General features: G+C 62.4%; 42 protein-coding genes (1 of these 42 cut by a window edge). 6 read left to right on the forward strand and 36 right to left on the reverse strand.

Annotated elements, in window-relative coordinates; all coding sequences use genetic code 11:
• The 23 genes from MM194_RS07095 to MM194_RS07205 all read right to left on the reverse strand — a co-directional run.
• Positions 1 to 3,688 carry the 5' portion of a YhdP family protein gene (locus MM194_RS07095; protein ID WP_241343146.1) on the reverse strand. It extends 284 nt beyond the left edge of the window, so the window shows 3,688 of its 3,972 coding nt (coding positions 1-3,688); its start codon is at positions 3,686 to 3,688; the stop codon falls past the left edge of the window.
• Positions 3,689 to 5,158: a ribonuclease G gene (gene rng, locus MM194_RS07100; RefSeq protein ID WP_033131674.1), complete on the reverse strand. Its 1,470-nt coding sequence runs from the start codon at positions 5,156 to 5,158 to the stop codon at positions 3,689 to 3,691.
• A 173-nt stretch (positions 5,159 to 5,331) separates the two neighbouring features.
• Positions 5,332 to 5,910, reverse strand: a complete 579-nt coding sequence (locus tag MM194_RS07105; protein WP_033131673.1) for a Maf family protein — start codon at positions 5,908 to 5,910, stop codon at positions 5,332 to 5,334.
• Positions 5,911 to 5,961: 51 nt separating this feature from the next.
• Positions 5,962 to 6,447 (reverse strand): rod shape-determining protein MreD, encoded by a 486-nt coding sequence (gene mreD / locus MM194_RS07110; RefSeq protein WP_033131672.1) that lies wholly within the window; start codon positions 6,445 to 6,447, stop codon positions 5,962 to 5,964.
• Positions 6,447 to 7,388 (reverse strand): rod shape-determining protein MreC, encoded by a 942-nt coding sequence (gene mreC / locus MM194_RS07115; RefSeq protein WP_241343147.1) that lies wholly within the window; start codon positions 7,386 to 7,388, stop codon positions 6,447 to 6,449. Before mreC ends, mreD begins: the two co-directional genes overlap by 1 nt.
• Positions 7,389 to 7,429: 41 nt before the next feature.
• The gene (locus MM194_RS07120; protein ID WP_005308111.1) at positions 7,430 to 8,470 is read right to left on the reverse strand and encodes a rod shape-determining protein; all 1,041 of its coding nucleotides are present in this window, start codon (positions 8,468 to 8,470) and stop codon (positions 7,430 to 7,432) included.
• A 216-nt stretch (positions 8,471 to 8,686) separates the two neighbouring features.
• Positions 8,687 to 12,718, reverse strand: coding sequence for a DUF6701 domain-containing protein (locus MM194_RS07125; RefSeq protein ID WP_241343148.1), 4,032 nt, complete (start codon positions 12,716 to 12,718; stop codon positions 8,687 to 8,689).
• A gap of 25 nt (positions 12,719 to 12,743) precedes the next feature.
• Positions 12,744 to 13,160 carry a hypothetical protein gene (locus MM194_RS07130; protein WP_033131692.1) on the reverse strand — a complete coding sequence of 139 codons (417 nt, stop codon included), beginning with the start codon at positions 13,158 to 13,160 and terminating at the stop codon, positions 12,744 to 12,746.
• A gap of 43 nt (positions 13,161 to 13,203) precedes the next feature.
• Positions 13,204 to 13,986: a type II secretion system protein gene (locus MM194_RS07135; RefSeq protein ID WP_241343149.1), complete on the reverse strand. Its 783-nt coding sequence runs from the start codon at positions 13,984 to 13,986 to the stop codon at positions 13,204 to 13,206.
• The gene (locus tag MM194_RS07140; RefSeq protein WP_241343150.1) at positions 13,986 to 14,609 is read right to left on the reverse strand and encodes a type II secretion system protein; all 624 of its coding nucleotides are present in this window, start codon (positions 14,607 to 14,609) and stop codon (positions 13,986 to 13,988) included. The genes MM194_RS07135 and MM194_RS07140 overlap by 1 nt, the downstream gene beginning before the upstream one ends.
• On the reverse strand, positions 14,596 to 15,072 hold the full coding sequence (locus MM194_RS07145) for a prepilin-type N-terminal cleavage/methylation domain-containing protein (RefSeq protein ID WP_277605060.1): 477 nt from the start codon (positions 15,070 to 15,072) through the stop codon (positions 14,596 to 14,598). The genes MM194_RS07140 and MM194_RS07145 overlap by 14 nt, the downstream gene beginning before the upstream one ends.
• Positions 15,073 to 15,125: 53 nt before the next feature.
• Positions 15,126 to 15,563, reverse strand: coding sequence for a prepilin-type N-terminal cleavage/methylation domain-containing protein (locus tag MM194_RS07150; RefSeq protein WP_241343151.1), 438 nt, complete (start codon positions 15,561 to 15,563; stop codon positions 15,126 to 15,128).
• Between the two features lie 18 nt (positions 15,564 to 15,581).
• Positions 15,582 to 16,241 carry a prepilin-type N-terminal cleavage/methylation domain-containing protein gene (locus tag MM194_RS07155; RefSeq protein ID WP_052101138.1) on the reverse strand — a complete coding sequence of 220 codons (660 nt, stop codon included), beginning with the start codon at positions 16,239 to 16,241 and terminating at the stop codon, positions 15,582 to 15,584.
• An 88-nt stretch (positions 16,242 to 16,329) separates the two neighbouring features.
• Positions 16,330 to 16,791 carry a hypothetical protein gene (locus MM194_RS07160; protein ID WP_241343152.1) on the reverse strand — a complete coding sequence of 154 codons (462 nt, stop codon included), beginning with the start codon at positions 16,789 to 16,791 and terminating at the stop codon, positions 16,330 to 16,332.
• A gap of 171 nt (positions 16,792 to 16,962) precedes the next feature.
• Positions 16,963 to 18,183 carry a type II secretion system F family protein gene (locus MM194_RS07165; protein ID WP_241343153.1) on the reverse strand — a complete coding sequence of 407 codons (1,221 nt, stop codon included), beginning with the start codon at positions 18,181 to 18,183 and terminating at the stop codon, positions 16,963 to 16,965.
• A 3-nt stretch (positions 18,184 to 18,186) separates the two neighbouring features.
• On the reverse strand, positions 18,187 to 19,899 hold the full coding sequence (mshE, locus tag MM194_RS07170) for an MSHA fimbrial ATPase MshE (RefSeq protein ID WP_033131664.1): 1,713 nt from the start codon (positions 19,897 to 19,899) through the stop codon (positions 18,187 to 18,189).
• A 136-nt stretch (positions 19,900 to 20,035) separates the two neighbouring features.
• Positions 20,036 to 21,187, reverse strand: coding sequence for a tetratricopeptide repeat protein (locus MM194_RS07175; protein WP_241343154.1), 1,152 nt, complete (start codon positions 21,185 to 21,187; stop codon positions 20,036 to 20,038).
• On the reverse strand, positions 21,184 to 22,074 hold the full coding sequence (locus MM194_RS07180) for an AAA family ATPase (RefSeq protein WP_033131662.1): 891 nt from the start codon (positions 22,072 to 22,074) through the stop codon (positions 21,184 to 21,186). The genes MM194_RS07175 and MM194_RS07180 overlap by 4 nt, the downstream gene beginning before the upstream one ends.
• Before the next feature lie 53 nt (positions 22,075 to 22,127).
• Positions 22,128 to 23,816: a pilus (MSHA type) biogenesis protein MshL gene (gene mshL / locus MM194_RS07185; protein ID WP_033131661.1), complete on the reverse strand. Its 1,689-nt coding sequence runs from the start codon at positions 23,814 to 23,816 to the stop codon at positions 22,128 to 22,130.
• A gap of 70 nt (positions 23,817 to 23,886) precedes the next feature.
• A complete protein-coding gene (locus tag MM194_RS07190; RefSeq protein WP_033131689.1) occupies positions 23,887 to 24,198 on the reverse strand; it encodes an MSHA biogenesis protein MshK in 312 nt (103 codons plus the stop codon).
• A gap of 49 nt (positions 24,199 to 24,247) precedes the next feature.
• Positions 24,248 to 24,895: an MSHA biogenesis protein MshJ gene (locus MM194_RS07195; protein ID WP_241343155.1), complete on the reverse strand. Its 648-nt coding sequence runs from the start codon at positions 24,893 to 24,895 to the stop codon at positions 24,248 to 24,250.
• A complete protein-coding gene (locus MM194_RS07200; RefSeq protein ID WP_033131659.1) occupies positions 24,895 to 25,488 on the reverse strand; it encodes a PilN domain-containing protein in 594 nt (197 codons plus the stop codon). Before MM194_RS07200 ends, MM194_RS07195 begins: the two co-directional genes overlap by 1 nt.
• Positions 25,488 to 26,351 (reverse strand): MSHA biogenesis protein MshI, encoded by an 864-nt coding sequence (locus MM194_RS07205; RefSeq protein ID WP_241343156.1) that lies wholly within the window; start codon positions 26,349 to 26,351, stop codon positions 25,488 to 25,490. Before MM194_RS07205 ends, MM194_RS07200 begins: the two co-directional genes overlap by 1 nt.
• An 87-nt stretch (positions 26,352 to 26,438) precedes the next feature.
• Between MM194_RS07205 and MM194_RS07210 the strand changes: the two genes are divergently transcribed.
• Positions 26,439 to 27,368 carry a pyridoxal-phosphate dependent enzyme gene (locus MM194_RS07210; protein ID WP_241343157.1) on the forward strand — a complete coding sequence of 310 codons (930 nt, stop codon included), beginning with the start codon at positions 26,439 to 26,441 and terminating at the stop codon, positions 27,366 to 27,368.
• An 18-nt stretch (positions 27,369 to 27,386) separates the two neighbouring features.
• On the opposite strand, the gene MM194_RS07215 is transcribed toward MM194_RS07210, so the two are convergent.
• Entirely contained in the window at positions 27,387 to 29,315 is a 1,929-nt protein-coding gene (locus MM194_RS07215) for an EAL domain-containing protein (RefSeq protein ID WP_033131656.1), read from the reverse strand.
• A 503-nt stretch (positions 29,316 to 29,818) separates the two neighbouring features.
• Here MM194_RS07215 and MM194_RS07220 point away from each other — a divergent pair.
• Both MM194_RS07220 and MM194_RS07225 read left to right on the forward strand, forming a co-directional pair.
• Positions 29,819 to 31,336: an EAL domain-containing protein gene (locus MM194_RS07220; protein WP_241343158.1), complete on the forward strand. Its 1,518-nt coding sequence runs from the start codon at positions 29,819 to 29,821 to the stop codon at positions 31,334 to 31,336.
• A 141-nt stretch (positions 31,337 to 31,477) separates the two neighbouring features.
• Positions 31,478 to 32,575, forward strand: coding sequence for a calcium:proton antiporter (locus MM194_RS07225; protein ID WP_033131654.1), 1,098 nt, complete (start codon positions 31,478 to 31,480; stop codon positions 32,573 to 32,575).
• A 72-nt stretch (positions 32,576 to 32,647) separates the two neighbouring features.
• Here the strand turns inward: MM194_RS07225 and hutH are convergent, their stop codons facing one another.
• The 10 genes from hutH to ftsY all read right to left on the reverse strand — a co-directional run bounded on the left by hutH (position 32,648) and on the right by ftsY (position 44,755).
• Entirely contained in the window at positions 32,648 to 34,180 is a 1,533-nt protein-coding gene (hutH, locus tag MM194_RS07230; protein WP_033131653.1) for a histidine ammonia-lyase, read from the reverse strand.
• Position 34,181: 1 nt separating this feature from the next.
• A complete protein-coding gene (gene hutU, locus MM194_RS07235) occupies positions 34,182 to 35,885 on the reverse strand; it encodes a urocanate hydratase (protein ID WP_033131652.1) in 1,704 nt (567 codons plus the stop codon).
• 67 nt (positions 35,886 to 35,952) lie between these two features.
• Complete coding sequence (gene hutG, locus MM194_RS07240; protein ID WP_241343159.1) at positions 35,953 to 36,894, reverse strand: formimidoylglutamase; 942 nt, start codon at positions 36,892 to 36,894, stop codon at positions 35,953 to 35,955.
• Positions 36,887 to 38,122 (reverse strand): imidazolonepropionase, encoded by a 1,236-nt coding sequence (gene hutI, locus MM194_RS07245; RefSeq protein WP_241343160.1) that lies wholly within the window; start codon positions 38,120 to 38,122, stop codon positions 36,887 to 36,889. The genes hutG and hutI overlap by 8 nt, the downstream gene beginning before the upstream one ends.
• Before the next feature lie 155 nt (positions 38,123 to 38,277).
• Complete coding sequence (gene hutC, locus MM194_RS07250; RefSeq protein ID WP_241343161.1) at positions 38,278 to 38,982, reverse strand: histidine utilization repressor; 705 nt, start codon at positions 38,980 to 38,982, stop codon at positions 38,278 to 38,280.
• 11 nt (positions 38,983 to 38,993) lie between these two features.
• Entirely contained in the window at positions 38,994 to 39,653 is a 660-nt protein-coding gene (can, locus tag MM194_RS07255; RefSeq protein ID WP_241343162.1) for a carbonate dehydratase, read from the reverse strand.
• A gap of 214 nt (positions 39,654 to 39,867) precedes the next feature.
• Complete coding sequence (rpoH, locus tag MM194_RS07260; protein WP_241343163.1) at positions 39,868 to 40,722, reverse strand: RNA polymerase sigma factor RpoH; 855 nt, start codon at positions 40,720 to 40,722, stop codon at positions 39,868 to 39,870.
• 473 nt (positions 40,723 to 41,195) lie between these two features.
• Positions 41,196 to 42,149 carry a permease-like cell division protein FtsX gene (gene ftsX, locus MM194_RS07265; RefSeq protein ID WP_033131647.1) on the reverse strand — a complete coding sequence of 318 codons (954 nt, stop codon included), beginning with the start codon at positions 42,147 to 42,149 and terminating at the stop codon, positions 41,196 to 41,198.
• Complete coding sequence (gene ftsE / locus MM194_RS07270) at positions 42,149 to 42,820, reverse strand: cell division ATP-binding protein FtsE (protein ID WP_033131646.1); 672 nt, start codon at positions 42,818 to 42,820, stop codon at positions 42,149 to 42,151. Before ftsE ends, ftsX begins: the two co-directional genes overlap by 1 nt.
• Before the next feature lie 51 nt (positions 42,821 to 42,871).
• Entirely contained in the window at positions 42,872 to 44,755 is a 1,884-nt protein-coding gene (gene ftsY, locus MM194_RS07275; RefSeq protein WP_241343164.1) for a signal recognition particle-docking protein FtsY, read from the reverse strand.
• Between the two features lie 111 nt (positions 44,756 to 44,866).
• Between ftsY and rsmD the strand changes: the two genes are divergently transcribed.
• Positions 44,867 to 45,496 (forward strand): 16S rRNA (guanine(966)-N(2))-methyltransferase RsmD, encoded by a 630-nt coding sequence (rsmD, locus tag MM194_RS07280; protein ID WP_241343165.1) that lies wholly within the window; start codon positions 44,867 to 44,869, stop codon positions 45,494 to 45,496.
• Positions 45,497 to 45,616: 120 nt separating this feature from the next.
• The gene (locus MM194_RS07285; RefSeq protein WP_042642774.1) at positions 45,617 to 45,931 is read left to right on the forward strand and encodes a DUF1145 domain-containing protein; all 315 of its coding nucleotides are present in this window, start codon (positions 45,617 to 45,619) and stop codon (positions 45,929 to 45,931) included.
• Positions 45,932 to 45,975: 44 nt separating this feature from the next.
• Here the strand turns inward: MM194_RS07285 and MM194_RS07290 are convergent, their stop codons facing one another.
• Both MM194_RS07290 and fabR read right to left on the reverse strand, forming a co-directional pair.
• Complete coding sequence (locus MM194_RS07290) at positions 45,976 to 46,341, reverse strand: YijD family membrane protein (RefSeq protein ID WP_033131642.1); 366 nt, start codon at positions 46,339 to 46,341, stop codon at positions 45,976 to 45,978.
• A gap of 18 nt (positions 46,342 to 46,359) precedes the next feature.
• Entirely contained in the window at positions 46,360 to 46,980 is a 621-nt protein-coding gene (gene fabR / locus MM194_RS07295) for an HTH-type transcriptional repressor FabR (RefSeq protein ID WP_033131641.1), read from the reverse strand.
• 150 nt (positions 46,981 to 47,130) lie between these two features.
• Between fabR and MM194_RS07300 the strand changes: the two genes are divergently transcribed.
• Positions 47,131 to 48,249, forward strand: a complete 1,119-nt coding sequence (locus MM194_RS07300) for a fatty acid desaturase (RefSeq protein ID WP_033131640.1) — start codon at positions 47,131 to 47,133, stop codon at positions 48,247 to 48,249.
• The last annotated feature ends 210 nt before the right edge of the window (positions 48,250 to 48,459 follow it).

A 48,459-nucleotide genomic window follows, 5' to 3' on the forward strand; every position in this document is an offset into this window, starting at 1 on the left:
GAGTCCCCCCCAGATTCGGGGAGAAGCTCAACTCGTAATCGAGCCGCCAGCGCACCAGATCGGCGATGCCCTCACCGCGCAGGTTGCCAGCCGCCCCCTTCATGAAGAAGTCCTGATTATCCACCTGGCCCTGCTTGACCTTGGCGGAGGCAGACATGGACTCGAAGTAGAAGCCCTTGTCGAACACATCGCGAAAGTCGAGGCGCAGCTTGCGCAGCAGGGAATCCAGGCTGAGCAGGGAGAGCAGTCGCGCCCCCTTGTCATTGACCTCACGCAAGGTGCCGCCCTCCAGCTTGAGATCGGCGCTGCCCGCCAGGGTCGACACATTGGGCCTATAGGGCACGTCACGCCAGTTCAGGTCCAGTGCCAGCTTGCCTGGCGCATCGCCGATGGGGGAGGTAAAGCCGAGCCGCTTGAGCAAGAGTTCGCTGTTCTGGGTGTCGAGCCTGGCCTGGGCACGGGTCTGCATCTGGTTGGGCTGCGCCAGCCACTCGGCACTCCCCTTGAGGGTGCTGCCAGCGAGCTTCATCTCCAGTCCCTTGAGATCGAGCCGGTTGTTACCGGGCACCAACTCCCCTTTCAACTCACCGAGGGGCAGGCTGCCGAAGCGGCAATCCACGCAGCTGAAGGTGAGCCAGGGAATGGTATCCATGATGGCCTTGTCCTGACGGGCATTGGGCTCAGGGCTGAGATCCGAGCCCTTGCCGGACCAATGGATGCGGGCAAACTTGGCATCGATGGGTTGCTTGCCGGTGACGGGAATGCGCACCACCCCCATCACATCCGGGCTGTCGATCATCACCTCGGTGGCCTGGTTGACCGGCCCCACGGTGAAGTGCACCGCCTTGAGGTTGGCGCTGCCGATGTCGGCCCGGGCCAGCTGGCCATCCACCCACCACTCCTGTGGCAGGAAGGCGGGGCCGACGACCGCATTGCCACCCGGCGCCTGATCCGGCAACCAGCGCTTGAGCCGCGCCAGCCAGCCGGCCACGTCCGCCTGTTGCTGATTGATGGCGAGCAGCATGGGCTTGTCCTGCAATACCCGGGCGCCCGGTTGACCTATGTCGACCCGCACCCGGCTCAAGTAAGGAGCCCCCTCGCCGTAGACCAGCCGGCTCTGCATATCCACATCGGCGCCCAGCACGCCGCGAATATCGGCACTGCCGTCACGGCCCCGCACCGTCACCTTGAGAGGGAGCTGACTAGCCGCCACCTTGGCCAGCGGGACCGGCAAGTCCAGCCCCATCCCCTGCAGGTTGGAGTCCAGTGCCAGCTGGAAGTTGAAGGGGCTGTTTTCCGGCAGGGTCAGCCCCAGGGTACCGGTCCAGTTGCCGCGTCCCTTGAGCATCTCGAGGGCGGGAATATCCTGGCGCTGGCGGCTGCTGTCCCAGAGTCCCTTGAACTTGAGATCGACCTGATAGCGATTCGGCAGCTGCTTGCCCTGATAATCCAGGGTCAGCGGCTGATTCCACAGGCTGGCCTTGAGGTTGCGGAAACGGGTGTGTTCGTTGTCGTATTCGAGCCGGCCATCGACGCTCTCCAGCGGCATGTCCAGGGTTGCTATCCTGACCTTGTTGTTATGGAACAGGGCATCACCGCTGGCCTTGACCTCGCTCTTGCCATCGAGGGGAATGTCCAGCTTGACCGAACCCTTCATGGGCCCGCGGATCTCGATCTCCCGCAGCGCCTGCCCCACTGAGCCGCCCAGTGGCGAGTCCTGCAGATAGTCGCTGATGGCCTTGCCCTCACCCGCCACCTTGGCATCCACATAGAGATGGGCACCGGGGGCGAGGTTCGGGATCCAGGCATGTACCGCATCGGAGCTGGCCTTACCGAGCCGGGTGGAGCGGCTGTTCATGTCCAGACTCGCATTCTGGAACAGCAGATCGATCTGCAGGTCGGTGAGGGGTTGCCAACCTGGGAAGAACTGGAAAGTCGCCTGCTCGAGGGGCACCGCTACCTGGAAGACTCCTTTGCCGTTGTCGTAAGGGAAGTCTCTGAATTCGCCGTACCAGAGCAGATCCGCGCTCGATGCCTGACCCCCCTTGATGGCGCCGCTCAGGTAATCCACCAGGCCGTCACTCATCACCGCCAACGGGTAATAGCGATCCGCATGGGCCGCCGTCTTGACGTCGATGCGACCAGTCAGGGCGAGGAAGGGATGCTCGAACAGATCGAGCCGGAAGCGGCTGGCGAGGTGCAAGTCCGAGTTGTCCAGCAGAATGTCCTGTCCATAGAGTACCCAACCCTGTGGCGCCTTCCACCAGTCGAGCCGTGCCCCCAGGCTGTTCACCGGGATCGGCTCCTTGAAGTGGCGGGCCGGATCCACCTTGCCCTTGCCAAGGCTCAAGCGGGCGCTGCCGCCCGCCGGAGTCAGCCAGAACTCACCGTCCAGGTTTTGCAGGCCGGGCACATCTCGCCAGGCCTTGGTGCCGAACCCGACCAGGTGCCCGTTGAGGGAGAGCCCCTGCCAGTCGGCATCGGCTTGCAAGATCAGATCCTGCAACTTGCCCGTGGGCTGGGTGCGTTTGAGGGTCTCGGTCAACTTGGGATAGAGGCCGGAGACCAGCTGGCTCAGGCTGGCGATCTGGCTGAGGTCGATGGCAGGCACATAACCCTGGATGCGAGAACCTGTCCGCTCGAGTTGCAGACGGCTGTACAGCCAGGTCGCGCCATCGAGTTTGAAAATGACGTCATGACTGGCGAACTGCCAGTCCTCGCCCTCACGGCGCAACTGGATCTTGCCACCGCGCAGCTCGAGCCGGTGATAAGCGCCTTTGTCCTTCTTTTGCTCGTCACGCCCGGACCGGCTCTCCTTGCCAGCAGGGGCCTTGCCGTGATGCGGCACCTGCTTGGCCTCGTCCTGCCAGATCAAATGGTTGTTGCCAAAGGCCAGCAGCGAGTCGCCCAGTTGACCGTTGGCAAATTCGCTCCACAGCTGGAAGTCGAGTTGACCCGTCACCTTGGGTTCGCCGGCGTGGATCCGCGCCAGCATGGGGCTGATGTCGAGCTCGCTGGCGCCCAGATAGAGCTGGCCCCGCAAGCGATCGAGCCGGGCTTCGGGGGCATCCACATCCAGGATGAGATCGATGGTGCTCTCGCCCACCCCGTTGATGAGATAGGCCTTGCCCACCCCCTGATGGCGCTTGCCACGGTTTTGCCAACGCAGCTGGGCGATGTTGAGGGCGCGCACCTCACCCAGCGCCGTGGTGATGCTGAGGCGGGTGTCGTGAATGTCGAAGGTAGAGAGCTGGGTCAGCAGGAAGCGCAGCAAGGCTTGCTGCTGGTTCGGGGTCTTCGCGCTCGCCGACTCCGCCGGCTGGGCCAGATCCAGCGCTATGTCGCCGTCGCTGAGCAGCAACTGGCCGAACACCGGCCGCCACTCGTTGAGAGAGCGCCAGAAATCGAGATGAGCCCAGACCTTGCCCAGACGCAGGGAGAAACGCCCCGAATCCGGGGCGATGGCGAGCCCTTGCAGCTCGAGGGCCGGGCCACGACGGGTCCAGTCCAGCCCGACGCGCTCGACACTGACCTCCAGCTGGCTGTCGCCGAGCAGGGTGGCGATCAGCGCCTGCCTGTGCTGGTTGAGCAGGGGGCCGCCGAGGCGCACCAGACTGACCATGATGGCCAGCAGCACGAAGAAGACCCCGAGGGCTAACCAGCCCCGACTCAGCCAGCGGTAGACCAATTACATCATCACCACATCGAATTGTTCCTGCCCACAGAGCGGCTCGGTCACCACCCTGACCTGTTTGCCGATGAAGACTTCCAGCTCGGCCAGACTGTGGGACTCCTCGCCCCGCAGGTAATCGGCAACGGACGGCGCCGCATAGACGGTGAACTGATCCGCATCGTAGGCGCGGTTGACCCGGATGATCTCCCGCAGGATCTCGAAACAGACTGACTCCACCGTCTTGACCCGGCCGCGTCCCTTGCACTCGGGGCACTCGGAGCAGAGCACGTGCTCCAGGCTCTCGCGGGTGCGCTTGCGGGTCATCTCCACCAGCCCGAGCTGGGAGAAGCCGTTGACGTTAGTCTTGGCTCTATCCTTGGCCAGCGCCAACTCCAGGCTGTGCAGCACCCGGCGGCGGTGATCCTCGGACTGCATGTCGATGAAGTCGATGATGATGATGCCGCCGAGGTTGCGCAGGCGCAGGTGGCGCGCGATGGCGGCGGTCGCCTCGACGTTGGTGTTGAAGATGGTCTCTTCCAGATTGCGGTGGCCGACGAAGGCGCCGGTGTTGATGTCCACCGTGGTCATGGCTTCGGTCTGATCGATGATGAGGTAGCCGCCGGATTTCAGCTCCACCTTGCGCTCGAGGGCACGCTGGATCTCGTTCTCCACATCGTAGAGATCGAAGATGGGGGAGTCGCCGAGGTAGTACTCCAGCTTGTTGGCAAGCTCGGGCACATACTCCTCGGTGAAACGCTTGAGCTGATCGAAGCTCTGGCGCGAATCGACCCGGATCTTGTCGAGCTCGGCACCGACGAAGTCGCGCACCACCCGGAAGGCCAGGCTGGGATCCTCGTACAGGATCTTGCAGGGCGGGTACTTCTGCTTGCGCTCCAGGATCTTGCGCCACAGCCGTTTCAGGAAGGCGGCATCCTGCTCCAGCTCCTGCTCACCCACCCCTTCGGCGGCGGTACGGATGATGTAGCCACCGAGATCGTCCACATAACCGGCCACGGTACGCTTGAGGCGCTCACGCTCCGCCTCCGACTCGATGCGCTGGGAGACGCCGACGTGGGCGCTGCCCGGCATAAACACGAGATAACGGGATGGCAGTGTGATGTCGGTGGTGAGGCGGGCACCCTTGGTGCCCAGAGGATCTTTCACCACCTGCACCATGATGTCTTGCCCCTGGCGCACCAGCTCGGCGATGTTGCCGGCCTGGAACTGCTCCTTCTCCTTGATCGCCACGCACTCGGTGTGCGGCACTATGTCGGAGGCGTGCAGGAAGGCGGCCTTGTCCATGCCGATGTCGACGAAGGCGGCCTGCATGCCGGGCAGTACCCGACTGATCTTGCCCTTGTAGATGTTGCCCACGATGCCGCGCTTGGCCTGACGCTCCACATGCACTTCCTGCAGCAGACCGTTCTCGACCAGGGCGACCCGGGTCTCGGAGGGGGTGACGTTTACCAGCAGTTCGACTGACATAAGTTACCTTGCCTTTCTAGTTTTAAATTCTGGAACGTCTGATTACGCCGCTCCGCGGCCAATCAAACCTACGTATTGGGTGTGTAGGTTCGATTAGCCCGTCGGCGTAATCGAACGATCGAGGCAGGCGTCACCGACCACTCATGTCATCAAGGATCTCGTTGCTCGAGTCGCTATTTGAGGCACTGCTTGATCAGCAGATCCGTTTCCAGCAGGGGCAGGCCGACCACGGCGCTGTAGCTCCCCTCGATGCGGCTGACAAACTTGCCGGCAATGCCCTGAATGGCATAGCTGCCGGCCTTGTCGCAGGGCTCACCGGTGCGCCAGTAGGCCTCGATCTCGGCCTCATCCAGCTTGCGAAACGCCACATTGGTGGTGACCAGCCGCACGTCGCAACGCTCGGGGGTGGCCAGTGCCACCGCCGTCATCACCTGATGCACGCGGCCGGAGAGCGCCTCCAGCATGTCCTTGGCATCGAGCAGATCGGACGGCTTCTCCAGCACCCGATCCCCCAGCACCACTATGGTATCGGCGCCCAGCACCGGCAGTGCCGTTGGCGCCGCGGCCAGACCGGCCATCGCCTTGTCCCGGGCGAGCCGGCAGACGTAATCCTGGGGCTTCTCGCCCTCGCTGCGCTGCTCGGGCACATCCAGCCTGAGCACCTCGAAGCGGTAGCCCAACTGGGTCAGCAATTCGTGCCGGCGGGGCGAGCCCGAGGCGAGATACAGTTGCGGTTCGTTGTGCTTGTTCATATTCACTTAATGAGATGAGTTACAGTGACAATGCGTTGTTTTTGCTCATATTCACTTGATATTGAAGTGACGGCGCACCTTGCGCAAGACCATAAAAATCCAGGGCCATATTAACATCGTTGTCAGCGTCGACCAAAAATAGGCGAAGTTGAGGCTGGCACGGCTGAACAGGTGCTCGGCCCAGAATACCGTGATCTTGCCCACCAGCGAGAGCAGGCCGATGATCAGCGCCTGCTGCCAGAGGGAGAAATTGCGGATCTTCTGGAACTGGAAGGCCGCCAGATAGGTGGTAATGGCCATGGCCATGGCCCGCACCCCGAGCGTGCTGCCGAGCAGCACATCCAGCAGCAGGCCCGCCACCCAGGCGGTGCCGACGTTGGCCCTGTGGGGCAGCGCCAGCGCCCAGTAGATGAGCACCATGGCGAGCCAGTCCGGCCGGAAGGGTTCGAATTGAAAGGGGAGCGGCAGGATCGACAGGCACAGAGCCAGCAGGATCGAGACCCAGATCCAGATCCTGCCACTGGCGGGTTGCAGCATCAGCGCGTCGCCCCCGCTGCCGAGGTGGCGGGTGCAGCGGGTGCTGTCGCCGCCGAGGTGGCTGGCGCTACAGGTGCTGTCGCTGCGGGCGCCAGGGCATCCTTGTCGTTCACATCCGGTTTCTTGTCGGTCCAGAGCAGCAGCAGATAGCGCAATCTATCCAGCGCCACCAGCGGCCTGGCCTCGACTTGGGCGAAGGGCTTGCCCTCCACATAGTCGGATCGCGTCACCGTCGCCACCGGATACCCTTCCGGGAAGCGGCCACCGAGACCCGAGGTGACCAGCAGATCGCCGACCTGCACATCGGTGTTGCGCGGCAAGTTGCGCAAGTCCAGCTTGTCCAGCTCGCCGCCGCCTGAGGCGATGGCGCGCAAGTCGTTGCGCAGTACCCGCACCGGAATGCCGTGGCTGGAGTCGGTGATCAGCAGGACACGGCTGGTGGTGGATCCCACGTGCAGCACCTGACCGACCACCCCCTGATCGTTGATCACCGGCTGACCGTTGTAGACACCGTCCAGCGCCCCCTTGTTGATCAGCACCTGATGACTGAAGGGGTCGGAATCCACCGACAGCAGCTCGGCCACCATCTTGCGGGACTCCTTGTGCACCGGCGAGCCGAGCAATTCTCGCAGCCGCTGGTTCTCATGCTCCAGCTGCTCCAGCTTGAGCAGGCGCGAGCGCAGGGTCAGCAGTTGCTGTTCCTGCTGCTTGGTCTGCTCGATGAGGCTGGATCGGGTCTGAACCTGGGTCGACATGGTGTCGAGCAAGGTACCGGGCGCATTGGCGATATATTGCAGCGGACTGACGAGCGAGCTCAGATAGACGCGGACGTGCGTGAACACACCGAAGCGGGAATCCGCGACGATGGCAGCGACAGAGATGATGACGGCGAGAAACAACCGTAACTGAAGCGAAGGGCCTCTACCAAAGATGGGTTTCATGAGTCGTCAAAAAAGAGCCGGCGCTCGGCCGGCTTTGGGTCTTATTCGTAGTGGAACAGATCGCCACCGTGCATATCGATCAGCTCCAGCGCCTTGCCGCCACCGCGGGCGACACAGGTGAGGGGATCTTCAGCCACGACGACCGGGATGCCGGTCTCTTCCATCAGCAGACGGTCGATGTCCTTGAGCAGGGCGCCACCACCGGTCAGCACCATGCCGCGCTCGGAGATGTCGGACGCCAGCTCGGGCGGGGACTGCTCCAGGGCCACCATGACCGCGGAGACGATACCGGACAGCGGCTCTTGCAGCGCTTCCAGGATCTCGTTGGAGTTCAGGGTGAAGCTGCGCGGCACGCCTTCGGCCAGGTTACGGCCGCGGACTTCGATCTCGCGCACCTCTTCGCCCGGGTAGGCGGAGCCGATCTCGTGCTTGATGCGCTCGGCGGTGGCTTCCCCGATCAGGCTGCCGTAGTTGCGACGCACGTAGCTGATGATGGCTTCGTCAAACTTGTCACCACCGATGCGCACGGACTGGGAGTAGACCACGCCGTTCAGGGAGATGATGGCCACTTCGGTGGTACCACCACCGATGTCGACCACCATGGAGCCGGTCGCTTCGGAGACCGGCAGGCCGGCACCGATGGCGGCAGCCATGGGTTCATCGATCAGGTAGACCTCACGGGCGCCGGCGCCCAGTGCAGATTCCTTGATGGCACGGCGCTCGACTTGAGTGGAGCCGCACGGCACGCACACCAGCACACGGGGGCTGGGGCGGAAATAGTTGTTGTCGTGAACCTGCTTGATGAAGTGCTGCAGCATCTTCTCGGTCACGTAGAAATCGGCGATGACGCCGTCTTTCATCGGACGGATGGCGGAGATGTTGCCTGGGGTACGACCCAGCATCTGCTTGGCGGCATGACCGACAGCAGCGACCGATTTGGCGTTCCCGCGCTCTTGGCGAATGGCGACAACTGAGGGTTCGTTAAGGACGATCCCTTGATCTTTTACGTAGATCAGGGTGTTGGCAGTTCCCAAGTCGATCGACAGATCGTTGGAAAAGACGCCTCTGAGCTTTTTGAACATGGCTACGGGAAATCCTAAGAATTTGGAGGTGCGGAAAACCGGCTAACTTTACCAATGCCCACCCCAATGGGCAAGCGCTCAAACTGTCGCCAATCAATCAGGCGCGACAAAAATGCGAGTCATCACTCACCCGCACAGGCCGACAAACACTACGAAACAAGGAGATAAGACGCAAGCCAATGGTAAACGGCCTCTCTCCCCTTTCGCAGATCAATTTCAGGGCATCACCTCACGGCGATAAATAATCCGATCGTTGCCCCTGTCCCGGCCGAAAATGGCCTCCCCCATCAGGTGATCCGTCATGGCCGGATCCGCCAGCCAGGTCGGTTGTGACGGCTGATTGGCCAGCAGGATCCGGTAGGGAATGCGCACCGTCTGATTGGGCTGCGCGAAGTGGAACCCGGTCTCGCCGGCACCGAAGCGGGTCTGGCTGCCACCGGGGGCGACCTGACCGAGACCGAGGCGGATGCGAGTGCCATCTTTTAGCGTCAGATCCCCCGTCCCGGCGTCATAGTGTTGATCGGGATCGGTAAACAGGATGCCGCCCCCTGCCAGAGAGACCTGGGTACAGACATCCTGCTGATTGACTCGCCACTGGCCTCCTTCGAAATACTGCACCTGCAGCGGCAGCGCCAACGGGGCGCTGGCGACCCCCTGCCGGGTGCTGGCCAGCAACCGGCCGTAATAGGCGATCATGGTGTTACTCGACCCCAGCGGGATGGGGAGCTGCCTGGCGGTGCAGTTCACCCCGCTCTGGCAATCCCCCGTCACCCCTGGGTTCATGTCCCGACCGGTGAGGAAGCTGACCGCCGTAGCCTCGCCATCCGTCACCTTCAGGCCCAGCCGCAGCAGCCGCAGGGGCTCCTCCGGCGCGGTCAGCGCCGGAGTCAGTTCTCGCAGCCGCACGAAACGGTTCTGACCATCGAAGCTGGTCTGCCCGCTCACCCAGTTTTTGGTCAGGGGATCCAGCCGGTTGGAGCGATCCACCCCGTCCTTGTTGTTGGCCGCCACCAGGGAGATAACCCCCTTGGCGAAGGCGTCCCGGTAGTTTTGGGTGATCCCCGACTGCTTGTTGCGCGCCTGCACCGTCGTCTGCACACCAAACGGCTGACTCATGTAGCTGAAGCCACCGCAGGCCGGAGTGACGGTGCCGCTCATCAGGTTGAAGTCCCAGGGCACGAAGCGCCCCACTGGCACGCTGGTGGCGGCAGGAATGGTGTAACCGAAATAACCCGTCGATGCAGACGTTGCCACCGGTGGCGTCGCCGTCATCTGGAAGACCCCGACCTCGTTGAGCGACTGGGTGACGGCATTGAGGTTGTTGCTGGCCGCGATGGCATGGTCATAACTCGGCTTGCTGACCACCGCCTCGACCCCGGGCTTGGGGGCCACCAGCTGGCTGCCGAGCGCGATATTGGCCAGTGTGAAGTTGGGGGTCGCCAGGTTGCCGCTGCAAAGATCGGTGTCGTTATCGGCCTGCCAGGCCACGGCGCCGATATTCAGCTGGAAGTCGTCGCCCGCCTTCTTGAACACAGGACAGCTGATATTTCCTGCCGCGCAGGCCCCCTGAGTTGGCGTGATGCAGAGCCCGACCGGGCGGCTGACGAAGAGATCCGAGCCCGTCATCACCAGCCCCGCAGTATCCCCGCTGCCATCGTGGCGAGCATTGAGCCGCATCTGGCCCGCATCCGGGTAGCTGACTTTTTTCAGGGTTGCCTTGCCCTGGCTATCGAAGGTCAAATTGATGGTCGTTGCTGCCGGGGAAGTAACACTGGCGGCATAAGTCGGGATAGCGTTGCCATCTATCGTTATCTTGCTGTTGAAGATATTGGTACTCGGGTCTGTATAAGTTCCCCAAAAGCCGACCGAGCGCGCACCGATAAAGCCGGGGATACACTGCTGGGTCGCAGTGTCTTTCTTGACTGCGCTGATCACCACATCCTGAGGCTTGTTGGCCAGGGTATCCGGCACATCGAACAGGAAGCCGCTGTCGGCAAAGTTGAGGGTACAGGCGGCGGCGCTCAGTGCCCCGCTGCCCGCCCGACACAGGGTTCCATGGAGGAAGCCAGGGGTCGAACTTGAGACCCCGATGGTCACGGCACTGGCCGTATTATTGCGTAGCTGGGCCGAGGTCGAGCCCCCGCTGAAGACCACCTGATTGCCGCCGACCCAGCCATTGCTGCCGGAACTGGGAGTGAGGCTTAAGGTAGCGCTGACCTGCTCGGTGACGAGCTGGGAACAACCCGCGTTGGCGCAGGCCTTGATAACTACCGTCTCCGGATTGCAGGTGAGCGCCTGACCGGAATGGGTCAGCTCGAAGTGATCGAGTTGGCTCCCCCCCGAGCCTCCACCGCAAGTGATGCCACCGAGATCGACGTTATCGACGGCATCCTGAGAGAAATCGAAATCGCTGTTACCGCCGCTGTCGATATTGCCACCGGCCGCCAGCGCCCCCTCGATGCTGGCGTTGCCGGTCATCTTGACGTTGCCCGCCACATAGACGACAGCATTGATCTTGTTCTGCCCGGCTATCTTGAGATCCCCCTTCACATAGATAAAGAGATTCTCCGGCAGATTGTTGGGGTTGAGCTCGGCGTTGTTCAGATCGAGATTGTTGAAGTAGAGCCGCGCCGTCACGCCAGTGGCAATGATCTCGGCCTTGTTGCTGATGCTGCCGTTGTTGAAGTCGTGATCCCCTGGCACGAAGCTGTTGCCGCTGTGGCCGGTACAGCTGGTGCCATTCCCCTGCTTGCTGCACACCAGATCCCCGAGGGGGGGCACCAGTACACCGGGCGGCGGCGTCATGCTGACGCCTTCCGAGGGGGGATCGGTAAAGATATCTTTGCAACCGGGAGGGGAACACATGCCGGGCCAGTCACCGCCGAAGGGCTCATGTATGATCTTGCTGTTGCCCGTCATGGTGACATTTACCGCAGACACAGCCCCCGTCAACTGTGCCTGAGCGCTCATGTCCAGATCGCCCGCAGTCACATAGAGGATGGCGTTGAGTTTGGCATTGCCACTCATGGTGACCTTGCCAAAGCCGTAGATCATCAGGTTGTTAGCCTTGCCATTGGCGTTGACCATTTTCTGATCACTCAGGCTCAGAGCGCTGTTGAGGTAAAGTTGGGCAACGTTGCCGCTGTCAAATACCAGCCCGTTGTTGCTGCCCAGCTCCAGCGTGCCAAGCCAGTGGGCGCCACCACTGAAGTACAGGTTGTTGGCCGCGTTCCCCAAGAACTTGAACGACTTCACGTAATGGCCCAGCAGGTAACCACTGATAATGGAATCGTTGTTCATGTCCAGCGTCTGGTAGAGCGTGACGGCCAGATCGCTGCGGTTGCCAGCAGCCGAAATACCAGCAGCACTCATGGTCAATGCATAAACATTGAGGGAACTTTGTCCTTGCAGCAGCATGGCTGGCGTATTGGTGTTGTAGGTGCTGAGGTTGATATTCTTGATGGACCAGCGACCCGCCGCCATGACCATCTGCCCCCCCTTGGTCACCTTCACATTGTCGATATAGTGCGGCTGGAAAGTAGAGGTGACATTGCCCACCGAATTGGGCGAGAGATCCAGGCTGTTGTACACGGTGACATTGGCCCCCGACAGCTTGCCGTTGTCAGTGACGGTGAGAGAGGAGGCATGCAGGCTGCCACTCCCCTTGATGCCATCCGAGGTGCCATTTACCAGTACGGTTTTGGCATAGACTGTTGCCCCATTGAGGTTGAGTACAGCCCCGGCAGAAAGTGACAAGGAGTCGAAGCGATAGGTTTGCCCGGCTTTCAGGGTTGCCACGCAACTACCATTGCTCCAGACCGCATTTCTGTAGTCTCCGGCGGCTGGCGAGATGGCGTTGGAACAGGCCAGATCACTCTGTCCGCTGTAGCTGGGGAACCCACCTGGATTGACCGGAAAATCATTGGGATCGCTGATAAAAGCCTGACTCTTGATCGGGCTGGCCAAAGATCCGCTGACATTACAATTCGATACGTAGGTACCGCCATTGTAGCCCCCACCATTGTTGCAGCTGGCGTTCGGCTGGATGTTCTTGCCAAGGAAGGGATAGTTGGTCCCCACGGTGGTACTGGTGATCGAACTTTGACCATTCATGCTCAGCATGCCAGGGGAGGCATGGCTCTGCACCGGGTAGACAAAGGCTTCGGTGCATTGATTGGCCGCCTGTACCGAGGCAGAACCCAGCAGCAGCCACAAGGCTGAACCCCAAATACGGTGGCGGGACTTCATGGGGTCTGACTCCTTAACAAGGATCTCACGGGGTGGTTCCATCAAAGGCTTCCGCTTCTACTGTTCGGCTAACAGCAAAATCCGGGTTCGGGCTGTTCAGATCCTGATCCGGATCGCCACAGATCCCTTCACTGCTGAAGCGATAACCGGTCCGGGTGGTACCGGCCGCGCTCACATTGAGCGGCGTGCAGGTGACGGTCGCCTGACAATTCACCAGCCCGGGAAGCGCAAAGGTGGTGGTGGCCGATGCGGCGCACTGCTGGGCCGTCCAGCTGTTGTTGGGGTAGAGACGATAGAGGGCGATTTCCAGCCCGCTCTGGGCCGCCATCAAAGCCCGAACACCCCGCACCTCCACCGTATTTTTCTCGCCGCTGTCCACCAGGAAGCGGCCCATGGCCGCCGCCAGCAAGGCCATGATGACGATGACGAAGAGCGCGATCATGATGGCGCTGCCGCGCTGGGCCCGTTTGCTGGCGGGAAGCGGCTTAAGGAACATTGAGCACCTCCAGCTTGTGGTTGAAGCTGACGCTCTCGCCGCGCTGTTCGAACACCAGCCGCAACCCCACCTCGCTCGGGCTGAAGGCGGCGGGGTCTCGGTAGAAATAGGATTCGGTGGGCCGAATATGTTCTGCCATCAGGGCGTGCGCGGACCCACGAGTAGATTCACTGTACCGCATCAAGGTACCCTGAGCGTCGATACAATAACGCACCTGCTGATTAGCAAAATAGATGCGTTTGGCGGGGGATTCCCCATCAAACGCCGCATCCACGGTCACAGTCCCTACCCCGTTCACGGCGCTCGGTGGTGGATCCTTCACAGTCGCCACACAGTTGCCATAGACGCATCCCGCTTCTAGCCTCCCCTCTCCTGTGATGGGATACACAACGGCCCAATCCTTAGCAGTAGGAAGTTCACTGGCGGATGAAGCCACCAGCGTTAGCTCGAAACGACCTGCTACGGGCTTATTGAGGCTCAGATAGCGGTTGACGGTGACAATGGGCCAAAAGCGCAGACAGGCGCCCGGTATCCCACTATTAGAAGCTTCCACCCGCACCGAGCCGGGCACTGCATCACGCAGCTCGCGATTGAGCCGTTCCATGGCGAAACGGGCGTCGCTCATCAACTGCTCGCGGCGGCTGGCCTCTCCATAGATCTGGGTGCCGATGCCGATAAACTGGCTGGAGAAGGTTGCCATGACCCCGAGCAACAGGATCACCATCACCAGCTCGATCAGGGTAAAGCCCCGCGCCTGCTGCCGCGACCCCATCAATAGTTCCCCCGATAGAGGGCAAAGGCCAGCTCGCTGCGATCCGGCAGCCGCACCCAGAGTTCGACGCGCTTGCCGGTGGAGCAGGTGCCGCTGCAAGCCGGAAGGTTGGCACTGGTCAGATCGACCCCGCTCACCCGGATCTTGATCCCGTACTGCCGGTACTCGCTCTCGTCGAGCCCCTGCCCGCTCTGGGCGCTGAAGTAGTTGGCAGGCACCCAGTCGCCATCACAGCTGGGCGGTTCCTTGGTGGCGGCACAGATGGCGCTGGTCTGATAGTCGTCCACGTCGTTGAACTGATAAGGGCGGGTCTCACCGCTGTCCGGGCCATAGCTGGCCGTGTTGGTGCAGGCAGGATAGGTCACGGGAGGGGTTCCAGCCGTCTCGCCACAGCGAAAGCGCCCACCGTTATGATCCGAGCGTTCATCGAAGGATTTTTGCAGCGCCTCGCTCAGGATGCGCTGGGCCAGTTGGGCCGCCCGCACCTGTTGCACCGGGTCCACCGCCTGGGGAGCCTGATTGACAAGCAAGCCCAGGATGCCGGTCAGCGCTACCGCCAGCAGCACTATGCCGACGATAAACTCGATCAGGGTGAAGCCACGGCGGGCATCAAGGGAGCGCATGGATATAGCCTTCGGGCTCGATACGCAGTCTGGTGCTCTCCTGACCGTCGCTCACCACCAGGTTGCAGCCGGTAATGAGACAGGTCGCGGGCGTCAGGGGACGACCGCTGCGTTTGTCGAAACGAATACTGAATTCGGATTGTCCGTTGAGGGTCACCGACACGTCAGTGTTCACCATGTGTATTGGTACAGAGGCAGCTCCATCAGCAAGCGCCACAGAGTAGTGCCAGAACTGTCCGGATTTAGCTTGAAAAAAGGTATGCCTGGCACTGCTGGAGCCAGCTTGGGAGGGTTCATTCATGTTGATGGTTTGCACCAGCCGCAGCCGGGCCACCAGTTCATCGCGCAGGGTATGGGTTTCAAAGCCGCCTTTGCCCAGCCACTTGGGCACGGCAAAGGCGGCCAGAATCCCGAGTAACAGGATCACGATCACCAGTTCTATCAGGGTAAAACCCTTTTGCATTCTGTTGATTCCAAATAAAAAAAGGCGAGGCAAACGCCTCGCCTCACAACCCATTACGAGCAGTTGGCACCGCTAAGTGCGACGGAGAAGCTCTCGCCTTCTGCCGCTGGTGCTTTGTAGATTACTTCACAGCTATTGGCTTGGTCGGTGCTGAACACACCGCTGTCATCCACTGCCCAGCCGCCATCCAGAGTGACCACCTGACCAATCCCCGCCTTATCGGCAGTAGGATAACCCCAAGTGATAGTCGCAGAGCTGGTACCTACAGCAACGGAAGCACCCGATTGTATTTTCTCGGTACCATCGATCGCCGAACGGCTGTAGACCAGCTGGGCGCCACTTTGCACGGCGGCTGCTACACCCTGAGCCGCAGCCTTATTGGCATCATCCTGCAGATTCAGGAACTTGGGCGCGGCGGTGACCGCCAGAATGCCCAGAATGATGATCACGATAACCAGTTCGATCAGGGTAAAACCCGCCTGCTTTTTCATTACATTTTCCTCTGTTTATTAATTGATATTGGTCGTCACCTGACCGGAGGCCGGCCGGTAACTGAAACTCATATAGGCATCGGTGCTCCCTTGCGGGTCCTGATACCGTCCATCACTGCCCTTGTTCAAGCTGTTGACCAGATAGTAACGGCAGACCGAATCCAGTCCGTTGTTGCTCACCGTGGCATAGAACTTCAGGTCATTGCCGCTACCGCGCACTTCGTCAAAGTTGGCAGTCGCCTTGGGAGGATTCTGCAACAAGCCCTCCCAAATATTGAGACAGCGGACCGCCGTCAGATTGGCCGGATCCACATCGGGAGCGCCACTCGCCGCCGTGTCCATGGGATAACCGGGGGAGAGCTCACCATTGCTGACCTGGCTCTCGGTCGGCGTGGTCAGATAGAAACGCGAACCGTCGTAGAGCACGGTGTTGAGGCTGTCCTGCTTGGCACGCCCCTCGGCTTCCCACTGGGCTCGCACCAGCGAGACGGCGGTGGCGAAACCGCCGGACACCCCTTCCACGCTGGCCTTCTTCGCCTCGTCGGTCACATCGAGAAAACGGGGCAAGGCGGTCACCGCCAGGATCCCCAGGATCACGATGACGATCACCAGCTCGATCAGGGAAAAACCCGCCATCCGACCGGATCCGCAACCGAACGTCACTCTCTTTGCTGCCATGCTGCCTCCGTAATGGCCCACATTATTTCATGTGGACAGAAAAAAATCATGTAACCCGGAGTCCAGACTGGATCCGTTCAATCGCCATTCAGGATCTGAACACCACCCTGCCATCAGAGAAGCGATAGGTCAGCCAGTTAGTCTCCCAGCCAAATTCACAACCCCCGCCATCCCGGCTGGCCAGCACTTGCAAGGTCGGCATCGACTGCGCCTCCTGGCCGAGCAAGGTCAGCCACAGCTGACGGCAGTTGTCGGAAGGGGACTGCAGCGGCAGCACCCCGAGTGGCCAGCCCCGCTCATCGAATTGCCAGGCCACCCCTTGTGCATACACCTGCTCGGGTCTTCGCTGATCAAGCCAGAGCCCGTGCAAGCGCTGGGTCCGTTCGGCAAACTGCTCACCCAGCAGGCTCAGGCTGACCGCCAGCGCCTCCTCCCTGTGGTTGCGATAGCTCAGGGCCAGGCTGGCGATGATGACCAACAACAGGACCGCGGCAACGGCCCGCCGATATCCCCCCAGCCAGCGCTCATCCTGCTCGGACTGTCTGCTCATCCTTGCCCCTCTCCGGCCTCGCCATGCTTGCCGCGTTTCACTGACCGCGCACGGCCCGCATCATGTTCCACCACCAAGGGAGTGAAGTTGCCGCAAGCAACTCGTTACTTGCCACGAACCGCCCGCATCATGTCCCACCACCAAGGGAGTGAAGATGCCGCAAGCGACTCGTTAATTGCCACGAACCGCCCGCATCATGTCCCACATGGGGGTGAAGATACCGAGTGCCAGCACCAGCACCATGACCGCCACTATGCCGATCAGGATGGGCTCGATACGGGCGGTGAGGCTCTTGAGGTCGTAATCTACCTCCCGCTCGTAATACTCGGCCGCCTCGTGCAGCAGCTCGTCCACCTGCCCCGTCTCCTCTCCCACCGCGATCATCTGCATCACCAGCGGGGTAAACAGGCCGCTGGCCCCCGAGGTGCGCAGCAGGCTCTCCCCCCGCTCTATCCCGGCTCGCATGTCGCGAATTCGGCTCGCCATCCAGGCGTTGTCCACCGCATCGGCCACCAGGGTCAGCGCCTGGTTGAGCGGCACCCCGGCCTTGAGCATCATGGAGAAGCTGCGGGCGAAGCGCGCCAGCAGGGAGCGCTCTATGATGGTGCCGACGATGGGCAGCCTGAGCTGCCATCTGTGCCAGGCCAGCTTGCCCTTGGCCGTTGCGACCCAGCGCCGCCAGCCAACCACAGTCCCCACTATGATGCTCAGCAGCAGCCACCAGTAGTTGACGAAGAAATGGGAGGTGGCGAGCAGGATCCGGGTCGCCAGCGGCAACTCGACCCCGAACTTGGCGAACATGTTGGCGAAGACCGGGATCACCATGATGTTGAGGATCACCATGGCGATGCCGATGGCAACCATCACGAAGCTGGGGTAGCGCATGGCGGTCTTGATCCGCTTGCGGGTCTCCAGCTCCAGATCTAAATAGTTGGCGAGCTGCAGGAAGGCTTCCTCCAGCTGACCGGTGTTTTCGCCGACGTGGATGATGGCGACAAACAGGCTGCTGAACACCTTGGGATGGGCCTGCATCGAACTCGACAGCGGACGACCGTTGCCAAGATCCTCCCCCAGCGCATGCAGCGCCCGCTTGAGCGGCTTGCTGTGGGAGCTCTCCTCCAGCCCGGCGATGGCGCGCAGGATCGGGATGCCGGCCCGGGTCAGGGCATACATCTGGCGGCTGAACACCACCAACTCCTCGAGCTTGACGCCCCCCTCCAGCAGCAGGGTCCAGTCGATACCGGCAGACTTGGCCTTGCCGGCTTTCAGCTCGGTCGGCATCACGCCGCGGCGCATTAGCTGCTCGGCGGCGGCCATCTCGCTGGCGGCCTCCACCACCCCGTTGACGGCATTGCCCTGGCTGTCGCGGCCCTTATACGCAAATGATCCCATGAGTTAGCCCAGATCCTCGGCCAGCCTGAGCACCTCGTCCACCGAGGTGATGCCCTGGCGAGCGTAATCGAGTGCGGTCAGGGCCAGGGGTCGGTAGTGTTCATGCTCCCGCGCCGCCCGGGCGAAGCCTTCGGCATCGTTGCGGCGCAGGGCATCCATCATGGCCTGATCCAGCTCCAGCAGCTCGTAGACCCCGATCCGGCCGGAATAACCGGTGAAGTTGCAGCTCTGGCAGCCGCGCCCCTTGTGATACGCATGCTGACCCGGCGCCTCGCCGGAGAGCACGCCGAGCCAGGTGGCCTGACCCGCATCGGGCGCCTGCTCCTCGACGCAATGCTCGCAGACCCGCCGCACCAGACGCTGGGCCACCACGGCCCGCAGCGCGCTCGCCACCAGGTAGCCGGGGGCCCCCATGTCGATGAGCCGCAGGGCGCTGGTCACCGCATCGTTGGTGTGCAGAGTGGTCAGCACCAGGTGGCCGGTGATGGCGCCGCGCAGGCCTATCTCCACCGTCTCGTTGTCCCGCATCTCCCCCACCAGCAGGATGTCCGGATCCTGACGCAGGGTGGAGCGCAGCACCTGGGAGAAGGTGAGGCCTATCTTGGCGTTGACCTGTACCTGGTTGACCCGGGGCAGCCGGTACTCCACCGGGTCTTCTACCGTGATGATCTTGTGGCTGGCCTGATTGAGCTCGGAGAGGGCGCCATAGAGGGTGGTGGTCTTGCCGCTGCCGGTGGGCCCCGTCACCAGGATCATGCCGTGGGGGCGTTTGAGCTGACGGCGAAACCGCGCCAGAATTTCCGGCGGCATGCCGGTCTCGGCCAGCGACAGTATGCCGGAGGACTGATCCAGCAGACGCATCACCACGGATTCCCCATGCTGCACCGGCATGGTCGACATCCGCACGTCCACGTCGCGACCGCGTACCTTCATGGCGAAGCGACCGTCCTGGGGTAGCCGCTTCTCGGAGATGTCGAGCCCGGCCACCAGCTTCAGGCGCAACACCAGCGCCTGGGCGATGCGCACCTCGCTGAGGATGTTCTCGTGCAGGATGCCGTCGATCCGCTGGCGGATGCGCAGCACCTTCTCGTCCGGCTCTATGTGGATGTCCGAGGCCCCCACCTGCACCGCGTCTTCGAACAGGGAACGCAGCAGCTTGGCCACCGTCGCCTCCCCCTCGTCGGCCCCGCCGTTGAGATTGCTGGCCCCCAGCTCGAACCCCGAGTCCTGATGCTCCTCGTGTAGTTGCACGGCGAAGCTCTCGATCTCGCGGGTACGGCGATAGAGGCGGTCGAAGTACTCGAGCAGCTGGCCTTCCCGCGCCACCGCGAGCACCAGCTCGCGGGGACGCAGCAGGGCGGCGATGGCATCGAGGGCGCTGAGATCGGCGGGATCCGACATGGCCACCGTCACCTTGTCGTCGCTGAGGTTGACCGCCAGGGCGCGATAGCGGCGGGCCTGCACCTCGGGCAACAGCGCCACCGCCGCCCCATCTATGGTGAGGTTGTTGAGATCGAAGAAGGGCACGTCCAGCTGACGGGCGAGGAACTGCAGCAACTGCACCTCGCTGATGAAGCCGAGATCGATCAGGGTGGTCCCCAGCTTGCGGCCGGTCTGGCGCTGCTGCTGCAAGGCGAGCTGGAGCTGATCATCGGAGATGATCTGCTCTTGCACCAGCAGGTCGCCGAGCCGCATTTTCAGTCTGGGTTGTGCCATTGCTACTCCAAATTCCTGATTCTGATTACGCCGATTACAGTGATGACACCGCCGCCACCGCGTCCGATTAGGCGACCCTAATCGAACCTGCGAGCCTAACTCGACCTCGATTTGTCCCCTCTCTCCTGGGAGAGGGTCATGGTGAGGGCGCCAACTGGGCGATGCGCTGTTCCAGCCAACGGGCCGATGCCTCGCCGAGGTTGCCGTGCAGCTGAGCGTTGCGATAAGCATCCAGCGCCCGCTGGCTGTGGCCCTGACCATCCTCGGCCACACCGAGCCCGAGCCACCAGCGGCCCTGGTCCGGTTGCTGGCGCAGCAGCTTGACATAGAGCTCTGCCGCCTGGGCATTCTGCCCCAGCTCCTGGGTCAGCCCGGCCCAGGTTGCGTAATAGTCCATGTTGCTGGCCAGCTCAGGTTGATAGCCGGTCAGCCAGCCGAGCGCCTTCTGACGATCCCCCTCGCCGATGGCCACCCGGGCCAGCAGCAACCGAAAATCAGCCTGCTGCGGCGCCAGCCTGAGCCCCTCTTCCAGCACCTGGCCGGCCTCGGTCAGGCGGCCTTCGCCATAGAGCAAGCCCGCCAGCTGCTCGCGCGCCCCCTGATTGTGGGGATCATGGGCCAGCACCTGGTAATAGTTGTCCTGCGCCTCCCGCATCTGGCCCTTGGCCATGGCGGTGGTCGCCTTGCGCTCCGCCAGTGCCGCCAGCTCGGGCTCGGAAAGATCCACCGTTTCGATCTTCAGCACCCCCGGCTTGCGGGGTGGCGCGGCGGCGATCGCCTCCTGTTCGGCGGCCAGCTCGGCCTGCAGATCCGGTTGCAGCTCCTCATCGCTCGGCACGACCTCGTCGTCCGCCATCTCCTCGGGCTCAAGCTGAGGCGCCGGCGGTTCATCGTCAGCGGCGGGCAGATCCGCCAGGGCCGCGGGTTCCCTCGTCCCGGCCGGTGGCGTGTCCACGACTGTCGCGGCCTCCGGCGGGGTCGACAGGCTCAAGGCCGCCGACAGCGGCATAACGGCATGAGTCTCGGCAGCTGAAGAGACTGCTTTTATGTGGCTGACATCGCTAGTTGACTGCGAAACCCCGGCCATGGCAGTGGGAACCTGCAATCTCTGGCTCTGCTGCCAATAGATCCAGGTGCGCCAGCCGAGGATGCCGATGGCCAACCCGCACAGCAGGGTCAACACCAGCATCCACCAACCCTGTCGGCGCACCGGCGCCACATAGACGGCGGCCTCGGTTCCGCCCTGACGCTGCTCCAGATCCCTGAGCATCTGATTGATCACGCTCATGACCAAACTCCGTAAACCAGGGCGCCACCCAATAACAACAGCAGCGGCCACCAGCGGATGAAAGAGAGGTGACTGGCATCGTCGGTGTCGCGAATAGCGAGGCGCACCAGTCGGCTCCCGATCCGGCGCTCACCGCGGCCATAGGCCAGCATCAGGCACTTCTGGGCCAGCACGTTGATGAGCCGGGGCACCCCGCGCGCCGCGCGCCACAACAGGCGCAGGGCGCGGCTGTCGAACAGGGCCGCACCGCGATAGCCGGAAACGTGCAGCCGATGCTCCACATAGGCGCGGGCCTCGTCAAAGCGCAGGGCACGCAGACAGTAAGAAAAACCGATGCGCTGGCGCAGCTGGCGCAAGTGGGGTTTGGCCAGCCTGGCATCCAGCTCGGGCTGGCCGAACAGCACTATCTGCAGCAGCTTGCTCGATTCCGTCTCCAGGTTGCCGAACAGCCGGATCGCCTCCAGCGTCTCGTCCGGCAGCGCCTGCGCCTCGTCGATCAACACCACCACCCGCTGGCCCTGCTGATGCAGGGCGATCAGGTGGCGATGGATACGATCGGTCAGATCCAGCTCGCTGCCATCGTGCACCGACAAGCCCAGATCGAGCGCCAGCGCGGTGCGCAGCTCGGCGGGGGTGAGATGGGGATTCGGCAGCCAGGCGAGGCGCACCGGCCTTTGCTCGGAACCGAGCTCGGTCAGCAGCTTGCGACAGAGCAGGGTCTTGCCGGTACCCACCTCCCCGGTCACCTTGATGAAGCCCTCTCCCTGTGCCAGCGCCCAGTTCAGCACCTGCAGGGCCTCCTCATGGGGCGGCAGCCCATAGTAGAAGCCGGTGTTCGGCGTCAGGCCAAAGGGCGCCTCCTGCAGTCCAAAGTGACTCAGGTACATGAGGCCTCCTGTGGCTCAGGGCGGTGCACGACCAACGGATGCGCTGTCATGGCTTAGCCCTTGGACGGGTACCATTTGTCGAGCAGCTCGGAGGAGCGCTGCAGTTCCTTCTGCCAGGTGTCGTTATCCACCACGGTCGGCTTGAGCAGGATCACCAGCTCGACCTTCTGGGTGCTCTCGCTGCGGTTGGTGAACGCCTCGCCGACCCAGGGAATGTCGCCGAGCAGCGGTACCTTGCTGACGACTTCTTTTTTGTCGGTCTTCATCAGGCCGCCGATGACGATGATGTCGCCGTTGTTGGCCTGCACCACGGTATCCGACTCGCGGATGGAGCTCTTGGCGAGCGGCAGCACCAGCGGATCGGCGGTGCCGACGTTGATGGTCTTGTTCTGCTCCTCGGTGTCGATGACGGAGGGGTGGATGTGCAGCAGCACCCGGCCCTGCTCGTCGATCTGCGGGGTCACGTCCAGCGCTATGCCGGAGAAGAAGGGGGTCAGCTCCACGTTGGGGGTGACGATGGGGGCCGAGTTGCCCGAGGTGGTGGTGGTGGTGGAGGCGTTGGTGACGAAGTATTCATCCGTCCCCACCTTGATCACCGCCTTCTGGTTGTTGGTCGCGGTGACTCTCGGGCTGGAGAGGGTGTTCACGTCGCCCTGGGTCTTGAGCAGGTCAACCGCCACCACGAAGTTGCCATCCGAGATGGTGAAACCGGCGCCGCCACCGATGGCGTTGAAGATGGGATTGCTGGCACCGACCTGGCTGTTGCCAAGGCTGCCACCGCCCCGGATCCCCTTGTTGCCGTCCCAACTGGCGGAGAGACCGTTCCAGTCCACCCCCTGCTCATAGCCTTCGTTGAGGGAGACCTCCAGGATCCGCGCCTCCAGCACCACCTGACGCTTGAGGTGCTCGCCGGATTGATCCAGAAAATCGCGTACCGCCTTGAGCTCCTTCGGATAGGCCCGCACCGTGACCAGGCCCGCCTGAGGGCTGGTGATGACCGCCCGCCCCTCGCCGGTGCCGATCAGCGTCTGCAGGGAGTCGCGCAGATCGGTCCAGTAGTCGTTGTTGCTGTCCGTCTCGATCCGGGTGCCATTGCTGTTGTCGCTGTTGCTGCTGTCACCGTTGGAGGAGGAGCCGTAATTGTTGTTGCCGTTATTGCCGTTGTTGTTGCTGCTGCCGTCGAAGTTGTTGTTATTGCCGTTGTTGTTATTGTCGTTCGCGGTGACGCCGCCGGTGCTGACCGAGGTGCGGGAGAGGCCGCGGCGGGCCATCATCAGGTAGTTGACCGGTATGGTCTCGGTGCGAAGCCCCGCCGGATAGACGTGGAACACGTTACCCTTGCGCTGCACGTCGAAGCCGTACATGTCGCCCACCACCGCCAGGGCTTCCTGCAGGGTCACATCCTTGAGCTCCACCGAGATGGAGCCCGCCACCCCGGGGTGTACCGCCACGCTGTAACGGGATCCCTTGAACAGGGAGCCGAAGAACTCGACGGCGTCGACGTCATGGGCCGCGATGCGCAACCGCTTCTCCGGCACCGCCACCGGCTGCTGGAGACGATTGAGCTGCAGCAGCTCGCTTTGCACCGAGGGGGGCAAGGTGGTCAGGGGGGCGGTCTGGTTCTGCTCGGTCATGGCCTGCTTGAGGGCATCCTTGGCCTGCACCGGCTCAGGATGCTTGTAGGTCGTACAGCCCGCCATCGCCAAGGCGAGGGGAAGCAGACAGAAATGGGGTTTCTTCATATTATTCATGCACCTGACTCGCAATTAAACTCGATGACCCTGGCCCGCAGCAGTCTGCGTGGAACCGGCTTCAATTTCTGATCTTGCTGCCAAACAGGGTCAACGCCTGGCGCTTTCCCCCCTTCTCCAGCACCACGGAATCGGCGCTGATCGCCACCAGCTGATAGCCGTCGACCCGCTGGCCAATCCGGTAACTCTGGCCATTGAGCACCGCCAGCGCCGGACCGTTGCCGAGGATGATGCTCTGCAACCTGGGCAAGCCGGCCGCCTTGGTGGGGCTGGCCCCCGTGCTGGAGCCGGCCAGGGGCGCGGTAGGGTCCTGCAGCACCTCGGCCAGGGCCTGCGGACTCAGCAGACTGCCCCACAATGCCAGCCAGGCCAAGCCGGCCCGGTTGCCGGGGCGCGGCAGGGTAATGAATCTGGTCAGCCACTTAGCCACGGATAAACTCCTTGCTGGTGCTGAGGGTGTAGATCTCCATCTCCACCGTCGCCTTGGGGTGTTCGATCACCCGGTAGTCAAAGCTTTTCCAGTAGAAGTGGCGCGGCAGCGCTTCCAGTGCCTTCAAGTACTGGTAGACGTCGAAATAGCCGCCCTCCAGCTGGAGCCGGATGCCGTGCTTGAACAGGTTGGCCTTCTGCTCGCCGGCCATCAAGGGTTCTGGCTTCTGGGAGGTGAGCGCCAGCATATGCAGGTTGGTGGAGCGAGACAACAGCGCCTCCAGCACGGCGGGCATCTCGTGAGCCGGGATCAGATCCACCGTCTGGGCCCTGAGCTCTGCATCCAGCCTGGCGAGACTCTGTTCGGTGCTGCCGAGTTGTTCACGCACCTGTGAGTTCGGGTCCCGCGCCAGTCGGACCTGCTTACCCTGGTTCTCGAGTGTCAGGATCTCCAGATCCCGCTGGGCCGCCGTCAGGGCCTGCCGATCCTGCTCGAGACGGGTGCCGGCGGCATCCAGCCAACCGTAGACGCCAGCGGCGCCAAGCAGGATCACGCCAGTCAGCAGGAGCAGGAGCCGCTCCCGCAGGCTGAGGGCGTCGACTTTCTGCGCCCACCCCTGCCACTGTGTTTTCAATTCCATCAGGGTTTCTCCCGCTCGATGCCACTGAGCTGGAAGGCCAACTGACCCCCCTTGTCCCGGCTCAGCGTCAGTTCGCCAAACTGCTTGCCCGCCAGGGACGGCGTCTGCTTGAAGCGATTTACCCAGGCGGGGACATCCTGGCTGCGATCCGCCAGACCGGAGAGGTTGATGTGTCCGTCGTTTATCTCGATCCGCTGCAAGGAGAGATGGGGATCGCGTAAACGGGCGAGATCGGCCATCACGCCGGCGTAGCCTTGGGATTTTTGCAAGGAGAGGCTACCCAGCTGTTGCATCAGCCCCTGCTTGGCACTCAGTTCTTCCTGTTTATTGAGGAGCTGCTGCTGCAACTGGCTGTCGGCCAGGTGGCGAGCCAGCTCGGCGTCCAGGCGCTGCGCCTCGCCACGCTTGATCTCCAGCACCGCTTGCAACTGCGCCAGCTCGCGGCTGACCCCCTGCTGCTGCCAGCCATAGGAGAGGCCGATGCCGGCCAGCAACAACAGGCTGATGCCCCAGATCAGGGCCATCTGGTTGAGGCTGGCCCACTGACGCTTGGGCCTGAACTCGGCGCCGTAGAGATTGATATGATGCTTCATCATTCACTCCTGCCGAGGGCGGCGCCATAGGCGGAGAGATACTCAACCCCGGCCAGCACGGCTTTATTGGCCATGGCGGAGACCGGGAAGCCGAATGCCTGCTCCAGGTGACGCACCAGCGTGCCGATGAAGGGTGAGCCGATGGCGAGCTGCATCTGACCCGGCTCCGGCAGCTTGAGCTGGCCGGCGAGGTAGTCGAGAGAGCGCTGGATCTCCAGGGTCAGCCCATCGAGCAGATCGCGATCGGGCTCCTGGGCACTAGTCAGGGCGCCGAATCCGCGCAGCTGGCGGGAGAAACAGAGCCCGCCCCGATGGAACACCAGCAGTTGCAGATCCTGCCCCCTGGGCTGCCACAGCAGCATGCGCACCGTCTGATCCGCCTCGTAGAGGGCCGTCATGGCCAGCTCGTCGCTGACGATGGCCTCCAGGGTTGCCACATTATTGACCGCATCCGCCAGCTGCTTTACCCGGTTCTTGGGGACGCAGATCACGTTGATGCGCGGTCGTCCCGCCGGCGGCGTCGGCAGATCCACATAGTCCATGGCGAGCTGCAACACCGGTTCGTTGACGAAATCCTTGATGGCCCAGGGCAGGGCGCCGACCATCTCGGCATCGGGCACGGCGGGCTTGTCGATCTGGATCTGTTGATAAAGAGTGGCGGCCAGGGCGACCCGCACCTTAGACTTGGCCAGGCCATGCTGGCCGAACAGCTCGCTCATGGCCTGCGGCCATTCGTGGGGCCCATTGACGGCGCGGCTGGTAAAAAGGGGGCGTGGCTCCACACAGGCCAGCAGGATGCGATCGCTGGCCAGCAGAAGCCCAACCCGATGGCCGGGGGCTGAACGTCGGAAAAATGATTTCATCGAGACCTGCACCTGGCTGCGTGAAACGGGTTAAACCTTAACATAAACAGAGCATTAGCCTCCAGACTTATGACAGACGATGCATCGATGACCACTATGCCAAACCAGAGTGAGGCTCTTCTGGCCCCTGGCCAGCTCCCCTCGCCACTGCACCCGATCCAGCATCCCTTGCTGGATGCCCATGGGGTTCGGCTCTGGTGCAAACGGGATGATCTGATCCATCCGACCCTTTCAGGCAACAAGTGGCGCAAGCTCAAATACCACCTGCAACAGGCCGAGGCCTTAGGCAAGACCCACCTGCTGTCGTTTGGGGGCGCCTACTCCAACCACATCCATGCGCTGGCGGCGGCGGGGCGCAGGTCTGGACTGCGCACCACCGGCATCATACGCGGTGAACCCGAGGCCGTCAGCAACGCAACCCTGAGCGCGGCCAAAGGCTGGGGCATGGATCTCATCTTTGTGGACCGTCAGAGCTACCGGCGACGCCAGGATCCAGAGTGGCTGGCCCGCTTCATGGCGCCGGACACCCTGATAGTCCCCGAGGGGGGCAGCAGCCCGCTCGCCATCCCCGGGGTGGCCGAACTGGTAGCCGAAGTCCCCTTCTCACCGGATCTCTGGGTGTTGCCCTGTGCCAGCGGTGGCACCCTTGCGGGGCTCATCGCGGGCAAACGGGAACCCGAGCAGGTGCTCGCCATCGCCGTGCTCAAGGGCGGTGCCTTCATCCATGACGAGGTGTGCCGGCTCCATCCCGCCGCCGCCAGCACGACCGGTTGGCACATAGCGCTGGAGCACCACGACGGCGGCTATGCCAAGTTCAGCCCGGCCCTGTGGCAGTGGGTACAGGCCTTCAGTGCCCAGACCGGTCTGCCGCTCGAGCCCATCTACAGCGGCAAGGCAATGTGGGGGCTGTTTCGGGAGCTGGCTGCGGGCCATATCCCCCGTGGCAGCGAGATCGTCTTCATCCACACCGGCGGCCTGCAGGGATTGGCGGGACTGAGAGAGCAGGGCCGCCTCTGAGGCGGCCCGACAAACCACTCAGGCTTCGTAGTTGTCCATCACCAGCGGCTGTGGCTCGGCGAACCAGGGCCCCTGCCCCGCATGCACCCCGAGGTGGCGCAACATCTTCCACTCGTCGCCGCTCTCCACCCCGACCGCGATCACCCGGGTCTGGGTGTTGGCGCAACCGCCGACCAGGCTGCGCACCGCCATCTGATTGACCTGACGACGGTGGATCTCCCGCACCAGGCTGGGGTGAAGCTTGAGGAAGTTGATCTCGAACTCCTTGATGTATTGGGTGCTCACCACATCCTGACCGGCATGATCGATGGCCAGCTGGCAGCCCAGCATGCGCAGCGCCCGCAGTGGCCGCTTGAGGGCCTCGTAGTGGCGGGTCACCTGGGCCTCCGACAACTGCAGCACCAGCTTCTCATTGATGCTGCGCGGCAGTTGGAACAGATCGAAGAAGAGTTCGCGCTGGAACTCCCGATTGAGCAGATTCTGGGCACAGAGCGACAGGCTGACGGGGCAACCCGGTTCCGGATGCTGGCGCAGCAGGCGCAGGGTCCGGGCGACCACCAGCCGATCCAGCGGCAACAACAGGCCCGCCTTCTCCGCCATCGGCATGAAGACCCCGGCCTGCAGCTCCCGACCCTGTTCGTCATGGATGCGGATCAGCAGCTCCTGCTGCAGCACCGCTTGCGCCGGCTCCTGCTGCACCGGCTGCAGGTAGAAATGGATCCCATGCTCCTCGATGCGGCGGCTGATCAGGGTCCGCCAGCGCACAGTCCCCTTACTGCTCGGCTCTTCGCCCAGCGCCTTCTCGTAGAGGAACCAGCCGCTGTGGCCCTGCAACTGTGCGCTCTTGAGTGCCAGCTCGGCCTCTTCCTGCACCTTGAGCAGGGAGTCCTGCGCCTGATAACAGACGGCACCGAGGTAGACGGCGGTCTCGACATTGACCGATTCGGGCCAGTGCAACCGTTGCAGGCTCTTGAGCAATTGGTTGGCCCCATCCACCATCTCGCTCTCGGACATGTTGGGCAGCAGCACGGCAAATACCTGGGCGCCGTAACGGGCCTGCAGGGCGCCGTTGTGTTTGCGCACGAAGGTACCGATAGTGGCGCTCGCTTCCATCAGCAACTCCTGGCTCGGGCGCCCGCTCAGCTCGGGATCCAGCTCCTCCAGCCCGGCCAGCTCGATCAGCATGACGCCCCCGCTGATCACGCTCGCCTCCATGATGGCACTCTCCAGCCGGTTATCGAAGAACAGGCGGTTGCCGATGCCGGTGATCTTGTCGACGAAGGCGTTGCTGCGGATGAAGTTGTCAAACCGGCTGCGCTCCTTGCGGGCATCCGCCAGATCGGCCAGCAGGTGACTGAGGGCCTGACTGGCGGACACGGGCCACTCATCGGCAGGATCGTGGGCCAGCTTGGTGAGTTTGCCATCCAGGATCAGCTGGGCCCGTTCAGCCAGCAGCTCGGCGCCGCGCAGTTGCAGCCGCAGCCATCGGATGGAGTACCAGAGCCCGAACACCACGATGAAGACGCCAAAGGAGATGCCGGACATAGCCTGCATGGAGTACTCGAACTCCTTGAACGGCCTGTCCAGCTTGAACTCGGCCCGCATGCCGCTCTGGTGGGGGATGGTCTTGCTGTAGGGGATCAGCAGGCTCTCATCCGTCTGTTGCTGCACATCGCGAAACCAGTAGACCCGTTGCTTGCCCTGGCGGATCTCCAGCTCGACCACATGGGTGGCACGCAGCAAGGAAGGCAGCCAGCGAGCCAGATCCTGTTCGTCGTCAGCCGCGCTCAGCTGCTTGTCGATGATATCCACCAGGGAGTCGACCCGGTTCTGCTGCATCTCCATGCCCATCTGGCGGAAGCTGAATACCCCACCGAGCATCACCATGGTCATGGCCGCGATCACGCACAGCGTAATAAAGGAGACGAGTTGAGTGGTCAGTTTCATGTGCCTTTCCGTAGCCGACAGCATCCATATGGCCTCATGGTACCAGCCTTGGCCAAAGCCCGCCTATGGGTGAAGCTCCCGCTTCTGCAATTAAGCAACCCATCATTTTCGTCGTGCACAGGGAGGATATCGTCAGGGGAGAGGTAGAAAACGGGGAGGAAGCTGACTCGCGGGCAGAAAAATGGTCCCACAGTGGGGACCAAAAGAAACACTCAATATCAAAACTAACACTCTGTGCTACTGACAAAAATAGATACAGGAGTATTGAACACACGGTGAGTCAAACCGCAGGGCTACTCTAAACCAGTTCAGATAAGCTGGACAATTGTCACTTATGACAGGTCAGCGATTGAATCTTCACCACCACTTTATAACTAATACATAATTATCAATTGGTTAGCCTATTAATTCACTAATGTTCCAACCGGAGTCTCAAATCGAACCAGCTAATGGACTATGATGACATACCCTCGGCGCCGCCCCTTTCATCGAACAGGACTGATGTGAAACGATTATCACCCCTCTGGATCAGCCCGTTGCTGTTCAGCCTCCCCATACTGGTCTGCCTGTTGCTGAGCCAGCCGGTGAGCAACGCCCTGGCCCACTACCTGCTGGAGCAGAAGCTGGCCGAGATAGAATTGGCCATGAATGAGCGCCAGCAGACGCTGGAAAAGAGCATCGATGATCAGATGGCCCGCTTTGCCTTCGACTGCGGCGAGCAGGACATGACGCTGTTGCGGGATCCCTGGCACTACAACCGTCACATCCGGCTGCAGGGATTGAAGCTGGCCTCAGGCAAGGGCTGCTCCAGCCTGGGGCCGGATCTGCCGCTCATCGACGCCAGCACCCTGCCCGATCCTGAGATCGATGGCTTCGGGCTGACGGCCACTCCCCCGGCGTTTGGTACCGAGCAGGAGCTGGTCATCTTCTCCAAGCGAGGAGACCAGCTCGCCTACTGGGTGCTGAGCAACAGCTGGATCCGCACCATCATGGAGAAACCCTGTTCCGCCTGCTTTTACATCGAGTTCACCCCGCTGGTGCCCGGTCTCGCCCGCCACAAAATCTTCCCCCGCGGCGAGCAGGCCATCAAGCACGAGCCCGGCAGCGAAAGCCTGAGTTTTACTACCCCCGACAACAAGATGCAGCAAACCCTGTGGTCCGGCCTGGCCTTGCGGACCTATGCCCAGAGCCTGGTTTATCGAGGTACATTCTGGGTCGGCGGGACCCTGGGCGCCCTGCTGCTCACCGGCTACTGGCTGCTACGCAACTACCGGCGTTCCCTCAAGGGATTGCTGCACACCGGGCTGGCCCGCCAGGAGTTTGTGCCCTTCTATCAGCCCGTTCTCGACAGCCGCAGCCAGCGTGTCGTCGGCTTCGAGGCACTGCTGCGCTGGCAGCGTGACGACGACGTCACGGCGCCGGGCGCCTTTATCGCCTATGCGGAGCAGCAGGGGTTGATCCTGCCGATGACGGAACAGTTGCTGGACAGGGTGATCGCCGATCTGCCGCAGCTGGCGCCGGAGCAGTGGGTCAGCGTCAACCTGGTCGCCGCCCACATCGAGCAACCCCATCTGCGCAACCTGCTGCAACACCATGACTGGCCCTCTCCGACCCGGCTCACCTTCGAACTCACCGAGCGCGAGCCCATCATGGACATAGAGGCCGCCACCAGCGAAATCTCGGCGCTGCAGGAGAAGGGATATCACTTCAAGCTGGACGATTTCGGCACCGGCTACGGCGGCTTCGCCTATCTGCAGCGGCTCGGCATTCGACAGATCAAGATCGACAAGATGTTTGTCGACACCATAGGCACCGACGATCCCAAGCGCAGCCTGCTGGACGCCATCATCGCCTTCGGCCTGGAATCCGACATGGAGATGATCGCCGAAGGCGTCGAGACTCAGGCCCAGGTCGACTACCTCGCCCAACAGGGCGTCTATCTCATTCAGGGCTATCTGTATGCCCGTCCCATGCCGTTGCCCGAGCTGCTGCACTGGCAACAGACCAGAGGCGGACACTGACGCGGCGGCGGCAAGGCCCATGAAAATGATTTTCCCCGAACGGGGTAACTGCCTTTATCATGTGCAGGATTCGCCATGGTCCAGCCGGACTTGTCCCTGTCCCCGTCGGCCCTAGCCGCCCCGAGATGAGAACCCATGCCTATGAAGTCATTTATCCGGCAAGAGATTGCCCTGCCCGTTGGCCTGCTGACCCTGTTGTTCTTCAAGACGCTGGGTAGCGAGCTGCTGACGGAGGCCACGCCCCTTGCTGTTTACCTGCCGGTATCCCTGGCCCTGCTCGCCGTCGTCACTTGGGCCATCTTCTCCGTCGTGCGCCATTCCGATGCCCTGGCCATCAAGCTGGGCGAGCCCTTTGGTACCCTGATCCTGACCCTGTCGGTCATCTCCCTCGAGGTCGTGATGATCTCCTCCGTCATGCTGACCGGCGACCCCAATCCGGTGATGGCGCGGGACACCATGTTCGCGGTGGTGATGCTGGTGACCAACGGCCTGGTAGGCTTCACCCTGCTGTTCGGCGGCTGGCGCTATCACACCCAAAATTTCAATCTGGATGGGGTGAAGTCCTATCTGGTGGCCATCATACCGCTGGCCCTGCTCTGCCTGGTGCTGCCGAACTTCACCGAAGGGGGCAATCTCGGCAGCATGTCCAGCGCCATGTCCTGGATGCTGATCATCATCTCTGTGCTGCTCTACGGCGTCTTCCTGCTGATCCAGACGCGTAGCCACAGCCACTTCTTCGTCGACAGCGATAACGAGGATCACGAGGAGCACCACGGCATACTGCACAGCAACGTCTACCACACCCTGCTGCTGCTCGCCTACCTGGTGGTGGTGATCCTGCTGGCCAAGACCCTCGCCATCCCCATCAACTTCGGGGTCCATGTGATGGAAGCCCCGGCCGCACTCGGCGGCTTTATCGTGGCCTGTATCGTGCTGGCTCCCGAGGCGGTCGGCGCCATCAAGGCGGCCTTCAACAACCAGTTGCAGCGCGCCATGAACCTCTACTTCGGATCTGTGCTGGCCACCATAGCCCTGACGGTGCCTGCTGTGCTGCTCATCGGCTCCATGCTGGATCAGGAGGTGCGCCTTGGCCTCGACCCTGCCGACATGGTGCTGCTGTTCACCACCCTCATGGTCTGTAAAGTGACCTTCAGCAGCGGCCGCACCAATGTGCTGCACGGTGCCACTCACCTGGTGCTGTTCGTAGTCTATTTGTTCCTGATGTTCGAACACGCATAGCTCGGCTCAGGCCAGATAGCAAAAGACCGCCCCGAGGGGCGGTCTTTTGCTATGGGTCGATCAGGCTCGGGCTCAGAGGCTCGGCAAGATCCCGGCCGGGATCAGATCGTTGTAGCTGGCGGCGCCCAGCAGGGCCGCGGCCGCTTCGATATCCGGCGAGAAGTATCTGTCCTTGTCGTAGAAGCTGACCTGCTCACGCAGCCGTCCCTTGGCCAGTTCGATCAGCTCGGTGCTGCGCAACGGGGCACGGAAATCCAGCCCCTGGGCGGCGGCCAGCAACTCGACCGCCAGTATGCCGCGGGTGTTCTCCGCCATATCCGCCAACCGGCGCGCGGCGAAGGTGGCCATGGAGACGTGATCCTCCTGGTTGGCGGAGGTGGGCAGGCTGTCCACCGAGGCCGGGTGGGCCAGGCTCTTGTTTTCGGAGGCAAGCGCCGCCGAGGTGACCTGGGCGATCATGAAACCGGAGTTGACGCCGCCGTTGTTGACCAAAAATGCCGGCAGACCCGACATGCGGGAGTCGATCAGCAGCGCCATGCGCCGCTCGGACAGCGAACCAATCTCGGCAATGGCCAGCGCCAGGTTGTCGGCGGCAAAGGCCACCGGCTCGGCGTGGAAGTTGCCACCGGACAGGATCTCCTCATCCTCGGCGAACACCAGCGGGTTGTCGGAGACCGCATTGGCCTCGCACACCAGCACCTCGGCGGCCTGGCGGATCTGGGTCAGACAGGCCCCCATCACCTGGGGCTGGCAACGCAGTGAATAAGGATCCTGCACCTTCTCGCAGTTGTGGTGGGACATACCGATCTCGCTGCCCTCCACCAGCAGTTGGCGATAGCAGGTGGCCGCATCTATCTGACCACGCTGGCCCCGCACGGCGTGGATACGGGCATCGAAGGGGCGGCGGCTGCCGAGGGCGGCCTCCACGCTCATGGCGCCTATGGTGATGGCGCCGGCAAACAGATCCTCGGCGTGGAACAGTCCCTCCAACGCGAAGGCCGTGCTGGCCTGGGTGCCGTTCAGTAGCGCCAGCCCCTCTTTCGGCGCCAGGGAGATGGGCTCGAGGCCGGCGATCTTGAGCGCCGTGGCAGCGTCCATCAGCTCACCCTTGTGGCGGGCCTTGCCCTCCCCGATCAGCAGGCAGCTCATGTGGGCCAGGGGGGCCAGGTCGCCGGAGGCGCCGACGGAGCCCTTCTTCGGCACCACAGGATAGACTTCGGCGTTGATGAGCCGCATCAGGGCCTCGAGCACCGTCAGGCGGATGCCGGAGAAGCCACGGGCCAGGGAGTTGACCTTGAGCACCATCATCAGCCGCACCGTGGCGTCATCCATGTAGGTGCCGATGCCGGCGGCGTGGGAGAGCACTATGGAGCGCTGCAACTCGTCGAGCTGCTCCACCGGAATGCGGGTGTTGGCCAGCAGGCCGAAGCCGGTGTTGATGCCGTACACCACGCGATTCTGCTCGATCACCTTGGTGACCAGGTTGGCGGAGGCGTGGATCCCCGGCAGCGCCGCCGGATCCAGGCTGATATGAACCGGCTCGCGGCTGACGCGGCGCAGGGTGGCGAGGCAGAGCTTGCCCGGTAACAGGTTGAGTTCAAACATCTTATTTCTCTCCTTTGCCGGCAGCAGCCAGCATGGGTAAGTCCAGTTTCGCCTCATGGGCACAATCGATGGCAATCGGGTAGCCAGCATCCGCATGACGCATCACGCCGGTGGCCGGATCGTTGCGCAGCACGCGACCGACCCGCTTGGCGGCGTCATCTGTGCCGTCACAGACGATCACCACCCCGGAGTGCTGGGAGAAGCCCATGCCGACCCCGCCACCGTGGTGCAGGGAGACCCAGGTCGCGCCGCCCGCGGTGTTGAGCAGGGCGTTGAGCAGCGGCCAATCGGAGACGGCGTCCGAGCCGTCCAGCATGGCTTCGGTCTCCCGGTTCGGGCTCGCCACCGAGCCGGAGTCCAGGTGATCGCGACCGATGACCACGGGCGCTTTCAGCTCGCCATTCTTCACCATCTCGTTGAAGGCCAGGCCCAGGCGTACCCGATCCTTGACCCCGACCCAGCAGATCCGTGCCGGCAGGCCCTGGAAGGCGATGCGCTCGCGGGCCATGTCGAGCCAGTTGTGCAGGTGAGGATCGTCCGGGATCAACTCCTTCACCTTCTGATCCGTCTTGTAGATGTCTTCCGGGTCACCGGACAACGCCACCCAGCGGAAGGGACCAATGCCCTCGCAGAACAGCGGACGGATGTAGGCGGGCACGAAGCCGGGGAAGTCGAAGGCGTTCTTGACCCCTTCATCCAGCGCCACTTGGCGGATGTTATTGCCGTAATCCAGGGTGGCGGCGCCACGGGATTGCAGGGTCAGCATGGCCTCCACCTGACGGGCCATGGAGTGGCGAGCCGCCTGGTTCACCTCCTGGGGGGCGGATTTTTGCAGCGCGCGCCACTGGGCGACGCTCCAGCCCTGGGGCAGGTAGCCGTGAATCGGGTCGTGGGCCGAGGTCTGGTCGGTCACCACATCCGGGGTGATGCCACGGGCCACCAGCTCGGCGAACACGTCGGCGGCGTTGCCGAGCAGGCCGACGGAGACGGCGCTGCCGCTGCGTTTGGCTTCCTCGACCATGGCCAGCGCCTCATCCAGGCTGTGGGCCTTCTTGTCGACGTAGCGGGTCTTCAAGCGGAAATCGATGCGGGTCTCGTCGCACTCGACGGCGATCATGGAGAAGCCGGCCATGGTGGCGGCCAGCGGCTGGGCGCCGCCCATGCCCCCCAGACCACCGGTCAGGATCCAGCGGCCCTTGGGTTCGCCGTTGAAGTGCTGATTGGCCACCGCGAAGAAGGTCTCGTAGGTGCCCTGCACTATCCCCTGGGTGCCGATGTAGATCCAGGAGCCGGCCGTCATCTGGCCGTACATCATGAGGCCTTTCTTATCGAGCTCGTTGAAGTGCTCCCAGTTGGCCCAGTGCGGCACCAGGTTGGAGTTGGCGATCAGCACCCGCGGCGCATCCTTGTGGGTCTGGAACACCCCGACCGGCTTGCCGGATTGCACCAGCAGGGTCTCGTCTTCCTCGAGCCGGGTCAGCACCTCGACGATCTTGTCGTAGCAGGCCCAGTTGCGGGCGGCGCGGCCGATGCCGCCATACACCACCAGCGACTGGGGATGCTCGGCCACTTCCGGATCCAGGTTGTTCATCAGCATCCGCAGCGGCGCCTCGGTGAGCCAGCTCTTGGCGGTCAGCGTCGTGCCACGGGGGGCACGGATGACTCGGCTCGGGTCCTGACGGGGATCCTGGTGTTGCTCAGACATACACACTCCTTGTTTTATCAATGTCGCCGCCATCATGGGCGCTGCTGGCACCCGGCGAGTCGGCTGGCTACTTGGTGAGTTGATGGATCAGGCGGGCGGCCACGCGGGCGCTGCGCTGATCCTGATCCAGAGTCGGGTTGTACTCGGCCAGATCGGCGAGCCTGAGCTTGCCGCTGGCCCGGATATGGGCGATCAGGGGTTCGATGACGGCCAGCTCGACGCCGCGGGCGGCGGGGGCGCTCACCCCCGGCATGACGGCGCCGGGTAACACATCGAGATCGATGGTGAGATAGAGGTGATCGCAGCGGGCGATAAAGGCATCGAGCCCATTGAGCAGCTCGGGCAGATCGGCTTGGGTCATGGCCTCGTCCAGCACGTGCCAGACCCCCAACGACTCGGCGCGAGCGAACAGGGCCGCCGTGTTGGCGGTCTCGGCCACCCCGAGACAGGCGTAGTGGAAGGAGGAGCCCTGGGTGGCGCACTGCTCGGCAATCTGAAAGAAGGGGGTGCCGGAGCTGGCCTGATCCTGCTTCATGCGCAGATCGAAGTGAGCATCCAGGTTGATGATGCCGACCCGGCCCTTGCCAGCCAGGTGACGGTTGAGGCCGCTCCAGCTGCCGAAGGCCACCTCGTGACCCCCGCCCAGCACCAGCGGGAAGTGCCCCTCGGCCAGCAGGTTCGCGACCCGTTCGGCCAGCCGGCCGTGGGCGGCATCGAGGTCGCCATCCTCACAAGCCAGATCGCCACTGTCGTAAACCGGCTTGCTCAGATGCCAGGCCGTGTTGGCCAGCAACTTGCGAATGGCCCGCGGTGCACCGGCGGCTCCCACCCGCCCCTTGTTGCGGCGCACCCCCTCGTCGCAGGCGAAGCCCACCAAGGCTACGCCGGGGGCAGCATTCGTTTGCCCGGACAGCGCTTCCTGCCAGGGTTGCACCCGATCGTGCCAACGCAGGGCCAGCTCCCCATCTTCCGGATCCCGGCGCCCCTGCCAGACGGACATATCAACCATGGTGCGTCTCCTCTCCGTTGAACACCCGGCTCACCAGCTGATCGACGCCGACCAGGTAGCTAAGCTCGGCCGGATGGCCGCAGCTCCAGATCAGGAAGTCGGCCTGCATCCCGACTCTCAGCTGCCCCAGTCGCTCCTGCTCCCCCAGCGCCTGGGCGGCATGGCGGGTCACCCCTGCCATGGCTTCGACCGGCGTCAGGCCGAACAGGGTGCAGGCCATGTTCATGGCCATGCGCAGGGATACTATTGGAGCTGTACCGGGATTGATGTCGGAGGAGACCGCCATGGGTACCCCGGCACGGCGCAGCGCCTCGACCGGCGGCAACTTGGTCTCTTTCAGGAAGTAGAAGGCGGTGGGCAGCAGGGTGGCGACCACGCCACGGTGCGCCAACGCCTGGATCCCGGCAGAGTCCAGATATTCCAGATGGTCCACCGAGAGGGCGCCGAAGTGGGCGGCGAGCGTGCTACCGCCGAGGTTGGAGAGCTGATCCATGTGGCCCTTTACCGCCAGACCGTATTGATCCGCCGCCAGATAGACCTGCTCGGTCTGGGCCAGGGAGAAGCCGATGTGTTCGCAGAAGACGTCCACCGCATCCGCCAGACCCGCCTCGGCGGCGGCCGGGATGATCTCCTGGCAGATGGTCTCGACCCAGGAGTCCGGATCGTCGCGGTATTCGGGCGGCACCGCATGGGCGGCCAGCAGGGTGGTCTTGACCCGGATCGGCAGCGCCTCCCCCAGTCGGCGAGCAACCCGCAGCATCTTGAGCTCGTCCACCAGAGTGAGGCCGTAGCCGGATTTGATCTCGACCGTGGTCACCCCCTCCCGGATCAGGGAGCGGATCCTCGGCAACGCCAGCTCATAGAGCTGATCCTCACTCGCGGCGCGGGTGGCGCGCACCGTGCTGAGGATGCCGCCGCCCTTGCGAGCGATCTCGGCATAGGGCACGCCCTGCTGGCGCAGCTCGAACTCCTCGGCGCGACTGCCGGCGAAGATGAGGTGGGTGTGGCAATCGATGAGGCCGGGAGTCACCAGCTTGCCTCTCATGTCACGCCAGTTCGCGGGGAAGGGTCCCTTGAGATCCTGCATGGGCACCAGAGCCTGGATCTTCCCGTCATGGACGCCGAGCGCGTGGGGTTCCAACAGGCCGTAGTCGGCCAGATCGGGGCGCAGGGTGGCGGGCATCACGTTGAGCCAGACCCGCTCGCAGCTTAACAGTTCCTTGTTCATAGCGACCTCAAATGTATATACAATAATTTATAGCCGATCCCGGATGAGAAAGATAGGATCTGATTCACATCTTGATAACAGTGCCTTCATTAGAATTTAAGTATAAAAAAAAGCCCACCTAAGGTGGGCTTTGCAATGTAAGTATGTATATACAATCAGGTCAATCTGGTCTTGGAACTCAGCTTGTAGCGGGAACCCGGTGAGAGCAGGCGGGCATAGGAGACCAGATAACCGTCCGACCAGGTGCGGCGGTGCAGCAGCAGACAAGGGGTGTCGACCCGCACCTGCAACAGGCCGGCCTCACCGGCGCTCGGCAACACGGCCTCCACCACATGCTCCATCTCGGAGAGCGGACAAATGTCCATCAGATAGCTATTCGGCGTCTGGCGGGTAAAGTCCTGCTCGCCATAGTCCGGCAGCCGCTCGGCATCGACGAAGCGCTCCTCCAGCTGCAGCGGCTCCCCATCGGCCTCGTGGACGATGAGGCTGTGGAAGGTGGGCGCCCCCACCCGCAGCCCGAGCCGCACCGCCACCTTCTCGTCGGCGGCCTGCCGTTGCAGGCGGATCACCCTGGCGCTGTACTGGCTGCCCCGCTCGGCGATCTCGTCGGCGATGTTGCGGATCGCCAGCAAGGGGGACTCGGCACGTCGGTCCGCCACGAAGCTGCCGGAGCCGGCGGTGCGCACCAGCCAGCCTTCGCTCACCAGCTCGCGCAGGGCCTTGTTGACCGTCATCCGGCTCACCGCGAACTGCTCGCACAGGGCCGCCTCGGTCGGGATCCGATCACCCGCCTGATAGTGACGCTCACGGATCCCGTCGAGGATGTGCTGCTTGATCTGCAGGTAGAGGGCGGGGGCCAACGGCAGGCTCCTCAGCCGCGACGGTGGGGCGGACGCATGTCCGGCCAGGCGCGATAGACATCCGCAATCTGATCCGGGCCGCTGATGCAGAGATCCAGATCGTGCAGCAGGCCGTCCTTGATGCCGTAGATCCAGCCATGCACCGCCAGCTCCTGGCCCTTGCGCCAGGCGTTCTGGATGATGGTGGTGTGGCAGACGTTGGCCACCTGCTCGGCCACGTTCAGCTCGCACAGATAGTCGTGGCGCTCGTGCTCATCTTCGATGGCATCGAGCTGCTCACGATACTTGAAGTAGACGTCCTTGATGTTGCGCAGCCAGTTGTCGATAAGCCCAAGCTCTTCGTTGCGCATGGCCGCACGCACGCCGCCGCAGCCGTAGTGGCCGCAGATGATGATGTGTTTCACCTTGAGCACTTCGACCGCGTATTGCAGCACCGAGAGGCAGTTGAAGTCGGTGTGTACCACCAGATTGGCAACGTTGCGGTGGACGAAGACATCCCCCGGCAGCAGGCCCATCAGCTGGTTAGCGGGGACCCGGCTGTCGGAGCAACCGATCCAGAGATACTCGGGCGCCTGCTGGGCGGAGAGGGTAGCGAAGAACTCGGGATCCTCGGCCTTGATCCGTTCAGCCCACTCGCGGTTATTGGTAAACAGGTCGTTCAACAGTTTCACTTCTGCTCTCCCTAGAGTGTTAATGGCGGCAACATACCATATTCGACGGGATTGGGGGCAAGGCGCAACAACAGATCCGATCTGATGGCGCGGATACAAAAACAGGGCCATCAGGCCCTGCTTTGTATCGGAGAATGCCCTCAGGCATCCATGGCGTCTTTCAGCTTCTTGAGTGCGTTCTTCTCAAGCTGACGCACGCGTTCGGCGAATGCCCTCAGGCGTCCATCGCATCCTTCAACTTCTTGAGAGCATTTTTCTCGAGCTGACGCACGCGTTCGGCGGAGACACCGTAAGTATCGGCCAGCTCCTGCAAGGTGGTCTTGCTCTCCTCATCCAGCCAGCGGGCGCGGATGATGTGCTGGCTGCGCTCGTCCAGGGTGGCCAGGGCCGCACTCAGACGACGGGTGGCGTGGTTGTCCCAGTTGTCGCTCTCTATGGTGGCAGCGAGATCCGAGGACTTGTCTTCCAGATAATGAACCGGGGCGAAGCCACCTTCATCTTCATCATCACCGACCAGGTCGAAGGCCTGATCGTAGTTGCTCATCCGTGCTTCCATCTCGGTCACATCGGTCGGGGAGACCCCCAGCTCGGCGGCCACGGCCTGCACCTCGTCGTGGCTGAACCAGCCCAGACGCTTCTTGGATTTACGCAGGTTGAAGAACAGCTTGCGCTGCGCCTTGGTAGTCGCCACCTTGACCATGCGCCAGTTGCGCAGGACATATTCGTGGATCTCGGCCTTGATCCAGTGCACTGCGAAGGAGACCAGCCGTACCCCGACGCTCGGGTCGAAGCGCTTGACCGCCTTCATCAGACCGATATTGCCTTCCTGCACCAGATCGGCCTGAGGCAGGCCATAACCGGCGTAGCTTTTGGCCACGTGAACGACAAAACGCAGATGTGACATGACCAGCTGACGGGCAGCCTCGAGATCGCCACCCTGCTGCAAGCGCGTCGCCAGTTCACGCTCTTCCTCTACGCTCAGCACAGGAATCGAGTTAACTGCCTGGATATAGCCTTCCAGACTACCTTGCGGAATCAGAGCCATAGTGCGCTGCAATGAAGTTCCCATGTGCTACCTCTTACTTTTCAATCGAACCAGTCTAACACCCTGAGAGGGTCTGTCTACCGACCGGGAGCCATTCTGCGGCTCACGTCAAACATAAGTCAAACATCAGCCCCAGCGTGAACCCGGCTTATCTTATGCCGACGGGATGAATCATAAATGAACAGTCAAAAAAAGGGGGTCACAGTGAAGGACCCCCGAAAAGTAGCATGCTAAGTCCATTGTTGCGGAGCTCGCAACCTTCACATGCTTGCCAAGTCAGACGAGCAAGGCAGAGGGCCACACCCGTATACATTCTGTCGCACTAGGTAGACTGCTTATAAATCAGAAGGTTCCCAAGATCCTTCCTAGGATCCAGCGACGCCTGCGGAGCAGTATCGTTCAGATTACTCCCTGAACTGGAGCTGTGCCAGAAACGGGCAACTCTTTTACTTGATCCAGTTCTCAAAATCCAGTGCTTTGCTGCGATGAAAAATCAATCAAGAGGGTTCTATGTCGCGAATGTGCCTGTGCACCGAGAACCAGGACGCAATCAGCCCCAAAATAGCACCGAGCAGTATCAGATTGAAGCCATCGAACGCCCCCATCCCCACCAGCCGGAAGTTGCTGTTGTAGAGCCCGGCCAGCTCCTTCACCACCCCCTCACTCCAGATCACCATCACCTCGGTCAGCCACCAGGCCAGCATGCCACCGATGACCCCGAACCAGATGCCGGTATAGAGGAAGGGACGGTGAATGAAGGCATCGGTCGCCCCCACCAGCTTCAGCACCTCGATCTCGGAACGCTGGTTGAGGATATTCAGGCGCAGGGTGTTGCCGACGATCAGCAGCACGGCGGAGAGCAGCAGCACGGCGATGCCGGTGATGGTGTGACGCAGCAGGTTCATGATGCCTTGCAGCCGGGTCAGCCACTGCAGATCCAGCTTGCCCTGCTCGACGCCGGGTTCGTTTTCCAGTTTGGCGAGCAGTTCGGCGGCGCCGTCAGGGTTCTGCCAGCGTGGATCCGGGATCACGCTCAGCACAGGCGGCAGCGGGTTGCTGTCGAGATAATCGAGGGCATCGCCGAAGCCGGAGATCTCGCGAAACTCCTTCAGTGCCTCGTCCCGGTTCATGTAAGTGACGGACTCCACCTCGGGGTAGAGCAGGATCCGCTGCTTCATGTCGAGGATGCTCTGCTCCGGCAGATCCTTGCGCAGATAGAGGGAGATCTGGGAGCTGGTCTGCCAGCTGCCCTCCACTATCTCGGCATTCTTCAGCAACACGTGGAAGCAGGAGGGCAGCGCCAGGCTGACACCGAGCACCGCCAGCGTCATCAGGGAGGCGAGCGGATTGCGCCACAGCTCGCCCATGCTGGAGAAGGCCTGGCGGGCGTGATCCACCCAGTACATGCCCAGCCGCCGGAGCAAAGGTTGTTTATGACGAACGATGGCCATCAGCTCTCCTCCTGCTCTTGCGAATACATGCGACCCGCCTTGAGGGTCAGGGTGCGGTAACGCATGCGGGCGATGAGCCCGAGATCGTGGGTTGCGATCAGCACCGAGACCCCGAAGCGGTTGAACTCCTCGAACAGCCGCATGATGTCCATGGAGAGCTGGGGATCCAGGTTGCCGGTCGGCTCATCCGCCAGCAGCAGCGGCGGCTTGTTGACGATGGCGCGGGCGATGCCGACCCGCTGCTGTTCACCACCGGACAGCATGCGTGGCTGGTAGCGCTCCTTGCCGAGCAACCCCACCTTGTCCAGCGCCGCCGCCACCCGCTTGTTGATGTCGGCATGGCTGTAGCCGTCGATCACCAGCGGCAGCGCCACGTTGTCGAACACGGTTCTGTCCATCAGCAGCCGGTGATCCTGGAAGATCATGCCGATCTGGCGGCGCACATAGGGGATCTGGCCCCGCTTGATCTGACTGACGTCATCGCCGTGGAAGAAGACCCGGCCATCGGTCGGCCGCTCCATCACGCTGATGAGCTTGAGCAGGGTACTCTTGCCCGCCCCCGAGTGGCCGGTCAGGAAGGCCATCTCCCCCTTGCGCAGGTGGAAGCTGACCTTCTGCAGCGCCTGGTGGCCACCGCTGTATACCTTGCTGACCTTATCGAAACGAATCATAACGGATCCCTGACATTGACAAGCCCCGACCTGGGTCGGGGCGAGTGGCGCTTATTCATCGCGACTGAACAGTGCCTCGATAAAGTCGTTGGCGACGAAGGGACGCAGATCGTCTATCCCCTCGCCCACCCCGATGTAACGGATCGGGATCTGGAACTTGTCCGCCATCGCGAAGATGATCCCGCCCTTGGCGGTACCGTCCAGCTTGGTGAGGGTGATGCCGGTCAGGCCCACCGCTTCGCTGAACAGCTTGGCCTGGCTCAGGGCATTCTGGCCGGTGCCCGCATCCAGGGTCAGCATGATCTCGTGCGGCGCCTCTTGATCCAGCTTCTTCATCACCCGCACCACCTTCTTGAGCTCTTCCATCAGGTTGCTCTTGTTCTGCAGGCGGCCGGCGGTATCGGCGATCAGCACGTCGGCGCCGCGGGAGCGGGCGGCCTCGATGGCATCATAGATGACGGAGGCGGAGTCGGCGCCGGTATGCTGGGCGATGACCGGAATGTTGTTGCGTTGACCCCACACCTGCAGCTGCTCGACGGCGGCGGCGCGGAAGGTATCGCCGGCGGCCAGCATGACGCTCTTGCCCTCGGCCTGGAACTGCTTGGCCAGCTTGCCGATGGTGGTGGTCTTGCCCACCCCGTTAACGCCGACCATCAGGATCACATAGGGCTTCTTGCTGGTGTCGATGACCAGCGGCTTCTCGACCTGAGCCAGTATCTCGCCCATGTCCTGCTTGAGCAGGCCGTAGAGCGCCTCGGCATCCTTGAGCTGCTTGCGATCCGCATGCTTGATCAGACCGTCGATGATGCGACTGGTGGTGTCGACCCCGAGATCCGCCGTCAGCAGCTGGGTCTCCAGCTCCTCGAACAGCTCGTCGTCGATCTTCTTGCCACGGAACAGGCCGAAGAAACCTGAACCTATATTTTCTTTGGTGCGCACCAGGCTGCGCTTGAGGCGGGCGAAGAAGCCCTCTCGCTGCGGCTTGTCCTGAGTGTCGTCGTCCACCTGGGCGGCCAGCGGCAAGGCGGCCAGGGCGGCGGCCTCCGCCTCCATCTCGGCGACCAGACGAAGATCTTCCGCTCTCTGGGCCTCTTTGGCGATACGAGCCTCTTCGGCAGCCTGGGCTTCGGCGGCAATACGAGCCGCTTCCACAGCCTGAGCTTCGGCGGCAACACGAGCCACTTCCACAGCCTCTGCCTCGGCGGCAACACGGGCAGCTTCCACAGCCTGAGCTTCGGCGGCAACACGGGCGGCTTCCACAGCCTCTGCTTCGGCGGCAACACGGGCGGCTTCCAGAGCCTGCGCCTCGGCGGCAACGCGAGCGGCTTCCGCAGCCTCTGCCTCGGCGGCAGCGCGAGCGGCTTCCAGCGCCTCTGCCTCGGCAGCAACGCGGGCGGCTTCCACAGCCTCTGCCTCGGCGGCCACACGAGCCGCTTCCAAAGCCTCAGCCTCGGCGACAACGCGAGCCGCTTCCAAAGCCTGAGCTTCGGCGGCAGCGCGAGCAGCTTCCACAGCCTCTGCCTCGGCAGCAACGCGAGCAGCTTCCACAGCCTCTGCCTCGGCAGCAACGCGGGCGGCTTCCAAAGCCTCTGTCTCGGCGGCAATACGAGTCGCTTCCAAAGCCTGCGCCTCGGCGGCCACGCGAGCCGCTTCTTCGGCGGCCCCATCAACGAGCAGCGCCTCATTGACGATGACGGGCTCGAGCTCGGCCTCAGGCTCTTCCACCACCAGCGGGCCTTCGTCCGGCATCGCCAGCGAAGCCTCGGGCTGTGCGGCAGGAGCCCCGGTCAGGGGGATATCAGCAGCGGGAGCGGAGGCAACGGGGGCCTCAGGCTCGGCGATAACCGGGGTGGCTTCCGGGGCCTGTGGTTGGACGGCCTCAGCCTCTTCTTTCTTGCGGCCGAAACCCAGCCAGGAAAACAAACCTTTTGCCATCTAAAAAATACTCACTTCGTTGGCTGACTGCTAAGATAGCCGTCCCTCGGTGGGTCGGCATAAAAATGAACCGCCTTATACTAACACTTTATTTTCTGACGACGAAACGCGATGCCCAGAGTGAAATCCAGCCGTAACAGCCCCAATAAAAGCCCAATTCCGCAGGGAAAAGCGGGTGTTGTAAGAATCATCAGCGGTCAGTGGAAGGGTCGCAAATTGCCGGTCAGGGACCTGGATGGTCTCAGGCCGACCACGGATCGCATCAAGGAGACCATCTTCAACTGGCTGGCTCCCCATGTGCGCGGCACCCGCTGCCTCGACTTGTTTGCCGGCAGCGGCGGTCTGGGGCTGGAGGCGCTGTCCCGTTATGCCGAGCAGGTGACCCTGGTCGAGATGGACAAGGGCGCCGCCGATCAGCTCAAAAAGAATCTGGTCGCCCTTGGCAGCCAGCAGGGGAGTGTGATCCAGACCGATGCGGTGAGCTGGCTGCGAGGCCCGGCGACGCCGTTCGATCTGGTGTTCCTCGATCCGCCCTTTCGCCGCGAGTTGCTGCCCCAGGTGTGCGAACTGCTGGAACAACGTGGCTGGCTGGCGCCGGACGCGCTCATCTATCTTGAGCGGGAGAAGGAGATGGGGGATCTAGCCCTGCCCGCCAGCTGGCAATTACTCAAGGACAAACAAGCCGGTCAGGTCTGCTATCAACTCTATCTGCGGGACACCAAGAATGACGCTGCGGTTTAAACACCGTACGGGAGGGGAAATGGGCCATGGGCCCCTCCCCGTCGATTTGGGCAATTACTCAAGGACAAGCAGGTCGATCAGATCAGGTCTGCTATCAGCTCTATGTAAGGGAGGTAAACGATGAAGCGCGTGTTTAATCTGTTGGCGATGGGCGTCTTGCTGTTCTTCTGGCTGGGGGTGGTGCTCGCCCTGTTTGGTACCTTGCCGGGCAAGTTGAACGGTTTTCTGCCGGTCTGCGGCCTGATCGTGGCCCTGATGCACTGGGTACAGGCCAGCCTGATCAAGGCCGCCTGCAAGCCCTACTTCCCGGTGACTCGCCTCGAATTCACCCAGGTACTGGTCTTCGGGGTGTTCGGCATGATGGATATTCGCGCCAAGCTGCAGGCCATCATTGATGCCAAGCAGAAGGGCGGGACGCCTCCTCAAGCCGACTAGGGTCGACCCACCTTAATCCAGACCCCATCGGAAGGAGTGACTCGTCACTCCTTCACTTTTTTCCCCACGCTGATGCCGAGTTTGATGGAGAGCGCGGCGAGCAACAGCAACATGGCGATCAGGGAGAAGAAGTTGCTGCCCAGTTCCGGATATTGCACCTTGATCAGCGCCGAATGACCAAAAACGCCGATGAAAAAACTAAGGATCATACAGATAGGGGTATTCCCCACCATGGGCTCGTGGCGATAGTGCTGGTAGAGCTGATAGGCCGCCAGCAGCAGGGCGATCAGGGGGAAGAAGGAGAAGGGCACGGCCGATTCGGTCAGTACCGACAGGAAGGCATCCCCACAGATCCCGATGAGCAGGGCCAGCAACAAGGGTTTCTTGGGGATAGCGTTCGGTTCATGCATGGACTGTTCATCCTTGGCTTAAGAAAGGGGTTCGCGGCGCTTGCGGTTCTGGACCTCGGCACCCATGGCGATGATGCGCAGCTGACTGATGGTGCGATCGGAGAGCGCCTTGCACTCCTCGCTGGTCATGTCGAGGGCGTCGGCACCGGCGCTGAAGACGATGGTGACCATGGCTTCGGCCTGGATGTAGGCCTCCTCCCGTGGCGCCTCCGTGGTCGCCTCCAGATAGTCGGTCAGCTCGGCGATGAAGTGCTGGATCTCGCGCGCCACCGCCTGACGGAAGGCCGCCGAGGTACCGGAGCGCTCACGCAGCAGCAAGCGGAAGATGTTCGGGTTGTTTTCGACGAATTCCATGAAGGTCTGCACCGAGGTGCTGATGACGCTGCCGCCGCCGGCGATGCGCTGGCGGGCCTGACGCATCAGCTGACGCAGGGTCAGCCCCCCCTCGTCCACCAGGGTCAGCCCCAGCTCTTCCATGTCGCGGAAATGACGGTAGAAGGAGGTCGGCGCTATGCCCGCCTCCCGCGCGACTTCCCGCAGGCTGAGGTTGGAGAAGCTGCGGTTGGCACAGAGTTGACTGAACGCCGCGTCGATCAGCGTACGCCGGGTTTTTTCTTTTTGTTGCGCGCGAATACCCACGAAATACAGTCACCTTGAGGTTAGCGAGGCCAAATGATAACCCGAAGGGGGGGCCGGGATCAGGTTTGTCTCCGACTTTTTTACCATTGACCCGCATTCCGGCTCAATGGAGAATAGTGAACAGCTGTTCGCTGAAAGGAGCCGAGTAAAATGGACCGCCCCCCGATCATCATGAGCAACACCCTGCTGTTTGCCCTCTCCGGGCTGGCGGCACTGATCGCCGTGCCCTGGTACGGCATGACTCACGGCTACGACCTCTGGCAGTGGATCTGCTTCCTGCTGTTGTTCTGCTACTGCGGCATCTCCATCACCGCCGGTTACCACCGACTCTGGTCCCACAAGACCTACAAGGCACACCCGATCCTGCAATGGATCTTCGCCATCGGCGGTGCCCTCGCCCTGCAAAACTCGGCACTGCACTGGTCGTCCGATCACCGCCGTCACCACCGTCACGTGGATGACAACCAGAAGGATCCCTACAGCGCGGGCCGCGGCTTCTGGTACTCCCACATCGGCTGGATGCTGCGGGAATACCAGCGCGAGATCTACCACGACTACAGCAATGTGCGGGATCTGCAGAACAACGCCATCGTCGCCTTCCAGCACAGGCACTATCTGGCCTTGACCCTGGCCACCAACATCGGCATCCCGCTGCTGCTTGGCCTGGTCCACGGCGATCTGCTCGGCATGCTGCTGCTGGCCGGGGTGCTGCGCATGGTGATGACCCACCACACCACCTTCTTCATCAACTCCCTCGCCCACATCTGGGGCAGCCAGCCCTTCACCGATCGCAACAGCGCTCGGGACAACGGCATCCTGGCCTTCTTCACCTTCGGCGAGGGGTATCACAACTTCCACCACCTGTTCGAGAACGACTACCGCAACGGCATCCGCTGGTGGCAGTACGATCCCACCAAGTGGCTGATCCGCAGCGCCGCCTGGTGCGGGCTGGCCAGGGATCTGCGCGCCTGCCCCGAGGAGCGCATAGAGCTGGCCAAGCTGGAGATGCAGCTTAAACGCGCCAAGGCGAAGCTGCGCAAGAAAGAGGATCGGGAGTTGTGGCAGGCACTGCTGCAAGAGGAGTACGACAAGCTGAGCCTGCAGCTCCAGCACTACTACGCCAGCCGCAAGCGGCTGCTGGAGCAGCGCAAACGCACGGCGCTGGCCCGCTACGATAGATTCAAGCTGCAGTTGGAGTATCGCAATCTGCGCGATGGCTTCCTCGCCGGCAAACGCAACTGGAGCCGATTGCTGGCCGGCATCGCCTGATACCGTCCATGTGATGTCCCATATTCGAGACCGCCCGTTGGCGGTCTTTTTATGGGCACAGGGCGACAGGACGCGATAAAAAAGGCGCTGTCCCAATTACGTGTTGAAAGGCTAACCTTGAAATAGGTCATCCCCCTGAAGGCCACCATCATGGATACTCAAGCCTTTCAACACCTGCTGTCTCTCTTCCCACTGCTCACCTTGCGCCAG

Origin of the sequence: Aeromonas sp. MR16, from assembly GCF_022549315.1 — a bacterium.
GTDB lineage: Bacteria > Pseudomonadota > Gammaproteobacteria > Enterobacterales > Aeromonadaceae > Aeromonas > Aeromonas aquatica.

Bases quoted from the DNA above. Each gene is read 5' to 3' on its own strand.
- MM194_RS07150 (WP_241343151.1), bottom strand. From the start codon at position 15,563: ATGAAAAAGCAGGCGGGTTTTACCCTGATCGAACTGGTTATCGTGATC.
- hutH (WP_033131653.1), bottom strand. From the start codon at position 34,180: ATGTTTGAACTCAACCTGTTACCGGGCAAGCTCTGCCTCGCCACCCTG.
- MM194_RS07215 (WP_033131656.1), bottom strand. From the start codon at position 29,315: ATGAAACTGACCACTCAACTCGTCTCCTTTATTACGCTGTGCGTGATC.
- MM194_RS07140 (WP_241343150.1), bottom strand. From the start codon at position 14,609: ATGCGCTCCCTTGATGCCCGCCGTGGCTTCACCCTGATCGAGTTTATC.
- MM194_RS07155 (WP_052101138.1), bottom strand. From the start codon at position 16,241: ATGGCAGCAAAGAGAGTGACGTTCGGTTGCGGATCCGGTCGGATGGCG.
- hutG (WP_241343159.1), bottom strand. From the start codon at position 36,894: ATGGTTGATATGTCCGTCTGGCAGGGGCGCCGGGATCCGGAAGATGGG.
- mreC (WP_241343147.1), bottom strand. From the start codon at position 7,388: ATGAAACCCATCTTTGGTAGAGGCCCTTCGCTTCAGTTACGGTTGTTT.
- MM194_RS07205 (WP_241343156.1), bottom strand. From the start codon at position 26,351: ATGAAATCATTTTTCCGACGTTCAGCCCCCGGCCATCGGGTTGGGCTT.
- MM194_RS07145 (WP_277605060.1), bottom strand. From the start codon at position 15,072: ATGCAAAAGGGTTTTACCCTGATAGAACTGGTGATCGTGATCCTGTTA.
- MM194_RS07160 (WP_241343152.1), bottom strand. From the start codon at position 16,791: ATGAGCAGACAGTCCGAGCAGGATGAGCGCTGGCTGGGGGGATATCGG.
- MM194_RS07195 (WP_241343155.1), bottom strand. From the start codon at position 24,895: ATGGAATTGAAAACACAGTGGCAGGGGTGGGCGCAGAAAGTCGACGCC.
- MM194_RS07180 (WP_033131662.1), bottom strand. From the start codon at position 22,074: ATGTACCTGAGTCACTTTGGACTGCAGGAGGCGCCCTTTGGCCTGACG.
- hutU (WP_033131652.1), bottom strand. From the start codon at position 35,885: ATGTCTGAGCAACACCAGGATCCCCGTCAGGACCCGAGCCGAGTCATC.
- MM194_RS07120 (WP_005308111.1), bottom strand. From the start codon at position 8,470: ATGTTCAAAAAGCTCAGAGGCGTCTTTTCCAACGATCTGTCGATCGAC.
- rsmD (WP_241343165.1), top strand. From the start codon at position 44,867: ATGCCCAGAGTGAAATCCAGCCGTAACAGCCCCAATAAAAGCCCAATT.
- MM194_RS07125 (WP_241343148.1), bottom strand. From the start codon at position 12,718: ATGAAGTCCCGCCACCGTATTTGGGGTTCAGCCTTGTGGCTGCTGCTG.
- MM194_RS07130 (WP_033131692.1), bottom strand. From the start codon at position 13,160: ATGATCGCGCTCTTCGTCATCGTCATCATGGCCTTGCTGGCGGCGGCC.
- rng (WP_033131674.1), bottom strand. From the start codon at position 5,158: ATGTCAGTCGAACTGCTGGTAAACGTCACCCCCTCCGAGACCCGGGTC.
- MM194_RS07200 (WP_033131659.1), bottom strand. From the start codon at position 25,488: ATGAAGCATCATATCAATCTCTACGGCGCCGAGTTCAGGCCCAAGCGT.
- mshE (WP_033131664.1), bottom strand. From the start codon at position 19,899: ATGGCACAACCCAGACTGAAAATGCGGCTCGGCGACCTGCTGGTGCAA.
- ftsE (WP_033131646.1), bottom strand. From the start codon at position 42,820: ATGATTCGTTTCGATAAGGTCAGCAAGGTATACAGCGGTGGCCACCAG.
- MM194_RS07300 (WP_033131640.1), top strand. From the start codon at position 47,131: ATGGACCGCCCCCCGATCATCATGAGCAACACCCTGCTGTTTGCCCTC.
- rpoH (WP_241343163.1), bottom strand. From the start codon at position 40,722: ATGGGAACTTCATTGCAGCGCACTATGGCTCTGATTCCGCAAGGTAGT.
- MM194_RS07290 (WP_033131642.1), bottom strand. From the start codon at position 46,341: ATGCATGAACCGAACGCTATCCCCAAGAAACCCTTGTTGCTGGCCCTG.
- MM194_RS07225 (WP_033131654.1), top strand. From the start codon at position 31,478: ATGAAGTCATTTATCCGGCAAGAGATTGCCCTGCCCGTTGGCCTGCTG.
- mreD (WP_033131672.1), bottom strand. From the start codon at position 6,447: ATGCTGCAACCCGCCAGTGGCAGGATCTGGATCTGGGTCTCGATCCTG.
- MM194_RS07285 (WP_042642774.1), top strand. From the start codon at position 45,617: ATGAAGCGCGTGTTTAATCTGTTGGCGATGGGCGTCTTGCTGTTCTTC.
- hutI (WP_241343160.1), bottom strand. From the start codon at position 38,122: ATGAACAAGGAACTGTTAAGCTGCGAGCGGGTCTGGCTCAACGTGATG.
- mshL (WP_033131661.1), bottom strand. From the start codon at position 23,816: ATGAAGAAACCCCATTTCTGTCTGCTTCCCCTCGCCTTGGCGATGGCG.
- ftsY (WP_241343164.1), bottom strand. From the start codon at position 44,755: ATGGCAAAAGGTTTGTTTTCCTGGCTGGGTTTCGGCCGCAAGAAAGAA.
- MM194_RS07165 (WP_241343153.1), bottom strand. From the start codon at position 18,183: ATGGGATCATTTGCGTATAAGGGCCGCGACAGCCAGGGCAATGCCGTC.
- MM194_RS07175 (WP_241343154.1), bottom strand. From the start codon at position 21,187: ATGAGCGTGATCAATCAGATGCTCAGGGATCTGGAGCAGCGTCAGGGC.
- MM194_RS07105 (WP_033131673.1), bottom strand. From the start codon at position 5,910: ATGAACAAGCACAACGAACCGCAACTGTATCTCGCCTCGGGCTCGCCC.
- ftsX (WP_033131647.1), bottom strand. From the start codon at position 42,149: ATGGCCATCGTTCGTCATAAACAACCTTTGCTCCGGCGGCTGGGCATG.
- MM194_RS07210 (WP_241343157.1), top strand. From the start codon at position 26,439: ATGACCACTATGCCAAACCAGAGTGAGGCTCTTCTGGCCCCTGGCCAG.
- MM194_RS07135 (WP_241343149.1), bottom strand. From the start codon at position 13,986: ATGGGGTCGCGGCAGCAGGCGCGGGGCTTTACCCTGATCGAGCTGGTG.